The sequence below is a fragment of the Bordetella trematum genome, assembly GCF_900078335.1.
Lineage (GTDB): Bacteria > Pseudomonadota > Gammaproteobacteria > Burkholderiales > Burkholderiaceae_B > Bordetella > Bordetella trematum.
Genome location: NZ_FKBR01000050.1, coordinates 229,756 through 283,937 on the forward strand (window position 1 = coordinate 229,756; position 54,182 = coordinate 283,937).

General features: G+C 65.5%; 33 protein-coding genes (1 of these 33 running past the window's edge). 24 read left to right on the top strand and 9 right to left on the bottom strand.

All coding sequences use genetic code 11. The features are described from left to right. The 3 genes from odhB to A7V84_RS20410 all read right to left on the bottom strand — a co-directional run. Nucleotides 1-981, bottom strand: partial view of a 2-oxoglutarate dehydrogenase complex dihydrolipoyllysine-residue succinyltransferase gene (odhB, locus tag A7V84_RS20400; protein WP_025517737.1) — the 5' portion only. 231 nt of this gene lie to the left of the window's left edge; the window shows 981 of its 1,212 coding nt (coding positions 1-981); it begins with the start codon at nt 979-981; its stop codon lies off the left edge, out of view. 47 nt (nt 982-1,028) lie between these two features. Then, the gene (locus tag A7V84_RS20405) at nt 1,029-3,899 is read right to left on the bottom strand and encodes a 2-oxoglutarate dehydrogenase E1 component (RefSeq protein WP_025517738.1); all 2,871 of its coding nucleotides are present in this window, start codon (nt 3,897-3,899) and stop codon (nt 1,029-1,031) included. A 345-nt stretch (nt 3,900-4,244) separates the two neighbouring features. Beyond that, on the bottom strand, nt 4,245-6,296 hold the full coding sequence (locus A7V84_RS20410; RefSeq protein ID WP_033533955.1) for an OPT family oligopeptide transporter: 2,052 nt from the start codon (nt 6,294-6,296) through the stop codon (nt 4,245-4,247). 229 nt (nt 6,297-6,525) lie between these two features. On the opposite strand from A7V84_RS20410, the gene mdeB reads away from it, so the two are divergent. The 9 genes from mdeB to A7V84_RS20455 all read left to right on the top strand — a co-directional run bounded on the left by mdeB (nt 6,526) and on the right by A7V84_RS20455 (nt 25,587). After that, the gene (mdeB, locus tag A7V84_RS20415) at nt 6,526-9,189 is read left to right on the top strand and encodes an alpha-ketoglutarate dehydrogenase (protein WP_063492069.1); all 2,664 of its coding nucleotides are present in this window, start codon (nt 6,526-6,528) and stop codon (nt 9,187-9,189) included. Nucleotides 9,190-9,371: 182 nt separating this feature from the next. Beyond that, nucleotides 9,372-11,654: an NADP-dependent malic enzyme gene (locus A7V84_RS20420; RefSeq protein WP_025517742.1), complete on the top strand. Its 2,283-nt coding sequence runs from the start codon at nt 9,372-9,374 to the stop codon at nt 11,652-11,654. 230 nt (nt 11,655-11,884) lie between these two features. Continuing rightward, nucleotides 11,885-14,605 (top strand): two-partner secretion domain-containing protein, encoded by a 2,721-nt coding sequence (locus tag A7V84_RS20425; protein ID WP_063492068.1) that lies wholly within the window; start codon nt 11,885-11,887, stop codon nt 14,603-14,605. Beyond that, entirely contained in the window at nt 14,557-20,367 is a 5,811-nt protein-coding gene (locus A7V84_RS20430) for a C80 family cysteine peptidase (RefSeq protein ID WP_063492067.1), read from the top strand. Before A7V84_RS20425 ends, A7V84_RS20430 begins: the two co-directional genes overlap by 49 nt. Nucleotides 20,368-20,666: 299 nt before the next feature. Continuing rightward, nucleotides 20,667-22,856: a TonB-dependent receptor gene (locus A7V84_RS20435; RefSeq protein ID WP_063492591.1), complete on the top strand. Its 2,190-nt coding sequence runs from the start codon at nt 20,667-20,669 to the stop codon at nt 22,854-22,856. Between the two features lie 9 nt (nt 22,857-22,865). Continuing rightward, nucleotides 22,866-23,549, top strand: coding sequence for a Fe2+-dependent dioxygenase (locus tag A7V84_RS20440; RefSeq protein WP_033533951.1), 684 nt, complete (start codon nt 22,866-22,868; stop codon nt 23,547-23,549). A gap of 97 nt (nt 23,550-23,646) precedes the next feature. Further along, on the top strand, nt 23,647-24,099 hold the full coding sequence (locus A7V84_RS20445; RefSeq protein ID WP_025517747.1) for a DUF2214 family protein: 453 nt from the start codon (nt 23,647-23,649) through the stop codon (nt 24,097-24,099). Then, nucleotides 24,100-24,873, top strand: coding sequence for a helix-turn-helix transcriptional regulator (locus tag A7V84_RS20450; protein ID WP_025517748.1), 774 nt, complete (start codon nt 24,100-24,102; stop codon nt 24,871-24,873). 93 nt (nt 24,874-24,966) lie between these two features. Further along, complete coding sequence (locus A7V84_RS20455; protein WP_063492066.1) at nt 24,967-25,587, top strand: LysE family translocator; 621 nt, start codon at nt 24,967-24,969, stop codon at nt 25,585-25,587. 27 nt (nt 25,588-25,614) lie between these two features. Here the strand turns inward: A7V84_RS20455 and A7V84_RS20460 are convergent, their stop codons facing one another. From A7V84_RS20460 to A7V84_RS20480, 5 genes are all read right to left on the bottom strand, one after another. Continuing rightward, nucleotides 25,615-26,742: a TIGR03364 family FAD-dependent oxidoreductase gene (locus tag A7V84_RS20460; protein ID WP_063492065.1), complete on the bottom strand. Its 1,128-nt coding sequence runs from the start codon at nt 26,740-26,742 to the stop codon at nt 25,615-25,617. 80 nt (nt 26,743-26,822) lie between these two features. After that, complete coding sequence (locus A7V84_RS20465) at nt 26,823-27,815, bottom strand: putative 2-aminoethylphosphonate ABC transporter substrate-binding protein (protein ID WP_376765128.1); 993 nt, start codon at nt 27,813-27,815, stop codon at nt 26,823-26,825. A gap of 95 nt (nt 27,816-27,910) precedes the next feature. Next, nucleotides 27,911-28,726 carry a phosphonoacetaldehyde hydrolase gene (phnX, locus tag A7V84_RS20470; protein ID WP_063940029.1) on the bottom strand — a complete coding sequence of 272 codons (816 nt, stop codon included), beginning with the start codon at nt 28,724-28,726 and terminating at the stop codon, nt 27,911-27,913. Continuing rightward, nucleotides 28,723-30,447: a putative 2-aminoethylphosphonate ABC transporter permease subunit gene (locus A7V84_RS20475; protein WP_231886844.1), complete on the bottom strand. Its 1,725-nt coding sequence runs from the start codon at nt 30,445-30,447 to the stop codon at nt 28,723-28,725. The genes phnX and A7V84_RS20475 overlap by 4 nt, the downstream gene beginning before the upstream one ends. Before the next feature lie 13 nt (nt 30,448-30,460). Then, on the bottom strand, nt 30,461-31,537 hold the full coding sequence (locus A7V84_RS20480; protein WP_025517759.1) for a putative 2-aminoethylphosphonate ABC transporter ATP-binding protein: 1,077 nt from the start codon (nt 31,535-31,537) through the stop codon (nt 30,461-30,463). A gap of 163 nt (nt 31,538-31,700) precedes the next feature. Here A7V84_RS20480 and A7V84_RS20485 point away from each other — a divergent pair, with 163 nt between their 5' ends. The 6 genes from A7V84_RS20485 (at nt 31,701) to A7V84_RS20510 (ending at nt 38,318) form a co-directional block, all read left to right on the top strand. Beyond that, nucleotides 31,701-32,576 carry a LysR family transcriptional regulator gene (locus tag A7V84_RS20485; RefSeq protein ID WP_025517761.1) on the top strand — a complete coding sequence of 292 codons (876 nt, stop codon included), beginning with the start codon at nt 31,701-31,703 and terminating at the stop codon, nt 32,574-32,576. Nucleotides 32,577-32,806: 230 nt separating this feature from the next. Beyond that, complete coding sequence (locus A7V84_RS20490) at nt 32,807-34,378, top strand: ABC transporter substrate-binding protein (protein ID WP_033533948.1); 1,572 nt, start codon at nt 32,807-32,809, stop codon at nt 34,376-34,378. Between the two features lie 65 nt (nt 34,379-34,443). Next, on the top strand, nt 34,444-35,433 hold the full coding sequence (locus A7V84_RS20495) for an ABC transporter permease (RefSeq protein ID WP_025517765.1): 990 nt from the start codon (nt 34,444-34,446) through the stop codon (nt 35,431-35,433). After that, entirely contained in the window at nt 35,433-36,347 is a 915-nt protein-coding gene (locus A7V84_RS20500) for an ABC transporter permease (protein WP_025517766.1), read from the top strand. Before A7V84_RS20495 ends, A7V84_RS20500 begins: the two co-directional genes overlap by 1 nt. A gap of 7 nt (nt 36,348-36,354) precedes the next feature. After that, nucleotides 36,355-37,329 (top strand): ABC transporter ATP-binding protein, encoded by a 975-nt coding sequence (locus tag A7V84_RS20505; RefSeq protein WP_025517767.1) that lies wholly within the window; start codon nt 36,355-36,357, stop codon nt 37,327-37,329. Next, entirely contained in the window at nt 37,326-38,318 is a 993-nt protein-coding gene (locus A7V84_RS20510) for an ABC transporter ATP-binding protein (protein WP_063492064.1), read from the top strand. Before A7V84_RS20505 ends, A7V84_RS20510 begins: the two co-directional genes overlap by 4 nt. Before the next feature lie 6 nt (nt 38,319-38,324). Here the strand turns inward: A7V84_RS20510 and A7V84_RS20515 are convergent, their stop codons facing one another. Next, a complete protein-coding gene (locus A7V84_RS20515) occupies nt 38,325-38,945 on the bottom strand; it encodes a LysE family transporter (protein ID WP_063492063.1) in 621 nt (206 codons plus the stop codon). A gap of 61 nt (nt 38,946-39,006) precedes the next feature. Between A7V84_RS20515 and A7V84_RS20520 the strand changes: the two genes are divergently transcribed. The 9 genes from A7V84_RS20520 to A7V84_RS20550 all read left to right on the top strand — a co-directional run bounded on the left by A7V84_RS20520 (nt 39,007) and on the right by A7V84_RS20550 (nt 54,160). Further along, on the top strand, nt 39,007-39,924 hold the full coding sequence (locus A7V84_RS20520; protein WP_063492062.1) for a LysR family transcriptional regulator: 918 nt from the start codon (nt 39,007-39,009) through the stop codon (nt 39,922-39,924). 398 nt (nt 39,925-40,322) lie between these two features. Further along, nucleotides 40,323-42,026: a ShlB/FhaC/HecB family hemolysin secretion/activation protein gene (locus A7V84_RS20525; protein ID WP_063940030.1), complete on the top strand. Its 1,704-nt coding sequence runs from the start codon at nt 40,323-40,325 to the stop codon at nt 42,024-42,026. Nucleotides 42,027-42,059: 33 nt separating this feature from the next. Next, complete coding sequence (locus tag A7V84_RS20530; RefSeq protein WP_063492060.1) at nt 42,060-50,804, top strand: two-partner secretion domain-containing protein; 8,745 nt, start codon at nt 42,060-42,062, stop codon at nt 50,802-50,804. Further along, nucleotides 50,801-51,661, top strand: a complete 861-nt coding sequence (locus A7V84_RS20950; RefSeq protein WP_082832990.1) for a PoNe immunity protein domain-containing protein — start codon at nt 50,801-50,803, stop codon at nt 51,659-51,661. The genes A7V84_RS20530 and A7V84_RS20950 overlap by 4 nt, the downstream gene beginning before the upstream one ends. A gap of 208 nt (nt 51,662-51,869) precedes the next feature. Next, the gene (locus tag A7V84_RS20535) at nt 51,870-52,184 is read left to right on the top strand and encodes a DUF1153 domain-containing protein (RefSeq protein WP_063492059.1); all 315 of its coding nucleotides are present in this window, start codon (nt 51,870-51,872) and stop codon (nt 52,182-52,184) included. Continuing rightward, nucleotides 52,181-53,002, top strand: coding sequence for an IS3 family transposase (locus tag A7V84_RS20540; protein ID WP_063492058.1), 822 nt, complete (start codon nt 52,181-52,183; stop codon nt 53,000-53,002). Before A7V84_RS20535 ends, A7V84_RS20540 begins: the two co-directional genes overlap by 4 nt. A gap of 69 nt (nt 53,003-53,071) precedes the next feature. Further along, nucleotides 53,072-53,530: a hypothetical protein gene (locus A7V84_RS21295; RefSeq protein WP_127070801.1), complete on the top strand. Its 459-nt coding sequence runs from the start codon at nt 53,072-53,074 to the stop codon at nt 53,528-53,530. Between the two features lie 31 nt (nt 53,531-53,561). Continuing rightward, nucleotides 53,562-53,876 carry a DUF1153 domain-containing protein gene (locus tag A7V84_RS20545; RefSeq protein WP_063492057.1) on the top strand — a complete coding sequence of 105 codons (315 nt, stop codon included), beginning with the start codon at nt 53,562-53,564 and terminating at the stop codon, nt 53,874-53,876. Beyond that, on the top strand, nt 53,873-54,160 hold the full coding sequence (locus tag A7V84_RS20550; RefSeq protein ID WP_231940007.1) for a hypothetical protein: 288 nt from the start codon (nt 53,873-53,875) through the stop codon (nt 54,158-54,160). Before A7V84_RS20545 ends, A7V84_RS20550 begins: the two co-directional genes overlap by 4 nt. Nucleotides 54,161-54,182 lie beyond the last annotated feature (22 nt).

The window sequence follows — 54,182 nt, forward strand, 5'->3', positions numbered from 1 at the left end:
GAACACGCCGCCGTTGGAGATCGAGAAGGTGCCGCCGGTCATTTCTTCAATGCCCAGCTTGCCGGCTGCGGCGCGCTGACCGAAGTCGGCGATGCCCTTTTCGATTTCAGCGATCGACAGCTGGTCGGCGTTGCGCAGGATCGGCACCACCAGACCGCGCGGGCTGCCCACGGCGATGCCGATGTCGAAGTAGCCGTGGTAGATGATGTCCTTGCCATCGACCGAAGCGTTCAGGACCGGGTACTTCTTCAGGGCAGCGACTGCCGCCTTGACGAAGAAGGACATGAAGCCCAGCTTCACGCCGTGTTCCTTCTCGAACTTCTCTTTGTACTTGTTGCGCAGGTCGATCACGCCCTGCATGTTGACCTCGTTGAAGGTCGTCAGGATGGCGTTTTCCTGTTGCGACTGCAGCAGGCGCTCGGCCACGCGGGCACGCAGGCGGCTCATGGGCACACGCTGCTCCGGACGGCCGTCCAGCGACAGCGTGGGCGGGGCGACCGGGGCGGCGGCCTTGGGCGCGGCGCTGGCGGACATGGCGTCAGCCTTGGTGACACGGCCGTCACGGCCGGTGCCCGCCACGCTGGCGGCATCCACGCCCTTTTCGGCGAGGATCTTCGAGGCGGCCGGCGAAGCCACGCCGGCAGCGGCGTTGCTGGCCGCAGCCGGGGCGGCGGCAGCGGCAGCCGGGGCAGCGGCGGCCGGTTCGGCAGCGGCGGCGGCCGGCGCGGCAGCGGCCTTGGCAGCCGTATCGATACGGGCGATCAGCTCACCCGAGGTGACGGTGGCGCCATCTTCCTTGACGATTTCAGCCAGCACGCCCGACGAGGGGGCAGGCACTTCGAGCACGACCTTGTCAGTCTCGATCTCGATCAGGATCTCGTCGGCCTCGACCGCAGCGCCAGGCTGTTTCTTCCAGTTCAGCAGGGTGGCTTCCGAAACCGATTCGGAAAGCTGGGGAACGACGACGTCAGTAATAGCCATGATGATGAATTCCGTTAAATGCGTGTTCTGTTGTCAGCGACCGGTGCTTACTTGGTCAGCATGAAGCCCTTGTACTTGGAAGCAAAAGCCTGCTCGATGAGCGCCTTCTGCTGCTCCTGGTGCTTGGCCAGATAGCCCACGGCCGGCGAAGCCGATGCGGGACGGCCGGCGTAGGCCAGTTTCTGGCCTTCGGCCATATTCTCGTACAAGTGGTGTTGGACATAGAACCAGGCGCCTTGGTTCTGCGGCTCGTCCTGCACCCAGATCACTTCGGTCGCCTTCGGGTACTTGCGCAGCTCGGTCTCGAACGCCTTGTGGGCGAAGGGATAGAGCTGTTCGACACGCACGATGGCGATGTGATCCGCCTCACGCTCCTTGCGGGCGTTGACCAGATCGTAATAGACCTTGCCCGAGCATGCCAGGACGCGCTTGACCGAAGAAGCCTTGATCGAGTCGTCCAGTTCACCGATGACCGGACGGAAGCTGCCGCCTGCGAGTTCGGTCAGGGGCGAGCCGGCGTCCTTGTTGCGCAGCAGCGACTTCGGCGTGAAGATCACCAGCGGCTTGCGGAACGGACGGATCATCTGGCGGCGCAGCAGATGGAAGATCTGCGAAGCCGTGGTCGGCTGAACGACCTGGATGTTGTGGTCTGCGCACAGTTGCAGGAAGCGCTCGATGCGGCCCGACGAGTGCTCCGGGCCCTGGCCTTCGTAGCCGTGCGGCAGCATCAGGGTCAGGCCCGACTGACGACCCCATTTGGCTTCGCCCGAGGAGATGAACTGGTCGATGACGACCTGCGCACCGTTGACGAAGTCACCGAACTGCGCTTCCCAGATGGTCAGGGTGTTGGGTTCGGCCGACGAGTAGCCGTATTCGAAACCGAGCACGGCCTCTTCGGACAGCACCGAGTCGATCACCGTGAACGGCGCCTGGCCTTCCGAGACGTTCTGCAGCGGAATATAGGTGCCGTCGTTCCAGCGCTCGCGGTTCTGGTCGTGCAGCACGGCGTGACGGTGCGTGAACGTGCCGCGGCCGGAGTCCTGGCCGGTGATGCGCACGGCATAGCCCGAGGCCACCAGCGTGGCGAAGGCCAGATGCTCGCCCATGCCCCAGTCGAGGTTCTGCTCGCCCTTGGCCATGTTGCGGCGGTCGTTCAGCAGCTTGGCGACCAGCGGGTGCACCGTGAAGCCTTCCGGCACCGTGGTCAGACGCTCGCCGATACGCTTGAGCTCGGCCAGCGGCACGGCGGTGTCGGCCTGGTCGGTCCACTTGGCGCCCAGGAAGGGCGACCAGTCGATCGCGTACTTGCTCTTGTAGTCGGTCAGCACCGGCTCGATGGTGCGCTGGCCGTCTTCCATCAGCTGACGGTAATCCTTGACCATCTGGTCGGCGTCGCCCTCGGCCAGCACACCCTGCGTGACCAGCTTGTCGGCGTACAGCTTGCGCGTGCCGCCGTGCTTGCCGATGCGCTTGTACATCAGCGGCTGGGTCAGCGCCGGGGTGTCCTGCTCGTTGTGGCCGAGCTTGCGGAAACAAACAATGTCGATCACGACGTCGCGGCCGAACTCCATGCGGAAGTCGAGCGCCAGACGGGTCGCGAAGACCACGGCTTCGGGGTCGTCGCCGTTGACGTGGAACACCGGGGCTTCGATCATCTTGACCACGTCGGTGCAATACAGCGTCGAACGCGAGTCACGCGGGTCGGAGGTGGTGAAGCCGATCTGGTTGTTGATGACGATGTGCAGCGTGCCGCCCGTACCATAGCCACGCGTGAGGGCCAGGTTCAGGGTTTCCATCACCACGCCCTGGCCGGCGAAAGCGGCGTCGCCGTGCACCAGCACCGGCAGCACCTGCTTGCCTTCCGGATCGCCACGACGCTCCTGGCGCGCGCGGGCGCTGCCTTCGACGACGGGGTTGACGATTTCCAGGTGGGAGGGGTTGAACGCCAGCGACAGGTGCACGGGACCGCCACGGGTCGAGACATCGCTCGAGAAGCCGTTGTGGTACTTCACGTCACCGTCGGTCAGGCCTTCGGCGTGCTTGCCTTCAAATTCGGCAAACAGATCGCCGGGCATCTTGCCCATGATGTTGACCAGCAGGTTCAGGCGGCCGCGGTGGGCCATGCCGACCACGATTTCCTGGACGCCCTTGTCGCCGGCGTGGTTCACGACCTCGTCCATCGAGGCGATGAAGCTCTCGCCGCCTTCGAGCGAGAAACGCTTCTGGCCAACGTATTTGGTATGCAGGAAACGCTCGAGCCCTTCGGACTCGGTCAGTTGCTGCAGAATGCGACGCTTTTCTTCGACCGAGAACGTCGGCGCCGACAGCGTCGACTCCAGGCGCTGCTGGATCCAGCGCTTGGCAGCCGGATCGGAGACATACATGAATTCCGCGCCGATGGAGCGGCAGTACGTATCGCGCAGGGCCTTCAGGATGTCGCGCAGCGTCATCGTGCTGGCGGTCGTGAAGTAGGTATTGGTGGCCGAGTAGGTTTGATCCAGGTCGGCTTCGGTCAGGCCGTAGAAGGCCGGATCCAGTTCGGGGATCGGCGGACGCTCCTGACGCTTGAGCGGATCGAGGTCGGCCCAGCGAACACCCAGCGAGCGATAGGCCGCGATCAGCGACTGTACCGACACCTGCTTGGAGGCCACCGACAGATCGGGCTCGACCGAGCGTTGCACGAAGGCATTGGCACGAGCGCGCTGCGCGAACGATTCGACAATGGGGGCGTGCGCCTGATCGCGCGTGGATTCCTGCCCGTCGGCTGCCGGCGTGTGCTGCAACTGGTCGAAGTACTCGCGCCAGTTATCCGGTACTGAACCGGGGTTGTCGAGATAAGCTTCATAGAGCTCCTCGACATAAGGCGCATTACCGCCGAACAGATAGGAGGTAGAAAGGGATTCTGATTCCGTAGACATAACGTCGCTTCACCTTGACGAGCGCTTCACTCGTAATCGATGCAGGAAAACCTTCCGCGACACGGGCTTCCCGGTTAGCGGATAGCAGGGGCAGAAGGCGCGTACAAGCCTTGAAAGCCGGTCCTACGAGTATACCCCTTCGGCCCTGCCCCGTCTTGCTGCAATCATGCGGCACTGCGGCAAAACCAGGCTGCCGGGAAGGCCGTGGCGCGAAGCCCCCGCAGCAAACCTCGCGCTACGGGCGCCTACGCAACTCGTACACACCGCATCATGAACACATCTCGCGGCGCCAGGTTTTCCGGCGCCGCGCAGGCGGCAGGGTGGCCAGAATACGACGGTCCAGCCCTAACCCGCCGCCTTGCGTGCGCCCAGCACCCGCCGGCCGAAACCGACCACGACCAGAGAAAACACCGCCAGGCCCAGCCATTGGGCCGTCGTGGCGAAGCCCGGCCCGGTCAGCGCCAGGGGCGCCTCCTGGCGCGAGGCGCCGATAATGGCGGCCATGAGCACGCCAACCAGGCTTTCTCCCACGATCAGGCCCGATGCCAACAGTACGCCGCGCCGGTTGGCCGAGACCGCATACTCTGCGTAAGGCACGCCCTGCGCCTGCGCCCGGCGCTGCAACATCCGTGTCAGCACCCAGGCCAGGATGGCGCCCACCACGATGGGCGCGTTGACCGAGGGAGGCAGGTAGATGCCGATGCCCACCGCCAGCACCGGGAGGCGGGCCACCCGGCAATGGTGCTTCAGGAACTGGTCGACCAGGATGAGCGCGACCCCTATCCCCATGCCGATCAGGATCATGAGCCAGTTCAGGTCGTGCAGGAAGATACCGCGGGCAATGGCCAGCATGAGGGAGGCCTGGGGGGCGGACAGGGCGCGGCCCGGGTCCATGTCGGGGCGGGGCAAAGCGCCGGTAAACCCATAGGCGTTGTAAAGCAGGTCCAGGACCGGCGAGATGACGGCCGCACCGACCAGACAGCCGATCAGCAACGCCACCTGCTGGCGCCACGGCGTGGCCCCCACCAGCCAACCGGTTTTCAGGTCCTGAAGATTGTCATTGGCAATGGAGGCCACGGCGATCACGGCCGCCGTCGTGAAGATCGCCAGCGCCGTCGCCAGTTGCAACCCTTGCGGGGTGGAGAGCAGACCGTCCTCCTGATGCGTGGCCACCATGAGGATGGACACCAGCACGATGGCCACGATGCCCACGCCCGAAATCGGGCTGGTCGAGGACCCCACCAGCCCGGCCATGTAGCCACAGGCCGCCGCCACCAGAAAACCGAACACAAAGGCAAAGAGCACCGCATAGGTCACGAGTTGCCAGAGCTGGCCCTGCGCAGGCGGCGCATCGGCCAGAAATGCCGCGAACACCCATACCAGGACAGCCACCAGCACGAGCGTAAGCAAGGCGATCCAGATGCCGGGCATATCGCGCTCGGTGCGCGGTGTCTCGCCGCGCGGCCGACCGCTTTCGGTCATGGATCCGAACATGGTCGCCATGCCGCGCACCATGGGCATGAACAGCAATGCCAGCGTCCAGATCGCTCCCACGCCGATCACGCCCGCGCCGATGAAGCGCACCTGCGTGCTCCAGATATGGGTGCCGAACTCAGCCAGGCTTTGGCCGACCGCCGGCGCAGACTGCAGCGTCAGCACCGGCACGGCCACGCCCCAGGCAATCAGCAGCCCGGTCAGCATGGCCAGGCCGGCTACGATCCCGATCAGATAGCCGGCCCCCAGCAAGGCGAGCGAAAACCCCATCGGCAGGCGCAACACGGCGCCCCCCAGCGACCACCAGCCACTGGCCGATTCGCCCAGCAGGCGCAAGCCGCTGGCCGCGAAGCTCACCAGCGCGGCCACGCCACCGCCAGCGAGAATGTCGCCCATGCCCGTGGCGCCTTCCTTGGCCAGGCCGTCCGGCGTGCTACTCCGGGCGCTGCTGCCCACCCGAAGGATCTCGGCGGCCGCCACGCCCTCCGGGTAAGGCAGCGTACTCTTGACCACCATCAGATGGCGCAAGGGAATGGAGAACATCACCCCCAGCATCCCGCCTGCGGCACAGATGGCCAGGGTCTGCCAGAACGGAAAGTTCTGCCAATGGCCCAGCATCACCAGCGACGGCAGGATGAAAATGATGGCAGACAGCGTGCCGGCTGCCGAAGCCTGGGTCTGGACCATATTGTTTTCGAGGATGTTGGCCCCCGGAAACATGCGCAACACCGACATCGATATCACGGCGGCCGGAATGGCCGAGGAGAAGGTCAGCCCGACCTTCAGGCCCAGAAACACATTGGACGCCGTGAAAATCACCGTGATCACCGCGCCCAGCAACACGCCGCGCACGGTCAACTCGGGCAAAGACACTGCATCCGGAACCCGCAAACCCTCGGTCATTGCACCCCTCCTGTTCGCCCCTGCGGAACAACGCCGCAAATTAATTATGGTAGCGTCCGCAGCCTGCAATCGGCGCCGCTCGCGCCCCCGACCCCCCACTATCAGCAGATTCCTCCGTCAAACTCCGAACCGGCGGCAGACCATGCCGCCCGCCCCCGGTTTGCTGCGCCGCTTTCGGTCACCCATGCCGCCGGCTCAGGCATAGCATTGTCAAAAACAGGAGACAGCCATGCCCGCAGCACTTCCCATCCCCGACAGCGACAGTCACGAAACCGCCGAATGGCGCGACGCCCTCAGCTCCCTGCTGCAGGCCGACGGCGCCGAGCGCGCCACCTACGTGCTGGAGCGACTGCTCGAACATGCCGGCGCCCTGGGCCTGCCGGCTGCGCGCGGACGCAACACGCCCTATCTGAACACCGTGGCGCGTGCCGACGAGCCGCCCTTCCCCGGCGACCTGGCGCTCGAAGAGCGGATTGCCTCGATCAACCGCTGGAATGCCCTGGCCATGGTGGTACGCGCCAACCAGGCGCACGGTGAACTGGGCGGGCACATCGCCAGCTACGCCTCCGCAGCGGACCTGTTCGAGGTCGGCTTCAACCATTTCTTCCGGGCTGGAAGCGCCGATCAGCCTGGCGATCTGGTGTACATGCAGCCGCACTCGGCGCCGGGGGTGTACGCGCGCGCCTTCCTGGAGGGCTTCCTGAGCGAGGAGGATCTGGCCCTCTTTCGCCAGGAAATCACCGCCCAGGCGCTGGGACGCCGGGGGCTGTCTTCCTACCCGCACCCGTGGCTGATGTCGGATTTCTGGCAATTCCCGACAGGATCCATGGGCATCGGCCCGATCAATGCCATTTATCAGGCGCGTTTCATGCGTTACCTGGAGAACCGGGGCTTGAGCGAACCGGCGCCGCGTCGCGTGTGGGGCATCTTCGGCGACGGCGAAATGGATGAGCCGGAGTCCATTGCCGCCCTGACCCTGGCTGCGCGCGAGAAGCTGGACAACCTGGTGTTCGTCATCAACTGCAACCTGCAGCGCCTGGACGGTCCGGTACGCGGCAATGGCCGCATCGTCGACGAATTGGAAACCCTGTACGCCGGGGCGGGCTGGAACGTCGTCAAGCTGCTGTGGGGCAGCGACTGGGATGCGCTGCTTGAAGCCGACCAGCAGGGGGCCCTGGCGCAGGCCTTCGCGACCACCGTGGACGGCCAGTTCCAGACCTTCGCCGCCAAGGATGGCGCCTATAACCGCGAACATTTCTTCGGCCAGAACGCCGCCCTGGCCGCACTGGTGCAAAACCTCAGCGACGAAGCCATCGATCGCCTGCGCCGCGGCGGCCACGACATGGTCAAGATTTTTGCCGCCTTCGAGCGCGCCGTGTCCCATCGCGGACAGCCGACCGTGATCCTGGCCCAGACCAAAAAGGGATTCGGCATGGGAACGGCCGGCCAGGGCCGCATGACCACCCACCAGCAGAAAAAACTCGACGACGAAGCCCTGCTCGCGTTTCGCGACCGCTTCGCCTTGCCGCTTTCCGATGAAGACTGCACCAACCTGCGCTTTTTCCGTCCGGCTGAAGACAGCCCGGAAATGCGCTACCTGCACGCCCAGCGCACCCGCCTGGGCGGGTATATCCCGCGCCGCCTGCCCGGCGCCGCGCCGATGGCCACGCCCACCGCCGCGGAATTCGGCGCTTTCGCGCTGCAGGCCGGCGGCAGGGAGATGTCCTCCACCATGGCGGTGGTCCGCATGCTGACCCAGTTGCTCAAGCATCCGCAGCTGGGCCCGCGCGTGGTGCCCATCGTGGCCGACGAGGCGCGCACTTTCGGCATGGCCAATCTGTTCCGCCAGATCGGCATCTACTCTGCGCAGGGTCAACTGTACGAGCCGGAAGATATCGGCTCGATGCTTTCCTATCGCGAGGCGCGCGACGGCCAGATTCTCGAGGAGGGCATCACCGAAGCCGGCGCCATCTCGTCCTGGACGGCGGCAGGCAGCAGCTACTCGACGCATAACCTGGCCACGCTGCCCTTCTATATCTATTACTCGATGTTCGGCTTCCAGCGCGTGGGCGACCTCATCTGGGCCGCCGCCGACCAGCGCTGCCGGGGCTTTCTGGTCGGCGCGACCTCGGGCCGCACCACACTGGGCGGCGAGGGCCTGCAACACCAGGACGGCGCCAGCCACCTGATCGCCAGCACCGTGCCCAACTGCCGCGCCTATGACCCTGCCTACGCCTACGAGGTGGCCGTGATCGTCGAGGCCGGCATGCGCCGCATGCTCCAGGAACAGCACGACGAGTTCTATTACCTGACCGTCACCAACGAAAACCTGGCGCAACCCGACATGCCGGCCGATGCCCCCGAGGGCATCCTGCGTGGCATGTACCGCAGGCACGGTGCCGCCGATGCAGCCGTGCGTCTGCTGGGCGCCGGCCCCATGCTGCCGGAGGCCGAGACGGCCGCACAGCGGCTGCGCGAGCGCTATGGCATCGAAGCCGAGGTCTGGAGCGTGACCAGCTTCAGCGAACTGGCACGCGACGCGCGGCGCGCCGAGCGTGAGGCCGCGCTCGGCCTGGACGGCGAAGCGGCCTGGATTTCGCAATGCCTGGACACCCCCCTGCCGACAGTGGCGGCCTCGGACTACGTTCGGGCCGTGGCGGATCAGATCCGCGGCTGGATCCCCGGGCCGCTGCGCATTCTGGGCACCGACGGCTTCGGCCGCAGCGACACCCGCCAGAAACTGCGCGACTTCTTCGAAGTCGGTGCAGAGTGGATTGTGCTGCATGCGCTCGATCTGCTGGCCGCCCGGGACGGCCGCTGGGTCGAGGCCCGCGATGCGCAACGCGCCCTGCTGAACGGCGCTGACCGCAGCCTGCCTCCCTGGCAAGCCTGAGCACGCCTTGCTGACGTCGTGCGCAAACGCCGCCCGCCCCGGGCGGCGTTTGCGTTGGAAATCCATGCAGAATCGTCCGCTTTCTGGTGAAATAGAGCGCTTCTCGATATGGCGGCTCCATATGCCGTCGGACAGGTTTTCCTCAAGTTGGCGCTCTCGCGCAAGGCAAAAGACAGTACCCCATGGACGATACCCTCACCAAGCTGGCGTTGGATTACCACGCGCATCCGATTCCCGGCAAAATCTCCGTCTCCCCGACCAAACCCCTCGCCAACCAGGACGACCTGTCCCTGGCCTATTCGCCCGGCGTCGCGGCGGCCTGCATGGCCATCTTCGACCAGGGCAATCAGGCGGCCGCCCTGTACACCTCGCGCTCCAACCTGGTCGGCGTCATCACCAACGGCACCGCCGTGCTCGGCCTGGGCAACATCGGCCCGCTGGCCGCCAAGCCCGTGATGGAAGGCAAGGGCTGCCTGTTCAAGAAATTTGCCGGCATCGATGTGTTCGACATCGAGCTGGCCGAGACGGATCCGGACAAGCTGGTCGACATCATCGCCGCGCTCGAGCCCACGCTGGGCGGGGTCAACCTCGAAGACATCAAGGCGCCCGAATGCTTCTACATCGAGAAGAAGCTGCGCGAGCGCATGAAGATCCCGGTCTTTCACGATGACCAGCACGGCACCGCCATCATTTCGTCGGCCGCCATCCTCAACGGCCTGAAGGTCGTGGGCAAGGCGCTGGACTCGGTCAAGCTGGCCTGCTCGGGCGCCGGCGCCGCCGCCATCGCCTGCCTGGATCTGCTGGTCAACCTGGGCATCAAGCGCGAGAACATCTACGTGGTGGACTCGCGCGGCGTGATCTGGGATGGCCGCGACGAAAACATGGAGGCCAACAAGCGCCGCTATGCGCAGAAGACCGATGCCCGCACCCTGGCCGATGTGGTCAAGGACGCCGACGTCTTCCTGGGCTGCTCGACTGCCGGCGTGCTGACTGCCGAAATGGTCAAGACCATGGCCAGCAAGCCCCTCATCCTGGCGCTGGCCAACCCCGATCCCGAGATCCTGCCCGAGGTCGCCAAGGCGGCGCGTCCGGACTGCATCATCGCGACCGGCCGCTCGGACTATCCCAACCAGGTCAACAACGTCCTGTGCTTCCCCTTCATCTTCCGCGGCGCGCTGGACGCCGGCGCCAGCCGCATCACGGAAGAAATGAAGATGGCTTGCGTGCACGCCATTGCCGAGCTTGCGCAGGCTGAGCAGAACGACGAAGTGGCCCGCGTCTATGCAGGCGAAGAACTGAGCTTCGGCCCGGACTACATCATCCCCAAGCCCTTTGATCCGCGCCTGATCGTGCAGATCGCGCCGGCCGTGGCGCAGGCCGCCGCCGACTCGGGCGTGGCCGCCCGCCCGATCGAGGATATCGAAGCCTATCGCCAGAAGCTGATGGGCTTCGTGTACCACTCCGGCCAGTTGATGCGCCCGCTGTTCCAGCAGGCCAAGTCCGCGCCCAAGCGCGTGGTCTACGCCGACGGCGAAGACGAGCGCGTGCTGCGCGCCGTCCAGGTCGTGGTTGACGAAAAGCTCGCCCACCCCATCCTGATCGGCCGCCCGTCGGTGATCGAGATGCGCATCAAGAAGTTCGGCCTGCGCATGACGCCGGGCCAGAGCATCGAGATCGTGGATCCGGAGGACGACAGCCGCTATAACGAAACCTGGCAGGCCTATTACCAGATGCAGGGCCGCAATGGCGTGACGCCCTCGGTGGCGCGCTCCATGATCCGCAAGCACAACACGCTGATCGGCGCGATGCTGCTGCGCCGTGGCGATGCCGATGCACTGCTGTGCGGGGTGGCCAGCAAGTACGACAATCAGCTCAAGTACGTCGAGGAAGTCATCGGCACCAAGCCGGGCCAGACCTTCGCCGCCCTGAACGTGCTGATGCTGCCCGACCAGACGCTGTTCGTGACCGACACCCACGTCAACGAAAACCCGACGGCCGAAGAGATCGCCAACATCACCATCCAGGCTGGCGAGGAAATGATGCGCTTTGGCGTGGTGCCCAAGATCGCCCTGCTGTCGCATTCCAACTTCGGCAGCCGCCCGAGCGACTCCTCGCGCAAGATGGCGCACGCCCGCCGCCTGGTGGCCGAGCGCGCACCGCACCTGGAAGTCGACGGCGAGATGCATGCCGATGCGGCCCTGTCGGAGAAGATCCGTGTGCAGGCCTACCCCGACAGCAGTCTGAAGGGCCCGGCCAACCTGCTGGTGATGCCGAACCTCGACACCGGCAACATCACCTACAACACGCTCAAGATGACCGGCAGCAATGGCGTGTCCATGGGCCCCATCTTGTTGGGTGCGGCGCGTCCGGTGCACATCCTGACCACCAGCGCCACGGTGCGCCGTATCGTCAACATGACGGCGCTGGCCGTGGTGGACGCGCAACAGGAAAGCGAGCAGTCGTAATCCGCCGGCTGCGGGCCTTGGCCCGCTGACGGCAGACGGTGGTCGGGCGCAAGCCCGACCACTTTTTTTTGTGGCAGCCAGGCCTTGCGCGCAAGCGGTGTGCCACCGATGCCCACCGGCTTTACAGACCCGGCTGATAGGCCATGGCATAATCGCGGCGCTAAGGTTGCGCTCGCTGAATCCCCGTCCTGCTGACACGTCCAGGCAGCAAGGCGAACAGAGCGCCTGCCATGCACACCGAACGCCTCTCTCCGACCCTGCCTGCCCTTCCCTGCACACTGGCCGCCTGCCTGCTGACGCTGGCCACGGGCACTGCGCTGGCCGATGCCGCGACCGGCCGCAAGGCGCCCAATGGCGTGCCTGTCTACGACATCGCACCCGCCAACCCGCAGGGCCTGTCACACAATGTCTATTCTCAGCTGCAGGTCAAGGAGCCCGGCGCCGTCTTCAACAATAGCCTGCAAGACGGGCGTTCGCAGCTGGCGGGCTTTATCCTCAAGAATCCACGCCTGAGTCCAGGCCATCAGGCCAGCGCCATCCTGCTCGAAGTCGCGGCCGGAGGCGCCGCTTCGCGCCTGTCCGGCGCCCTGGAGGTCTTCGGCTCCAGGGCGGCGCTCATCATCGCCAATCCCAATGGCATCCTGGCCGACGGCCTGATGACACTCAATGCCTCGGCATTGAGCCTGATGGCCGGCGCCAGCCGCCAGACGCCCCACGGATTGCGCCTGAGAACCACGGACGCAACCGTCGAGATCGGGCCGGGTGGCGTGAACACCGACGGCCTGAGTCGCTTTGATCTGATCGCCAGGGTCCTGCAACTACAAGGACCGATCGGGCCGGGTCAGTCAGGCCGGCCTGCGCGGCTGCGCCTGCAAGCCGGCGCGGCAGAACTGGATCCGGCCACCGGCCAGCTGCAAGCGACAGCACAGACCGCCACCGGCGCCCGCATCAGCGGCTCGGCGCTGGGCGCCATGTACGGCAGCCACATCACCCTGGTCGCCACCGGCCGCGGCGCAGGCGTCAATCTGCCCGGCGCCCTGCTGTCGCCTGATGACATCCGCATCCAGGCCGACGGCGATATCGCCGTCGCAGCCCTGCAGGCCGGCGGGCAGATCCGTCTCGCGGCCGGACAGAACCTGCAACTGGGACGGCCTGAGCAGACCGCAGCCGCCTTGCAAGGCGGCACGACCCTGACGCTGTCGGCGGGCAAGACGCTGCAGGTCAACGGCATGGCACGTGCGCTCGATGACATCGACGTGCAGGCCGCGCGCCTGGACAACCATGCCACGCTCGCCAGTGCGCGCGGCGCACTGACCCTGAAGCTGGACGGGCCGCTGCACAACACAGGGCGACTGCTTGCCGCCAACGAGCTGGCCCTGAACGCACAGGATGTGCGCAATGACGGGCAGATGCAGGCAGGCGGCCTGCTGCGCGGCAACAGTTCGAGCCTGCACAACACGGGCCGGATTCAGGCGGCCGACATCGCCTGGCAGACCGGGGTGCTGGACAATTCCGGCCGCCTCGAGGCGACTGACCGCGCGCGATGGCTGTCGACCTCCTTGCGCAACCAGGGCTCGATCACGGCGCAGGATCTCACGCTGCAGACCGAGCAGATGCTGCTGCTCGACGGCCACGCCCCCCAGGGGCGGCAGCGTCTGCAACTGATCGCGCCGGCCTTCACGATCCGCCAGCGCCTGAGCGCCAGCGAGGATCTGAGCCTGCAGGCAACCCGCGGCGACATCGACAACCACAACGCCATCGAAAGCGCGGGCACGCTGCGTCTGAACGCCGCCGGCAATCTTCGCAATCACGACACCGCCCTCATCTGGGGCGCGCGGGATGTCGGCTTGCACGCCGGGGGCGGGCTGGAGAACGGGCGCGACGCTTTCATCGGTGCCGGCCGCGACCTGTCCGCCCAGGCCGATGGCCGGATCATCAATCGGGCCGGGCGTATCGAAAGCGGCGCCGACATGCGGCTGGACAGCCCCGTCCTGGAGAATCTCGCAACGCTCGCCGGTTCGCTGTCCATTGCCCGGGGCAAGGGGCCGCAGATATCGTCGGGCCACTTCGCCCACTATCGGGATCTGCGCTGGGTGCATCTGACAACGACCGCTTTCAAGGCCGGGCAAGTGCGCAACCAGCTGCGCGCGCAACAAGGCGTGATCCATGCCGGCGGCAATCTCGACATCAACCAGCATGAACGTGCCGGACACGACAACGCGCTTCTGAACCAGGCGCGCCTGACTTCCGCAAAACACCTGCGCATCCACGCCGACGTCGACAACCTCAGCCTGTCGCGCACGCTGTCCAGCGCCGATCACCTGCGCGCCACCAGTCCCATGCAAAGCCGCATCTGGGACATCCTGGCGCTGGCCAATGGCGAAGACCGCCGCTACGGCTCGCTCTACGAGCTGCTGGACTATGCCCTGGCCAGCACTGATCGCTGGACCACGCTTTTCGTGGCCTACAACTACAACCACAACTGGCTCGGCGAGACCTTGGCCACCGTCGATTTTTCGGCAGCACCCGACCTGGAGCGCACGATGGCCCAGGTGCTGGGCGGCGATTGGCGCGGCTTGAGCGCGGCCGGCCTCTCGCAGCGATGGCAGGCCTTCAAGCGCGGCGAACGCGGCCAGCATCTGCAGCACTACTATCCGGAGCAACGCACCGTGCTGGGCGGGCGGCAAGGCGTGCGCATCGATGGCGCACTGCGCAATGGCGAACACGCCGATACGCCGGGACGCGACGCCACCGACCCAGCCCTGCTGGCAGCCCTGGACTCGGTCACGGCCGCCGTCCCATCCTCGCCTCCGACGCCCCGCCCCCCTGCAGCGACGCCCTCGGCACCCCCGCTGCCGGCGAGGCACGCCCCAACGGCGCTTTCGAAGCCCTGGTCAACGGCGTGCCGCATGTCTTTGCCACGGCGGCACAGCGAGACGCCTTTCTGCTGACCCACAAGGCCAGTCAGGCCGAGCAGGCGCGCCAGCGCCAGCGCGACGCCGAACGTCAGGCGCAGGCATCGCAGGCCGAGCGAGAGGCGGCGCTCCAGCGCAGCCTGCGCACCGACGAACTGTTGCTTGCGCTGAAAGACATGCTCGCCAATCCGCATCGTTTCCATCGCCAGACCGGTGCGCAAGGCCCTCTCTATGAAACCCGCCTCGCCTACACCGATCCCGAGCGCTTCTACGGCTCGGCCTACTTCTTCCAGCAGATCGGCTACCGGCCCTCGACCCTGCCCCGCCCAGGCGGCGACGCCATCTTCGACACCACGCTCATCGAGCGCCAGGCCGAGCGCCTGCTAGGCGCGCAAACGCTGCGCCAGGCAGCCGGCAACGAGGCGCGCGCCCGGGAGCTGATGGATAACGCCGCGCTGGTCCAAGCCAAACTGGGCCTGCGGCCCGGGCGAGCACTTACCGAAACGCAGCTGCGCCAGCTTGACCGCGACATCGTTTGGTATGTCAGCGTGATGCACCAGGGACGCCAGCTGCTGCTGCCACGACTCTATCTGAGCACCGCGTCACGCCAGCAGGCGCAACGCCTGCGCGACGCGGGCGGCGCGGCCATTGCCACTGCCGGGCGCCTGGACATCGACACCGGCCCGCAAGCCGGGCGGGACCTGCGACAACGCCATGCACTGCTGCTGGGCGGCGAGTTGCGGCTCATGACCCGCGGCCTCCTGCAGCTGGACGACGATGAGCGCGGCGGCGGCGCACAGGCCGACCACGGCCTGCTGGCCGCGGGCGCGGACATCAAACTGTTCGGCGCGCGCCTGCAAGCGCAAGACATCCGCGTGCATGCCGACCGCAATCTCGACATCACAAGCGGCAGGGATCTCCTGACCGCCAGCGGCGCTCGCCCGCAGCAAGGCAGCGGCCTGTTCGCCAGGGGCGCTCTGACCCTGCTGGCCGGCGCAGATCTGCGCACCCGGGGCGCGGCCCTGAGCGGCGACGCCGTCACCCTGCAAGCGCACCGCCTGCTGCTGGGAGAAGTCCGCGCGCAATCGGGCCGTCTACAACAACAGTCCCGTTTCGGCCCGCTCTCTTACGCGGTGCAGACCACGCGCAGCACCCGGGATGAGGGTCTGGGTACGGAAGTCCTGGCTCGCACCCTGCAAATGCGCAGCACAGGCGACGTTGCCCTGAACGGCGCCCGCCTGCGGGCGCAGCACACCGAAGCCATCATCGGCGGGAACCTGATTACCATGGCGTCGCAGACCTTCCAGACGAGCGACTCCGAAACCCACAGCCTGGATTTCGTCGCCAGCGCCAAGGCTGGTGCAGGCGGTCACGAGGCCAGTATTTCATTCAGCACGTCCTCGGCACCACAAAGCTCGGCCGGCGTCGGCAGCATGGCCGGGGCCGAACTGAAGACAGGCATGGAGATCGAATCCTCCCGGCAGCACGACACCAGCCTGACTCATCGCAATAGTCAGCTCGACCTGGGCCAGGGGCGGCTCTACGTCCAGGGAGATCTCGACCTGGGCGGCGCAGACATCAATGCCGCGCGGGCCCAGGCCACGGCGCGCCACACACAGTTGCTGGACATCGAGGCGGCGCGCATTGTCACGACAAACCATGTCGACCGCCATGAAAGCGAAACCTCGGGATGGGGCCTGTTTGCCGGGAACAAATCCACGGCGCGCTCCTCCCTCCTGGACGTGGCGAGCAACCTCGCGCCCCTGGCCCAGCAGGCCGAGGCCGGCCGTGAAATCGACCCCTTGCTGACCTCGCTGCAAGTGGCGGGCGACGTCAGCAATCTGCTGCTCAACGACACCGGCGAACTGGCCACCGGCCAAGGCTTTGAGTTCAACCACCACCAATCATCGCAGCGGCGCCTGGTCGCCAACACTCACACGATAGGCGGCAGCGTCAGTCTGCGCAGCCGCCGTGGGGACATAGATCTGATCGGCACGCGCTTTGCCGGCGGGCAGCACGTGTCGCTGGAAGCCGCCGGCGCGCTCACGCTGCGCGACGCCCTGAACGACACTGACGACGACACACAGCAGTACGGCGCCAGCCTCTATGGCAATGCCACGGCCAGCTGCAACGCGCTGCAGGCCTCCTGCGGCACGGGTTTGAACGTCAGTCTGGCTGGCAACGCCAGCAACAGCCAAAGCCGCCTGCGGCAATTGACGCACAGCAGTGTGCAGGCCGGCGCGGTCATCCTGGCGTCCGGCCGCGATCTGAATCTGATCGGCGCCCGTGTACAGGCCGATGGCAGCATCGACGTGCAAGCCGGCGGCGATCTGCGCGTGATCACCACACAAGACCGGCAACACAGCCGCACGCTCGGCGGCGATGTCAACGCCTCCCTGGGAGTGGCGGCCAACACCCGCACACTGGGCACGGTCACGGGTTCGCTGGGAGCCACCGTTCGTACCGAACACGACAACTTTGCGACTTCCAGCCAGGTCGCGGGGCTGCAAGCCGGCACGCGCCTGAGGGTGGACGTGCAGGGCGATGCCCACTTGCAAGGCGCTGCGCTGACCGCGAAGGGGCACGGATCCCGGGTCGACATCCAGGGCAGCACGAACGTGAGCGAGGTACGCGACTGGCGCGACCATGACGGTGGCTATTTCGGTGGCTCTGTCGGCATATCGGCCAGCACCAGCATGCCCACAGGCTCGTTATCCGGCGGGCGCATTGCCGGCGAACGGCAGCGCACTGCGCTGCTGGCCACGATAGACGTCGGGCAATCCACCGGCAAAGGCGAACTTCACACCCGCAAAGGCGTACGAGGCCAGCTCAACCAGGACGCCGGCCACGCCCGGCGCATCGACGAAGACCGCCGCTGGGCGCAGAACGACATTTCCTTCACCGTCCAGAAACTGCAGCGCCCGGGCACCAAAAAGTCTGCCGCCTCGCGCGCCGATGCCGATCCGGCGCCGGCCCGCTATAGCCAGCGCCTGGTAGTGCTGGCCGACAGCGACCCGCAGGCCGGCCAGAGTGCCCGACGCCTGGCCGCCAAGCATCCCGAGACCACGACCCTTCTGCAGCGCAACTCGGATGGCACACTACAGTTGCTGCAGGCGGCCACGGTGCGCCAGCCGGGGCCGGCCAAACTGCAGGTAGTCGGCCATGGGGGTACCGGCCCTGACGGGCAACCGACACTCGGCGGCCAGGACGCGGCCACCCTGGCACGCCTGCTGCGCCCCCTGATCACCCCCGAGACCGCGAAGCTCGCCGTCGTGTCTTGCGGCTCCGGCGCCTGCCCGGGACGTGACTTGAGCAGCCGCCTGAGCCAGGAGCTCGGCCCGCAAGCGCCACTCCTCAAGGGGTATGCCGGGCGCATCGATGTCGATGCCGATGGACGCAAACATCCGGTCGAGACGGCAGGCCTGGGCCCCAAGCGCAAGCGCTCGGCCAGCCCCGATGACGCGCCGCAGGCGAAGTCTGCCCCGCCTGCGGCCGAACCGCTGGGCACGCTTCCCCCTGCTCTGGCGCGCTATCTGGCCGAGCCGGCCAATCGCCAGCGTCACGACGCCATTGCCGCGCCCGAGGACGGTCTGGAACACCGCCGGATCGACACTCATTTGGCCAGCGGCAGCCACGAAATCGTCGACCGTCGCTATGGCGACGACCCACCCAACCGCTTCGTCAATGCCTTCAGGCCCGATGAATGGATACTGCAAGCCAATTTCCGCCCCAACCGCCAGGCCCCTTATTACACCAGCGACGTCATCCTGGCCCAGTATCGCCAGGTCAGCCAGCGTGACGGATTCGCCGGCGTCATCCCCAAGCGCCTCGTCGCCACCGAGGTCATCAATTTGCCCACCCATGAACGGCTGCGCAGAACACCCGAAGGCGGTGAACTGACCCGCACGCTGGCCGATACCCCGTTGGACAAGGCTGCCCGCCACATCGTCGAGCAGGGCCTGGGAGCCACGCTGGGGCCAACCCGGTGGGATGCCTCCACCCTGAGCCTGACGCTGAATCTGCAGCCTCAGCAACCCGGCGCAGCGGCCACGGCGCCGGATCGGTACGGCCATCGGATGATCGTGCCGCTCGATAACGACGCGCTGACTCATCAGGCGGCCGAGCGCCTGTTCGCCAAGCACCCCGACAACAGCCTGCTGCTGCAGGCCGACGATCAGGGCCGTTGGCAGATCACCCGGGGCGAAGCGCCTGCCGCGGGCGCCAATGCCAAGATCCAGTTTGTCGGTCACGGCACACGCCAGGGCGATACGCCACTGCTGGGCGGCATGGATGCCCCCTACCTCGCGGCCATGACCCAGGGCCTGCGCCCCCTGCTTGGCGATGACGGCCAGATCGACAAGGTTGCGCTGGTGGGTTGCGGTACCGCAAGCTGCCCCGGACAGGACCTGCTCAGCCGATTGCAGCCTGCGCTGCAGGCCAGCGGCTTGCACCCTGCCCTGAGCGGCCACCCCGGCCGGGTCGACGTAGATGCGCAGGGCCGCAAGCATCCGGTGGACAGCGGCGGCCTGACCGGAGAGAACGCCGGCGGGCCCTCCACTGCCGCCCAGCAGTGGCCGCGCCTGATGTATGAAAGCTCGGCTGCCCAGATCAGCGTCAGCCCCCTTGGCCGCCAACTCGTCATTTACGCCCATGGCAGTGCCGACCCGACCCTGGACACCAGGCCCGGCATGAGCACCCACGTACAGGTGCCGGCAGGCTCACGCATGGACTTTTACGCCCTCGAAGGCCAGGCCTCCGTGGCCGTGGCGCGCTTTCTGGTGGCCGACTACCCGGACGTGGCAGAAGCCGGACTACCCTTCTTCACGCCCTACCACCGCCAGGCCTACCGGAAACTGGCGCGCCAGGAAGGCCAAACGGTCAGTGAACTGCTGCAGGAACTCGGTGAGGGAGGACGTCGAAAGGAAACCCTGCCTGCCGGCTCATTGGTCAAGAACTACCTGTTGAGCCCGACCTTCTCGCGCGGCGGAGATGTCCTGCGCTTCAACCGCGAAGCGCCCCACAATGGCGTGGATCTGATCGCGCCCGTGGCGCGCGCCCAGCCGGTGCACCTAAACGAACTGCTGGATCTGGTGGCCGCCACCGGCCACCACTACCCCATCATCCACTACGTCGCCTGCCGCAGCAGCAGCCCGGCGCTCGAGCCGCCCACCGACCCGGCGGAGTTGCTGCGCCTTCAGGAGCTGCGCCAGAGGCCACTGCCCAACCCTGGCTGGATGCGCGGGCCCGCAGCCGATCCAACGCAGGACCACTACAGCGCACGGCTCATCCTGCAGCAAGGCACGGACATCCAGTCCCGGCTTGCCGCAGACAGCCTCTTCGGCAAGCATCCGCGCAACAGCGTGCTGGCCTTGCACGACGCCAAGGACGAACTCCAGCTGCTGCGTGTGGGCGACGCCACCGAGCCGACCCGCATCAAATTGCAGGTCGTGGGCTCGACAGCGTCCTTGCGAGGCGAACCCCTGCTCGGCGGCAACAACTCGGTCGAACTGAGCGAATGGATGCAGACGGTGATGCGCAGATTGAACTGGCCTTTGCAATCCCTGGCGAAGGTCACGATGATCGACTGCACCCCCGGCAACTGCGGCGGAACAGCCCTGCTGGATCAACTCAGGGCGCGCATGGCGGATTGGCACCCACCTGCCGACAAGCTGCTGCGCGGCTACGATCACTCCATCCTCGTTGGCCCAGATGGAGGCAAGGCCCCCTTCCCGCCGCTGACACGGCGCGGACCGGTGCCCGGACCGGCTCCAGGACCAGCTCCAGCACCAGCGCCCTGAGCGCAGCCCGCAAACGCGGGCTGTCGCCGAAACCGGGAATTGCCGCGCCGCCCGAAGCGCCCATGCATAGGGTCCCATCTCACATGGCATACCGAAACGACGGACAGTCAGCGCCCATCTCGCCTGCCTACCATTAGCGGGCTCTTCCTAGTTATCAGCGGGCGCTTCCCGATCATCAACGGGCATTTCCCGGCGCCCTTTTCCCTTTTGAGGTTTTCCCTGGACGGGCCTGGTTGCCGGCCCTGCAGCCCAAACCTTGTTTTCGTTTCGTATCGCGTCTCACACTCATTTATATTCATATGAAATCCTCCCACCTTGCGATTGCCTCCCGCAACAGCCCGCCGCCGCGCCGCCTGCGCAGCGCTTTCCTGGCCGCCGCGGCCCTGTCGGCCAGCGCTGCAGCCCAGAACGTCCCCCAACTCGACCCCATCAGCGTGAATGCCAGCCCCGAATCCGGCCCCAAGGTAGACCGCTCGGCCTCGCCCAAGTACGTCAAGCCCCTGCTGGATACGCCCCAGACCATCACCATCATTCCCGACACGCTTACCGAAGAACAGAATGCCCATAGCCTGCGGCGCGCGCTGTCCAACGTCTCAGGCATCACCTTCAATGCCGGCGAGGGCGGCGGCGGCTCGGGCGACAACATCTATATCCGCGGCTTCAGCGCCAGCAGCAACATCCAGGTCGACGGCCTGCGCGATACCGCCCAGAACCGTCGCAGCGACCTCTTCAACATGGAGTCGGTCGAGGTCATCAAAGGCCCCAACTCGGTTTTCGGCGGCGCGGGCACCACCGGCGGCGGCGTCAACCTGATCAGCAAACGCCCCAGGCAGGAAGACTTCATCCATGGTCAGGCGGGCCTGGGGGTGCCGCGCTACGGGCGCGTGGCGCTGGACATCAACCAGCAACTCCAGGGCGATGCCGGCGCCTGGCGCCTGAACTTCATGGCGCACCGCAACGCCGTCGCGGAACGCTCCCCAGTGAAGTTGCGCCGGGCCGGCATCGCGCCTTCGGTGCGCCTGAATCTGAGCCCGACGACCGAGCTGACCCTGAGCTACTTTTTCCAGGCCGACCGCAACGTGCCCGACTACGGCGTGCCGGCGCGTTCTGGCCGTCCATTGCCGGGCGTGCCGCGCGACGCGTACTTCGGCTGGCGCAACGTCGATCGCGAAAACAGCCGTACGCAGATCATCAGCGCCGAACTCCAGCACCGTCTGGAGGGCGGCGGCGTGATCAACAACCAGACACGCTACTCACAGGTCGATCGCGACACCGTCATCTCGGCCTCGCAGGTGAATACCGCCGGAGTGGCCTCGGGCCGCTATGTGCCGGCCGGACCGCAAGGCTACGGACGCGACATCACCACGACCATGCTCGCCAACCAGACCTCCCTGAGCACGTCATTCGAGCTGGCCGGCATGACGCATCAACTCGTCACCGGCCTGGAGTTGTCCCAGGAAACCTATCGCCGTCGCGTCTACAGCGAAGGCTTGAGGCCACATTTCCCCAAAGAGGGCTATTTCCTGGCGTCGCCGCCGGGCATCTGGCGCGGCCCGACCCTCGAAGAAACCACCTCGCGTCATCATGCCCGCATGCAGACGCGCGCGCTGTATGCCATGGACACGATTGCCCTCACCCCGGACTGGGATCTTGGCATCGGTCTGCGCCACGACTGGATCGACTCCTCCTTGCGCGCCAACCCGGTCGGCCAGGCCGCCAGCCGCTTCAAGCGACGTGACCGTTTTCTCAGCACGCGTGCGGCACTGACCTACAAACTTGCTGCCAACGGCCGCGTCTACCTGGCCTATGGCAATGCCTTCAACCCTTCCGTGGAGCCGCTGCTGGTCACAGGTCGCGGCCTGACCGCCGCAACCGAGCATCTGGCTCCGGAACGCAACAGCAGCTGGGAGCTCGGCACCAAATGGGAGGTGCTCAACGGTGCGCTGGCGCTCAATGGCGCCTTGTTCCAGATCACCAAGCACAATGCGCGCGAAACGTTCTCGGACGGCAGCGTGCGCCTGAGCGGCCAGCAGCGCGTACGCGGCCTTGAACTGGGCGCGGCCGGCAAACTCGACGCCCAATGGAGCCTGTTCGCCAGCTACACCTTCCTGGACGGGCGCACGACACGCATGCGCTCGCGCCCCGAACAGGTGGGCAAGCCCTTGGGCAATACCCCGCGCCACAGTCTGGCGCTCTGGACCACCTACGAATGGGGCTCCGGCTGGCAGGCCGGCTACGGCCTGCGCTGGGTCAGTGCGCGTCCGGTCAGCTCCAACGGCGGCGGAGAACTGGCGGCCTACGTGGTGCATAGCGCCATGCTGGGCTACACCATCGACCGCAACCTGAGTCTGCAACTCAACATCGAGAACCTCACCAACGCCGCCTACATCGAACGCGTACGCCAGAACCCGGGCAATGCGCAACGCTCGTCGGCCGTCGAGTATGGCGATGGCCGCTCGGTCGTACTGACCGCCCTGTGGCGCTACTGAGGCCCCGGTATGTTGTTGCATGTCTCCGAAGTGCTGCCGCCCGCCACGGCAGCCCGCTACCTGCAGGCGCTACAGGATGCCGACTGGGCCGACGGCGCCGTTACCGCCGGCTTTCAATCGGCGATGGCCAAGCGCAACCGCCAACTGCCGTCCCAGGCGCCGCTGGCACAGGACCTGGGCTGCGCCATCGAACAGGCCCTGATGGCCCATCCCCTGTTTCTGTCCGCAGCCCTTCCCGCGCGGCTGTTCCCCCCGCTGTTCAACCGCTACGCCGCCGGCGAGGCGTTCGGCACCCATGTCGACAACGCCATCCGCTATCCTCCGGGCGAGGCGAAAGGGCTGCGCACCGATCTGTCCGCCACGCTCTTTCTGAGCGATCCCGGCAGTTATGACGGCGGCGAACTCATCATCCAGGACACCTACGGCGAGCACCAGGTCAAACTGCCCGCCGGAGACATGGTGCTCTACCCGGCAAGCAGTCTGCATCGCGTCACCCCGGTCACGCGGGGCGAGCGGGTGGCGGCCTTCTTCTGGATCCAGAGCCTGGTGCGCGACGACGGCCAGCGCACGCTGCTGTTCGAGCTCGACGGCGCCATCCAGGAAGTGGGCGGCCAATTGGGACACGGTTGCTCCAGCGCCATCACCCTGACCGGCGTCTATCACAACCTGCTGCGGCGTTGGGCCACGCCCTGAACCGCCAGCCCTGCCGCCCCGTATCGCCCGGGGCGGCGTTTTCGGGTAAAAAGCAGCCGATGGCCTGCCTCCGCCGGCCACCTGCAAGGATCTCCCGATGCTGCAAGACGCACTGCTGGCCTGGCTGCACTTTCTCGCCATTTTTCTCGTCATCATGTTGATCACCGCCGAATCGGTCATGCTGCGCCCCAGCCTGACTCGCGAAGGCGTGGCACGGCTGGTGACTTACGACCGCTTCTATCTGCTGGCCCTGCTGGCGGCGCTTGTCACCGGCGGGTTGCGCTTTGCCTTCGGCGCCAAGGGCGGCTTCTTCTACATGATCAACCTGTGGTTCCATGCCAAGGTGGCGCTCTTCATCCTGATCGGCCTCTGTTCGATCAAACCGACATTGACCTATCTGCGCTGGCGCGATGCCATCCGGCGCGATCCCGCCTTTCTGCCCACGCCACAGGCCATCGCCCAGACCCGTCGCTGGGTCATGTGGGCTGCCCATCTGCTGATCGCCATCGCGCTGTGCGCCACGCTGGTGGCACGCGGCATCGGCGCCTGAATGCCCGGCCTGGCTCGCTTCTGGCGCGATGCCGCCTTGCCTTTCGCCGAAAGCCGCCGCGCCATCGACAGCCGGGCCTGCTACCGGCCGCACAGCCACGCCACGCTCTCCATCGGCGCCGTCGATGCCGGACGCAGCCGTTTCAGTGGCGCAGGGTCGCAGGACCAGTGGCTGGCCCCTGGCTGCCTGGTGATCGTGGCAGCCGGCCAGGTGCACGCCTGCAACCCGCCGCCAGGCCAGCCCTGGAGCTACCAGATGCTACACCTGGAAGCTGCCTGGGCGCAGCGCCATGGATGGCGGGCTCAGGGCGCACGCATTCTCAATGACCCGGCCAGTTACCGGTACTTCTGTCGCGTCAATCGCCTGCTGTTTTCCGATGCCGCCCCGACGCGCAAGACCGACGCGCTGATCGTATTGCTCGCCCGGCTGGCGGATGCACCAGCCCATGAGTTACCCGGCCCGCCCGACAGTGCGACGCTCGACCCGCTGTTGAGCGCACTGCGCGCGCAGGCAGGCGACTCTCCCACGCTGCCGGATCTGGCGGCGCTGGGCGGCATGAGCCAGTTTCAGCTCATCCGCGCCTTCCGCCGCCTCACCGGCCTGCCACCGCACGCCTGGATGCTGGACCAACGCGTCATCGTGGCGCGCGAATGGCTGCGCGCCGGGCAGCCGCTGGCCGAGATCGCGCAGAACCTGGGCTTTGCTGATCAAAGCCATTTTCAACGCGTATTCAAGGCGCATACCGCCGTCACCCCGGGCCAGTATCGCGCCTGACCCGCAAGACGGCGCGCCCTGCAATTTCCTTCAATACAGGCGGCTCGCGCCTGGGCAGACTGACGGTTCGTGCATGATGTCCAACGTCTTCCCATGGCTTCCTTTCTGCTTGTCGCCTCGGCACATTTCCTGGCGCTGCTGTCGCCCGGCCCCGACTTTTTCCTGATCGCCCGCAGCGTCCTGGCCCACGGCTGGCGGACGGCCTGCGCCGTGTGCAGCGGCATCGCCCTGGCCAACGGGCTGTTCATCCTGCTGGCCTTCAGCGGCGCCGGGTTGCTGCAGGATGGCAGCCCCGGATTTCTTGTCCTGCAGGCGGTTGGCGGCGCCTACCTGCTCTATCTGGGAGCGCTGTTTCTGCACCATGCGGGACGCAGCGCCCTGCTTCCCGTGCCGGCCAGCGGCGTGCCCTCCCGGGCCATTCGCGCCTTCGCCATGGGACTGGCCTGTGGCCTGCTCAACCCCAAGAATGCCCTGTTCTATGCCAGCCTGGCCGCCTTGCTCGGCCCCCAGCTTCCCTGGCCGCAACGCCTGGGCTACGGTTTGTGGATGGTCAGCGTGGTCCTGGGCTGGGACCTGGCCATTGCGGCGCTGATAGGCCAGCCGCAGCGGCTGCGTCAATGGAATCGTTGGCTGCCCCTGCTGGAGCGCAGCTGCGGGGCGGTGCTGGCCCTGGCCGGCCTGCTGTTGCTGGGCAGGTTGGTCTGGCCACGCTGAGCGCCGCCCCGCAGAAAACCGGACGGGTCAGTGGCCCAACGCGCCCGCCACCGCGCGCTCGGCGATCGCGAGGCCGACCGTCATGCCTACGCCCGAATGCATCACGGCGACCGTAGTCTGCGCGTCAGCCTGCATCACCGAGTAAGGCGCCGGCCCATGCGCGCCATAGACGCCCTGCCAGCGCTCACGCACCAGCAGGCGCGCGCCCAGCGCCTGCTGGGCCAGCGCCAGCAATGCCTCGTCGATCGACTCGTCGTTGAAAGGCGGCGCATCGGCGCCGTAGCGATGCGAGTCTCCGATGATGAGTTCGCCGCCGGGCGTGGGACTGATCAGCAGGTGAATGCCTTCGCGCATCAGGAAAGGACTGCGCGCCTCGAATTCCTGCCGCAGCCGGCGGGCGCTGGGAAGATCGGAGAAGGCCCCGTAATGCACACAGGACAGCCCCGTGAGCAAGGGCCGGTCAAGGTCAAAACCATCCTGTGCAAAGGCCACGCGCAGCATCTGCAGGCGGCTGAGCTCCAGGCCGAGCGGAGCGAACAGCTCAGGCCACAGCGTCAGGTAATCATGCCCGGGGCAGACAAAGACATGATCGGCCCGCAACACCCCCGCCGTGGTGTGCACCTCGCCCTGCGCCGCTCGCTGCACCAACGTGCCGGACATGAGCGTCACGCCCAGCGTCTGCAGATGGGCCGTGATCGCCGGCAGCGCCTCGCGCGAGTAGATCTGCAGATCGTCGAAGCCACGCAGCGCGGCGCAATGGTGATCCAGCCGGCCGCCGAAACAGGCCGAGAGCTCACGCTGGCTGAGCAGTTGCGCAGCATAGCCTTCGGCCACCATGCGTTCGCTGGCGAATTCCTCCAGAACCTCGCGCTCCAGCGCCGTGCGCGCCAGCACCAGACTGCCGTTGGCGCGCACATGAAAACCCGCGCCCGCAGCCAGTTCCAGCCAAAGCTGGCGGGTCTGACGGGCCAGCCCAGCCATTTCGCCAGGGGCCTGGCCAGTCACCAGCACCTGGCCGAAATTACGGATGGTGGCGCCATGCGCCTGATGGGCGCGCTCGATCAGCGCCACCGACAGTCCGCGGCGGGCGCAGGCCCAGGCATGGGCCACGCCCAGCATGCCACCGCCCACCACCACGACATCAAAGCTTTTCATCTTGGATTTCTCGTATTCGCATTGCAGTGCGCCCCCGAGCGGCAGCCCATCGCCGCCGCTCGGGAGTCAAGCCTTCGGCCTCAGGGCTTCTTGGCTTCCGACTTGCCGTCGTAGCGCTTGGCCCATTCGGCCAGGATGCGTTCGCGCTGGGTCGCGGCCCACACGAAGTCATTCTTGATCATGCGCTCGGCCAGGTTGGCAGGCAGATTGGGATTGGAGGTGGCCACCGCCGGAATGGCCAGCACCGCGAAGTTGGCCTTGTACAGTTCGTTGGCTGCGCGGCTGGCCGAGAAATCGGCCACCTTGCGCGCGGCCTCGGGATGCTTGGTGCCACGCATGATGGCCGTCGCCTCGACTTCCCAGCCCAGCCCTTCGGACGGGAAAATCAATTCGATCGGCGCACCGTCAGCCTTGAGTTTTGCGCCGCGATAGTCGAACGAGATGCCGATGGGGAACTCGCCGGCCGCAGCCAGGTTGCAGGGCTTGGAGCCGGAATGCGTATAGCTGCCGATGTTCTTGTGCAGGCCATCCATGAAGGCCCAGCCCTTCTCTTCGCCGAACATCTGCAGCCAGGCGCTCACGTCGAGAAAGCCCGTGCCCGAGGAGGCCGGGTTGGGCATCACGATCTTGCCGGCATACTCGGGACGCGTCAGGTCCTGCCAGGAGGTGGGTTTGGGCAGCTTCTGCTTTTCGGCTTCGATGGTGTTGAAGCAGATGGTGGCGGTGAAGGCATCCATGCCGACCCAGGCCGGCACTTCGCGGCTGTCGCGCATGTTGGCCGAGATCTGGTCCAGCCCCTTGGGCGCATAGGCTTCAAGCATGCCTTCCTTGTCCATCAGGCCCAGCGACGTACCGGCCAGCCCCCAGACGACGTCGGCCTTGGGGTTGTTCTTCTCGGCCAGCAGCTTGGCGGTGATGATGCCGGTGGAGTCGCGCACCCAATGGATCTTGATGTCGGGATACTCCCGTTCGAAGGCAGCCTGGTAGGCCTTGATCTGATCGGCTTCCAGGGCGGTGTAGACCGTGATGTCGGTCTGCGCGGCCAAGGCCGGGGCGCTGGCCAGGGCCAGCATGGCGCATACCTGCTTCAGGATGGGTCGGAACATGAGGAGAGACTCCGTCGAGGGGAAAAGGAATAAGGAAAAAAGCGTCCGGGAGCGGCAACGCGTCAAGGCCGTTGCCCGCGCGCCAGGCGTGCGGCGATGTCATCGAGCACCCCGGGCAAGGCCTGGACGCTGTCGATCAGGTAATGCGGCGCCGCCGGGGCCAGGACCGCGCTGGCACGCTCGCGCGCAGCCAGCCGGCCGGCCTCGTCGAGCGCGTGATATTCGTCCAGGGTGAGGCCGGCGGCATTGCCGGAGAGCAGCAGGCCCACGGACCACATCCCCGCCCGCCGGCCTTCTTCGATGCCAACCGCCGTGTCGTCGACCTTCACGCAACCGGCCACATCGGCCAGCCCGAGCTGGATGACGTTCTGCAGCGCCATGGCCGGAGCCGGGCGCGCACGCGGCACCTCGTCGCTGGCCACGACCAGCGGCAGGTCCAGGGCTTCGGCGCGGGCACGCTCGCGCACGCGCTGCATCACTGTCAGGGGATAGCCCGAGCAAGAGCCGATTTTCAGCCCACGCGCCTGCAGGGCTTGCACCGTCTGCAGTGCGCCCGGAATGAGATCGGAATACTGCGCCACTTTTTCGAGCTGCATGGGCAGGAAACGCTCGTAGATGGCCGTGACGGCAGCGTCGTCGGGATCGACGCCAAAGCGTGCGCGATACTGTTCGGCGATGGCCGGCAGATTGCAGAGGCTGCGGATGTGATCCCACTTGCCCATGCCCATTGGGCCGCGCGCCTGCGCCAGAGTCAGATTCACGCCGAACTGGGCGAAGGCCTCGACAAACACCCGCGTCGGAGCGAAAGAGCCGAAGTCGACCAGCGTGCCGGCCCAATCAAAGATCACGGCTTCAAGCCGGGTAGGTAGTGCGTTCATGGTTTTCCAGATGGGGAAGAAACGCCCGACGCCTGACGCCATGCCTGGGCACGACGCAGCAGTCCATGGCTGGCCGCGTGCAGCAACAACGACACGCAGGCGGACGTGGCCATGATGACCGCGCACATGGCGGCGGCCGGGCCGATGGCCCCGGCGTCGTCCATGTTGAGCACCGCAACGGCGGCCAGCATGGTCGAGGGGCTGTAGAGGAACACGACGGCCGACACCGTGGTCATGGCCGAGACAAACAGAAAGCGCGCCGTCTCCAGCACGGCCGGCAGGCAGATCGGCAAGGTGACGCGCCAGAAGGTGGTCAAGGCATTGACCTTGAGCGCGGCGGCGGCGGCTTCGAACTCGGGGTCCAGACCGCCCAGCGCGGTCACGGCGGTCAGGTGCGCGCTGGTGTAGAAGTGCACCACGGTGCAGATCACCAGCAGGGTCATGGTGCCGTAGAGCCCGTTGAGGGGATTGTCCGGGCTGTTGAAGAAGAAGATGTAGCCCAGGCCCAGCACCAGTCCGGGCACCGCCATCGGCGTAAGCACCAGCAAGCCGGTCAGGGTACGCAAGGGGCGCGCCGCGCCGCGCGCCGGCAGTTTCTCCATCATCCAGGCGCCGGTGAACACCAGCGCCGTTCCGACCAGCGCCGTCAACGCCGCCAGGGTCACGCTGTTGCGCCAGGCTTGCCAGCCTCCGCCATCCATGTTGTCGAAGTCATAGGAGCGCAGCGACAGCGACAGGTTGTAGGGCCACATCTTGATGAAGGATGCCCACACCGCCACGCCGACCAGCGCAGCCAGCGCCAGCACGACCACGGCGCACACGCCCAGGAAGGCGGCATCGCGACGACGGTTGCTGCCCGGCTCATAGCGTTGCGAGCGCCCGCTCAGGCCGGCGCCCTGACGCGCCCGCACCCGCCGGTCCAGCGCAAACGTCAGCACGGCGGGCACCAGCAGCATCAGGCCGATGGCCGCGCCCTTGGAGAAGTCCTGCTGCCCGATGACGGCCTTGTAGGCTTCGACCGCCAGCACGTTGTAGTCCCCGCCCACGACCTTGGGCACGCCGAAATCGGTGACAGCCAGCGTGAACACCAGGCAGCATGCGGAAAACACCGCGTAACGCGTGCCCGGCAGCGTCACCGTCAGGAAGGTGCGCAGCGGCCCGGCGCCCATGGCGCGCGCGGCATCGTACAGCCGCCCATCGGCCACGCTCAGTCCCGTCACGAGGATCATGAGCGCATGCGGAAAGGTGTAGAACGCCTCGCCGGCCACGATGCCCCAGAAACCATAGATGGTGGCGCCACCGCTCAAGGGTTTGAGCAATCCCTGGTTGCCCAGCAGATAGACCAGCGCGATCCCCGGCAGCAGTGAAGGCGCCAGCAAAGGCAGCAACGCCAGCGTGCGCAAGCCGCGCTTGAACGGCAAGCGGGTGCGCGTCAGGCCATAGGCGAAGGCGTAGGCGCAGGGCAGCACCAGCGCCATCGTCGTCAGGCCCACAGCCAGGCTGCGCCCGACCATGGCAAGGAAGTCGCCTTGCACGATGATCTGATGAATGAGCGTCAGGCCCCCATTGGGGCCGGTCGCCGCGCGGGCCAGGATGGCGAACAGTGGAAAGGCCAGAAAGATCAGCAGGCCCAGCGCATAAGCGCCCTGGCCGCCCGCGATGGCGCTGCGCCCGAGCCAGCCCGGCAGGGCGCGGCGCAGCGGCACGGAAACGGCAGTCATGTCGCGGCGGGCCTCAAGCATAGGAACACAGCGCTTCACGCGGCAGCTCCACCCAGCAGCGGCCGGCCGCGTGCGGCTTGAGCAAGGCATCGCCCTGCTCGGCGGCGACCATGGCCTGCAGCACCTGCCCGTGCATGCCGTCGATGCTCAGGGTCAGGCGGTAGTGGCTGCCCAGAAAGACGCCATCCTGCACATCGGCCAGCAACACATTGGCGCCGCCGGCCTGCTCGGCGCGCGCCAGCCGCAAGGCCTCCGGACGCACGAAAAGACGCCCCTGTTCGCCGCGCGGCGCCGCGGCCACCTGCAATACCTGCCGTCCGACCCGGACATGATCGTCATCAACGCGCTGATATTCCAGCCAGTTGGCCTGCCCGACGAAATCGGCGATGAAGGCGGTGGCCGGTTCGCGATAAAGTTGTCTGGGCGTGCCGTATTGTTCGATGCGCCCGCCATGCATGACGGCGATGCGATCGGCCATTTCCATGGCCTCTTCTTGGTCATGGGTCACCATCAGCGTGGTGATCGCCAGGCGGCGCTGCAGGGCGCGCAACTCGGCGCGCAAATGCGCCCGCACCCGCGCATCGAGCGCCGACATCGGCTCGTCCAGCAGCAGCAGCGAAGGCGCCGGCGCCAGTGCACGGGCCAGGGCCACGCGTTGCTGCTGACCGCCCGAGAGCTGCCCGGGATACTTGCCCGCCGCACCCGCAAGCCCCACCAGATCCAGCATCTCCTGAACGCGCGCGGCCACATGCGGGCGATGCGCGCGCCGGGAGCTCAACCCGTAGGCCACGTTCTGCTCGACCGTCAGGTTGGGAAACAAGGCATACGACTGAAACAGGATGCCGTAGTCGCGCTGGGCGGGCGCAGCATGCGAGATATCCCGCCCGCACAACATGATCGTTCCGGCATCCTGGACATCCAGGCCGGCGATGGCGCGCAGCAGCGTGGTCTTGCCGCAGCCCGACGGCCCGAGCAGGCAAACCAGTTCGCCGGCGCGCACATCCAGCGATACGCCATCGAGCGCCACATGGCCGCCGAAGCGCTTCTCCAGATTGCGTATCGACAAAAACGTGTCTTGTGCCTGGCTCATTACCTTCCCTTGTCCTGTCTCGGGCACCATGCCCGACGGCTAGTATCAAGGGCTAGCATTGACTGTCTATGACAGTCCGCACAAATGCAGTAATAAAAGCATCACGTTTTTTTGTTCAACTGACGGCCTGGAACTTTTCAGCGCTTGCGCGCGCCCGGATCTCTTGCTCGTCGCCGAACTCAAATCCTTCTATGCCGTCGCCCGCTGCGGCTCCGTCACCAAGGCCGCCGGCCAGCTGGGGGTCAGCCAACCCACGGTCACCAGCCAGTTGCGCCAGCTGGAATCGCGTTACGGCATCGAGCTGTTCCATCGGCAAGGCCGCAGCCTGCGGCTCTCGGATGCCGGTCACCGCCTGATGCCACAGGTCGAGCGCCTCATGCTGCAGGAGACCGAAATCGAGTTCCGCCTGCGTGATGCCAGCGAGCTTCGCGAAGGTACGTTGCGCATCGGCGCCACCGGCCCCTACTACATCATGGACACGGTGCAGCGCTATCACCAGCGCTATCCCGCCATCGAGCTGTCGCTGTCCATCGGCAACTCCCAGGGCATGCTGCAAGCGCTGCGCGAATATCACATCGAGGTCGCCACCTCCGCCTATGCGGTCGACGACCCGCAACTGTACCGCCGCACCATCGCGGCCGACCCGATGCGCCTGGTGGTGCACCGCGAACACCCCTTGGCCCGCCTTCAACGCGCGCCTTTGCAAGCCCTGGAATCGCATACCCTGCTGTTGCGCGAACCCGGCTCCATGACGCGCCAGCTGACCGAAGACACGCTGACGCAGGCGGGCGTGGCGCCATCGCGCACGCTCGAGATCGGCAGCCGAGAAGCCATCCGCCAGGCAGTCCTGTGCAAGCTGGGCGTGAGCCTGATCCCGGCCAGCGAGGTGCCTCCCCACCCCCAGCTGGCCGCGCTCGAACTGAGCGACTGCACGGTGATGATGCATGAGTACCTGTACTGCCTGCGAGAACGCCAGGCCGTGCAGCCCATCGAACGCTTCCTGGCGCTGGCGCCGGACTGCCAGGCCACGGCCGACTGACCCGCCGGGGCCCCGCTCCCACCCGAAAGTGCCCTCGGCCGAACTATTCGACCAAGTACGACGGCCGCGACGGCGCACGGCATAGTGCGCGCCTTCGCTTATATCCATATGGTTGCGCCGCAATCCAAAACTGCGGATGCTGGGCGGCTATGAGCACAAACCCTGGATTGACGCTGCATTTGGCAGTGCGGCAATATTTTCCACAATTCAGCCTAACGTCAGGAACCCTTATGCGCCGTACTCTGCTTGCGCTGGCCATCGCCGCCGCGGTTGCCATGCCCGGCCTCTCCCAGGCCAAGACCTTCCGATGGGCCGCCCAGGGCGACATCCTGACGATGGACCCCCACTCCCAGAACGAAGGCATGACCATCGCCGCCAACAGCTACGTCTATGAGCCGTTGGTTGCCTATGACGCCGATTTCAAGGTGGTTCCCGCCCTGGCCACCGAATGGACCCAGGTTTCGCCCACGCTGTATCGCTTCAAGCTGCGCGAGGGCGTGAAATTCCACGACGGATCGGATTTCACCGCCGATGACGCGGTCTTCTCCATCCATCGCGCCATGGCGCCCACCTCCAACTACAAGGCCTACACCACCGGCATCAAGGAAGCGCGCAAGCTCGATGACCACACCATCGAAATCGAGACCAGCGCTCCCAACCCGGTGCTGCTGCGCCAGTTGCCCAACGTGTTCATCATGAACAAGGCCTGGGCCGAAAAGCACAAGGTCGAACAACCCCAGGACTTCGTCAACAAGGAAGAAACCTTCGCCACGCGCAACACGAACGGCACCGGCCCCTATAAGCTCAAAACCCGCGAGGTCGACGTTCGCACCGTGTTCGAAGAGAACCCCGATTGGTGGAACAAGAAAGACAAGATCGGCAACGTCACCGAAATCGTCTTCACCCCCATCAAGCAGAACGCCACCCGCACCGCTGCGCTGCTGTCCGGCGAGATCGACTTCGTGCTTGATCCCGCCGCCCAGGATCTGGAGCGCCTGCGCCAGCAGGCCAAGGTGGTCGAAGGCAACGAGTACCGCACCATCTACCTCGGCTTCGACCAGAAGAACCCCGAGCTGCGCTACTCCAACATCAAGGGCAAGAACCCCTTCCAGGACGTGCGCGTGCGCGAGGCGCTCTATCGGGCCATCGACGTCGATGCCATCAAGCGCGCCGTGATGCGCGGTCTGTCGGCGCCCACCGGCACCATGATCGCACCCCAGGTGCACGGCTGGACCGAAGACCTGCACAAGCGCGTTCCCTACGACCCGGCCAAGGCACGGGAACTGCTCAAGGATGCCGGCTATGACGGCACGCTGAACTTCACGCTCGACTGTCCCAACAACCGCTATATCAACGACGAAGCCATCTGTCAGGCGGTCGTCGGCATGTGGGCGAAGGTCGGCGTGAAGGCATCGCTCAACACCATGCCGCGCGCCACCTACTTCCCCAAGGTGCAATCGCATGACACCAGCGCATTCCTGTTTGGCTGGGGCGTGCCCACCTTCGACGCGATGTACACCCTGCAGAACCTGATCCACAGCAAGGGGGAAGGCGCCGACGGCATGTACAACCTGGGCAACTACAGCAACAAGGACCTGGACGCCATCATCGACGGCATCAAGACCGAAACCGACGCCGCCAAACGCGACGCCGATATCCACAAAGTGCTGGAGGTGCACGCCAAGGAGTTCGGCCACATCCCGCTGCACGATCAGGTCATACCCTGGGCGATGCGCAAGAACGTAGACGTGGTGCACCGGGCCGACAACCGCCTGGTCGCCGATTGGGTCAAGGTCAACTGATCCGTCTCGTGTTTCACGCGCGGCGGCCCGCGGGTCCGGGTTGCCGCGCCTAGCGGTGATATTCCATGTTTGCATTTGTTCTGCGCCGCCTTCTGCAGGCCGCCGCGGTGATGGTGACCGTCGCGTTGCTGGCGTTCGTGCTGTTTCAATACGTCGGCGATCCGGTGACCATCATGCTGGGCCAGGACGCCACCGATGCCGAGCGCACCGAGCTGCGCGCCCGGCTCGGCCTCGATGATTCGCCTCCGGTACAGTTCGCCCGCTTCGTCGGCAATGCCCTGCATGGCGATTTCGGCATGTCGCTGCGCCAGAGCGAACCCGTCTCCGACCTCATCAAGAGCCGGCTGCCCGCCACGCTGGAGCTCTCCCTGGCGGCAGCCATCCTGGCGCTGGTGGTGGGTCTGCCGCTCGGGGTCTACACCGCCCTGCGGCGCAACGGCCTGCTCTCGCAACTGGTGCTGACGATCTCCTTGCTGGGGGTGTCGCTGCCGACCTTTCTCATCGGCATCCTGTTGATCCTGGTGTTTTCCGTCCAGCTCGGCTGGCTGCCCAGCTACGGACGCGGCGAGACCGTCGCGCTGGGATGGTGGAGCACGGGACTGCTGACGGCCTCAGGCTGGAAGCACCTGATCCTGCCCGCCATCACGCTGTCGCTCTTTCAGATGACCCTCATCCTGCGCCTGGTGCGCTCGGAAATGCTGGAGGTGCTGCGCACCGACTACATCAAGTTTGCCCGGGCCCGGGGGCTGCGGCGCCGCGCCATCCACTTCGGTCACGCCCTGAAGAACACCATGGTGCCGGTCATCACCATCACCGGCCTGCAACTGGGCGGCATCATCGCCTTCGCCATCGTCACCGAAACCGTATTCCAGTGGCCCGGCATGGGGCTGCTGTTCATCCAGGCCGTGCAGTTCGCCGACATTCCGGTCATGGCCGCCTATCTGTGCCTGATCGCGCTGGTGTTCGTGGCCATCAACCTGGTGGTGGACCTGCTGTATTTCGTGGTGGACCCGCGCCTGCGCAGCGGTCTGTCGCGCCAAGGAGGGGGGCACTGATGCAAGCCTTGCTCAAACGCTGGTGGGACAGCGATCTGTTCTGGTCCTGGCGCCACGCGCCGGTGGCCATCATCGCTACCGTGGTGCTGGCGCTCATGCTGGTGGGCGCTTTCGGCGCCGGCTGGGTGGCCCCGCACAACCCCTTTGACCTGACCTCGGTGGAGCTGCTGGACGCGCTGTTGCCGCCGGCCTGGGAGCCCTCGGGAACCAGCAACTACCTGCTGGGCACCGACAGCCAGGGGCGCGACCTGTTCTCGGCCATCCTGTACGGCACACGGGTATCGCTCCTGATCGGCCTGGCCTCGGTGCTGCTGTCGATGCTGATCGGTATCGTGCTCGGGCTGATCTCCGGCTATGTCGGCGGACGGGTCGATGCGCTCATCATGCGCATCGCCGATGTGCAGCTGTCTTTTCCCGCCATCCTGATCGCCCTGCTGATCGATGGCGTGGCACGGGCCGCCGTGCCGCGCGACATGCATGAAATCATTGCCTTCCCGGTGCTGATCGGCGCCATCGCGCTGGCCGGCTGGCCCCAGTATGCGCGCACCGTTCGCGGCTCGACGCTGGTCGAGAAAAACCGCGAATATGTCCAGGCCGCACGCGTGATCGGCGTGTCCTCGCCTGTGATTATGTTCCGCCACGTCCTGCCCAATGTGCTGGGTCCGGTGCTGGTGCTGGCCACGGTACACCTGGCCACGGCCATCATTACCGAGGCCACGCTGTCCTTTCTGGGCGTCGGCGTTCCTCCCACCGCCCCGTCGCTGGGCACCCTGATCCGCATCGGCAATGACTTCCTTTTCTCGGGAGAGTGGTGGATCACGATCTTCCCCGGCGCGGCGCTGGTGCTGCTGGTGCTGTCGGTCAACTTGCTGGGCGATTGGCTGCGCGATGCGCTCAATCCGCGCTTGAACTGAGGTGGCCATGACAGCACTGCTCGAAGTCAAGAACCTGTCGGTTTCCTTCCCGACCCGACGCGGCGTCCTCAAGGCCCTGGATGATGTCTCGTTCTCCATCGCGCCCGGTGAAATCCTGGGCGTGGTGGGCGAGTCCGGCGCCGGCAAGTCGCTCACGGGCGCCGCCATCATCGGCCTGCTGGAGCCGCCGGGGCGCATCAGCGGTGGCCAGATCCTGCTTGAAGGCCGCCGTATCGACGATCTGCCCGAAGAACGCATGCGTCAGGTGCGGGGCCGCCAGATCGGCGCCGTGTTCCAGGATCCGCTGACCTCGCTCAACCCCTTGTACACGGTGGGCCGCCAACTGGTCGAAACCATCATGACCCACCTGCCCCTGAGCCGCCGCGAGGCGACCGAACGCGCGGTGGATCTGCTGGCCGCCACCGGCATCCCGGCCGCACGCGAACGCATCGACCACTATCCGCACCAGTTCTCGGGCGGCATGCGGCAGCGGGTGGTGATCGCCCTGGCGCTGGCCGCCGAACCCAAGCTGGTGGTGGCCGATGAGCCCACCACCGCGCTGGATGTCTCCATCCAGGCGCAGATCATCGAACTGCTCAAGAAGCTCTGCCGCGAACAGGGCGCTTCCGTGATGCTCATTACCCACGACATGGGCGTGATCGCCGAGACGGCAGATCGCGTGGCCGTCATGTATGCCGGCCGGCTGGCCGAGATCGGCCCCGTGGCCGAGGTGATCCATCGCCCGCGCCACCCCTATACGGCCGGGCTGATGGGCTCGATCCCCACGCTGGACGGCCAGGTCGAGCGTCTGGTGCAGATCGACGGCAGCATGCCGCGCCTGAACGCCATCCCGCCCGGCTGCGCTTTCAATCCGCGTTGCAACCGGCGCATCGGGCGCTGCACGCGCGAGCGCCCCGAACTGATGGGCGACGGCGTTTCAAGCGCCTCCTGCTGGCTGCTGCAAGAGGAGGTCGCGGCATGACCAAGCCCCTGGTGAAAGTGCAAGACGCTGCGCGCTGGTTCGACGTCTCGCCGCCCTGGCTGGAGCGCGTGCTGGCGCGCCGCCCGCGCGTCATGCTGCGCGCCGTGGACGGGGTATCGTTTGAGATCGCGCGCGGCGAGACCCTGGCGCTGGTCGGCGAGTCGGGCTGCGGCAAGTCGACGGTGGCGCGCATGCTGGTCGGTCTGTACAGCCTGACCCGCGGCGACATCCAGTTCGACGGCCAGCCGCTGTCCGACATGCAAGGCCGCAGCGGGCGCGCCTTGCGCAGCCGTCTGCAGATGATTTTCCAGGACCCCTTCGCCAGCCTGAATCCGCGCTGGCGGGTCGGTCGCATCATCGCCGAGCCCATGCTGACCCACACACACATGAGCGCAGCCGAACGCAGCCAGCGCGCAGGCGAACTGCTGGCTCAGGTGGGGCTGGATCCGGCAGACCGCAACCGTTACCCGCACCAATTTTCCGGCGGCCAGCGCCAGCGCATCTCGATTGCCCGGGCGCTGGCGGTCAAGCCGGAGTTCCTGGTGTGCGATGAGCCCACCTCGGCGCTGGACGTCTCGGTGCAGGCCCAGGTGCTCAACCTGATGAAAGACCTGCAGCGCCAGCTCGGCCTGACCTATCTTTTCATCTCGCACAATCTGGCGGTGGTGCACCACGTGGCCGACCGCGTGGGGGTGATGTATCTCGGCCGGCTGGTGGAGGTCGCCAGCCGCGATGCGCTGTTCGCCCATCCGCGCCATCCGTATACCCGCATGCTGCTGGAGGCCATTCCCGACATCCATGGCGCCGGCAAGCCACGCACGGCCGTGGCCGGCGAAGTCCCCAACCCGCTCAACCCGCCCACGGGCTGCACCTTCCACCCGCGCTGCCCCTATGCCAACGCGCGCTGCAAGCAGGAGGCGCCACTCAGCCTGCCGGCGGGCGACGGCGTAGTGGCCTGCCATGCCATCGAGGAAGGACGCCTGAGCTAAGGCCTTTCAGCGCTGCTGGCGCATCAGCATCAGCAGCACGCCCAAGCCAGCCAGCAGGCCGCCGAAGATGCGATCTATCACATGGCGCACAGCCAGCAGGCGGGCACGTACCACGGTGCTGGAAAAACACAGGGCCACCAGCGTGAACCACAGCCCGTGCGCCAACGAAATGAAGGCCCCATAGCCCAGCTGGATCGCCAGCGGCGTGCCGGGCTGGATCACCTGCATGAACAGGCTGACGATAAACAGGGTCGTCTTGGGGTTGAGCGCATTGGTCAGGAACCCGGTGCGCAAGGCCGCCCAATCGGACATCGGGGCCTCGCCGCCCGCTGCCGGCGTATCTGCCGCCGGCCCGGCGCGCAGCAACTTCACTCCCAGCCAGATCAGATAGGCCGCCCCGGCCAGCTTGATGGCATGAAACAGCCAGGCCGATTGCTGGATCAGCAAGCCCACCCCCAACAGGGTGTAGCACACATGCAGCCACACGCCGGCCGCGATGCCCAGCGCCGTCAACACACCCGCACGGCGAGAACGCATCAGGCTGTTGCGGGTGACCATGGCGAAATCAGCCCCGGGGCTGATCACCGCCAGAAGGGTAATGGTGATGACAGCGAACAGTTCAGTCATGCTGGCAGGACTCGTTCTATGAAACCTTTATCCTAGTGAAAACGACGGACGGCGACTAACGATGAAAAGCTACGATAACGGTAACTTGAACGCACAATCTGGCGATGCCCGCCTGCCCTCCCTGCAGGCCCTGCGCAGCTTCGAGGCCGCCGCCAGACGGGAAAATTTCACCCAGGCTGCGGCCGAATTGCACTTGACCCATGCCGCCATCAGCCGGGCGGTCCGTACACTGGAAGACGACCTGGGCGTGGCGCTCTTCGAGCGCCGCAACCGGCGCGTCTACCTGACCGAGGCCGGACGCAAGCTGGCGCGGGCGGTTGCGCAGGGCTTGAGCGTGATGCAGGCAGCCACGCGCGACCTGCGTGCTCAGGCGCGTCGCCCGCGTCGCTGGGTGCTGTCTTGCGAACCTACGCTGTTGATGCGCTGGCTGATCCCGCGCTGGCCGCAGTTCCAGGCGCTCGCGCCGGATATCGACGTGCATCTGGTGGCCGGCGGCGGCCCGTTTCGCTTTGATGACGGCATCGATCTGGCTATCCGGCGCAACGATTTCACCCTGCCACCGGCCTGCCATGCAGAAATACTGTTTGCCGAACGGGTGGGCCCTGTCTGCCGGCCGGCGTGCGTCGGCGCTTGGTTCGAGGGCCCTCCCACCCGTCTGCGTCCGCATGCCCCGCGCCTGCACAGCCAGACCCGTCCTGATGCCTGGGATACCTGGGCCTGCGCCAGCGGCCAGCCAGGCGCTGACACCCACGGCCAGACCTTCGAGCACTTCTATTTCAGCCTGCAGGCTGCCGTCGCCGGTCTGGGCGTGGCCCTTGGCCCCTGGCCGCTGGTGCGCGACGATATCGAGAGCGGCGTGCTGACCGCGCCACTGGGTTTCATCGAAGACGGCTCGCATTACTGCCTGCTGTCGCCACACCCCATAGAGGCCGACCAGCCACAGGGCCGACTGCTGGCCTGGCTGCGCACCGTGGCCTGAAGCTCGCCTGCGTTACAGCGCCCAAAGGCCGGACCTGGCGACGATCTGCCGGTGTGCAATAAGGGCGCCAGACGTTGCGGGATGCTTGCGCTGCTGCCTGGATACCGACAGGACATGTTGCGATCTCTCAACGTCATCAAGTCATCGGATCCGAAACGACAATCGGCACGGCAAGCCCGCACAGACCGAAGATGGCTTGCGTACGCCCGTCTCCACCGTGCCCCCATCGCTTTCACCGCAGCCCTGACATCTTGTCAGCGCCATTCATAGGAAATCTCTGACTCCCGTCGATTCGGTATCGTTTTTATCCTGCCCATCCAGGACAAAACAGTCACAGCGAGGCACCGCGTCCACGTACCACCGTGGCGCGGCAGCACGCCCGTGCAATGGGAGAAAAAATGGGGCCGTGGCTTCGACGGGCACGCCGGACCTGTGCCGGTTTGCTGCTACCCCTGGCGCCGGCGCTGGCACAGACGCCGCACAGCGCCCCACAGGAATGGCTGCGCCAGCAGACGCGCGAGCGGGTGCTGCGCGAACAGCGGGAAACCGCGCCGTACGTTCGATCACGGCGAGCACCGCCCCCTTTACCGGAGAGGCTGCCCCGCAGCGAAGCGCCGTGCGTCCCGATAGACCGCATCCGCCTCACGGGCGAAGAGGCCGACCATTTCCTCTGGTCCCTGCAAGCCGCCAACCCCAGGCATGACCCCGCCACGGGACGTTGCCTGGGCACCGCTGGCATCAACGTGGTCATGGCACGTGTGCAGAACGCCATCATCGCCCGCGGCTTTGTCACGACCCGCATCCTCGCCGCGCCGCAGGATCTCACAACCGGCACGCTGACCCTCACCCTCGTGCCCGGCCGCTTGCGCAGCATCCGCTTCGCCCCCGGCACCTCCCTCAAGGCCACCTCCTGGAACGCCGTGCCGGCCAGGCGCGGCGACCTGCTCGATCTGCGCGATATCGAACAGGCGCTGGAGAATTTCAAACGCCTGCCCACGGTCGAGGCCGATATCCAGATCACCCCGGCCGAAGGCCTCGATGCGCGTCCCGGCGAAAGCGATCTGGTCGTGCGCTGGCGACAACGCTCGCCGCCGGCTCGCATCAGCGTGTCGCTGGACGACGCCGGCAGCAAGGCCACCGGCAGGCTCCAGGGCAGCGCCACGCTCTCGCTTGATGACCTCCTGATGTGGAATGACCTGTTCTACGCCAATGTCAACCAGGGCGTATTCAACGCCAACCGCAGGGGCAGCCAGGGCTACGCATTGCACTACAGCGTGCCTTACGGCTACTGGGCCCTCGGCGTCACCATTGGCGGCTACTCGTACCGCCAGACTGTCGCCGGATACCGCCAGCACTACGTGTACCGCGGCACCAGCAAGAATGCCGAAGTGCGTCTGTCGCGCCTGATCTATCGCGACGCCCGAAGCAAGACATCGCTCTACGGCCGAGGCTGGATGCGCCAGTCCAACAACTTCATCGACGACACTGAAATCGAGGTCCAGCGCCGCCGCACCGGCGGCTGGGAGCTGGGCCTGTCCCACCGGGCGTACCTGGGCGAAAGCACGCTCGACGCAAGCCTCGCCTATCGCCGGGGCACGGGCGCCTTCCATGCGATGGCGGCGCCCGAAGAAGCCTTCGGCGAAGGCACTTCGCGGATGAAGCTCGTCACCGCCGACATCCAGTGGATCGTCCCGCTGCGGCTGGGTGCGCAGCGCGCCCGCTATATCGGCAGCTGGCGCGCGCAATGGGACCGCACACCGCTGGTGCCCCAGGACCGCTTTGCCATCGGCGGGGACTATACCGTGCGCGGCTTCGACGGCGAACTCACGCTGATGGGCGAGCGCGGCTGGGTCTGGCGCAACGAACTCGCCCTGTTGCTCGGCGCCGGGCAGGAGCTTTATGTCGGCGTCGACCAGGGCCACGTCGGCGGTGCCTCCACGCGCTGGCTCCTGGGGCGCAACCTGGCCGGCGCAGTCATCGGGCTGCGCGGCGGCGCCAAGGGTTTCTATTGGGACGTCTTCGCCGGCGTCCCGCTGTCCAGACCCAAGGGCTTCAAGACCCGCTCGCTGAGCACGGGCTTCACGCTCAGTTGGTCCTACTAAGAACGCACTGATTTCGTCCACGCAAGGGATGGGATGAACAAACACCTCTACCGCATCGTATTCAACCGGGCGTTGGGCCTGTGCCAGGTGGTAGCGGACATTGCACGCCGCAACCGGCCCGGCGCAAACCCGGGCGCCGCCGGTCGCCGGTTCATGGCCGCCCGCAATCCGCTGCGCCTCGCCCTGATGCTCGCGCTCGGCCAGGCGCTCATCGTCCCCTTGGCCGACGCCCAGCTTGTTGCCGACCCCGGAGCCCCCGGCAATCAGCGACCGACCGTGCTCGAAGCCGCCAACGGCGTGCCCCTGGTAAACATCCAGACACCCAGCGCCGCCGGCGTCTCGCGCAACGCCTACGAACAATTCAACGTCGAACAGCAAGGCGCCATCCTCAACAACTCCCGCACCAACACGCAAACGCAATTGGGCGGGTGGGTCCAGGGCAACCCGTGGCTGGCGCGCGGCGCGGCTCGCGTCATCCTGAACGAAGTCAACGCCAGCGACCCAAGCCGATTGCACGGCTATCTCGAAGTGGCTGGCGAGCGCGCGCAACTGGTCATCGCCAGCCCGGCCGGGATCTCCTGCGACGGCTGCGGCTTCATCAACGCCGACCGTGCCACCCTCACCACCGGCAAACCCATCGTCACCGGCGCTTCACTGGAGGGATATCGCGTTCAAGGCGGCGCCATTCGAATCCAGGGCAAAGGCATGGATGCCAGCGCCACCGACTACACCGACCTGATTGCCCGGTCCGTGAAAGCCAATGCCGGCATCTGGGCGCGGCAGTTGCAGGTCACTACCGGCGCCAACGAGGTCAGCGCCGACCACGCCAAGGTACAGAGGCAGGCCGCCCGCGGCGAGGCGCCCGCCTTCGCCCTGGATGTCGGCGCGCTCGGCGGCATGTACAGCCAGAAGATCGTGCTGGTCGGCACCGAGCACGGTGTCGGCATGCGCAACGCCGGCGCGCTGGGCGCGCTGGGCGCGCAGGCCGGGCAACTGGTGGTCACCGCCGATGGCCGCCTGGAAAACAGCGGTACGATGCAGGCCGCGACCGATACCCGCATCGACGCCCGCGGCGGGGTCGCCAACGCCGGCACGCTCAGCGCCGGCCGCGAGCTGGGGGTCACGACCCCCAGGGACATCGACAACAGCCGGGGCACGCTGAACGCGCGGCGCATCCAGGCCAACGCCCAATCGCTGAAGAACCGCGGCGGCGCCATCGAGCAGACCGGCACCCGGGATCTCGCGCTGCGCGCAGCACACCTGAGCAACCGCGGTGGGGGCCGCCTCGGTCTGGCCGCGCCGGATGCCGGTAGGCCTACCGGCAACGGCGGCACATCGGGAATCGGGGTCGACGATGAAACCACCGGCACTGGCGATGGCCGCCACCTGCCCGGGACGACGACCGGCACAGGCGCAGCGCCCCTGGCGCAAGGCAGGCTGACCATCGCCGCCACGCTGGACAACGACGGCGGGCGCATCATGGCCGGCGGCGCGATCGACGTCACGGCCCGCGCCGGCCTCGACAATGACGGCGGCCATCTCGGCGCGCGCCGGCTCGACGTCAGCGGCGGCGACCTCGGCAACCGCAAGGGCGAAATCAAGGTCGCTGCCGATGCGCGCATCGCGGCGGGCCAGCTCGGGAACGATGCCGGCCTGATGTACCTGGCCGGGCCCGTTACGCTGGATGTGCTGGGTTTTTCCAACCGCGCCGGCACCCTCCTGCACAGCGACAAGACCGATACCCGCATCCGGGTCAAAGCACGGCTGGACAACGACGGCGGCATCCTCGCCGGCAACGGCGCACTGCAACTCCAGGCAGGCTCGATCAACAACCGCAACGGCATCATCCATGCGGCAGGCTCGGCACCCACCCGCATCGAGGTGGCCCGTACGCTGGACAATACGGGCGGCGCCCTGGCTGCGGCCGGCGCCACCCGCGTGACAGCAGCCGCGCTCCTCAACCACGGCGGCAGGCTGCAGACCTCCGGCCCCGCCGGCCTGTCGGTCGCGGTGGAAGGAACGCTGGACAACCGAGGCGGCAAGCTGGGCAGCGCTGCAGGGCTCAGCCTGAGCGCGGCAACCCTGGACAACCGTAGCGGTGTCGCGCACGCCCAGGGCGATCTGCGCACCCGCAGCGAGCGTCTCGACAATCGCGGTGGCCGACTGGGCAGCAGCGCCCGCGCCGATATCGAAGCCTCCACGCTCGACAATGGAGGCGGCCGCATCCAGGCGGGCAATGACCTCATCATCAAGCTGTCCGGGGTAGCGGACAACCATCGCGGCCTGGTGCTCGCCGGTGATGGCCTGATGGTCAACGCCGCGCAAATCCGCAACCGCGACACGCAAGGCGCGGATGCCGACAAGCCCCTTGGCCTGCAGGGCAATACCGTGGAGCTGTCGGCCAAGCACATCGACAACACGGCCGGCGCCATCGCCGCCGGCCGTCACATCGGCATTCGCGACCCGGGCGCGCACAGCGTGCTCGACAACACACGCGGCAACGTTTCCTCGGGCGGCGGCATCGACATCGCCATCAACCGCGTCCTCAACCCGGCGGGCACGCTGCTCGCCGGCACGTCACTCAACGTGACCGCCGACAGGCTTGGCGGCGACGGCAGCCTGCTGTCCAAGGGCGACCTGAGCCTCATTCTCCAGCAGGACTTCACCCTCCTCAAGGAAGTCGCCGCCAACGGTCGCGCCTTCATCAGCACCGCCGGGCTGCTGACGAACCACAGCCTTCTCCAGGCCGGCGAGCTGGAAGTCCGTGGCGTCAACGTCAACAACACCGCCACCGGCCAGATGAACGGAGGTCGCACCACCGTCGTTGCCCGCGACACCCTGACCAATCGCGGCCTGATCGACGGCGGCCAGACCCGCATCGAAGCCGGCACCCTGGACAACGTGGGCGCCGGCCGCATTTACGGCGACCAACTGGCCCTCCAGGCCGGCACCCTGAACAACCGCGAGGAGGCGGACCGCGCGGCCGTCATCGCTGCCCGCCTGAGGCTGGATATCGGCGCCCGCCTCATCGACAACCGTGAACAGGCCTTGATATTCAGCGCCGGCGGCGGCAGCGACGCCCTCAACATCGGCGGCACGCTGGACGCGAACCACCAGGCCAGCGGACGCGCAGACCTCGTTCGCAACGACAGCGCCACCCTCGAATCGCTGGGCGGCCTGACGATTGATACTGCCCGTCTGCTCAATCGCAACCTGCACTTCGCCACCGAACTCGCACAGGTCGGCGGCGCCACCCGCCACCTCTATATCCAACCCGAGGACGACCCCGACAAACACAATGCGAACGGGTACCGCTGGGAGAGCTGGAGCCGCGCCGGACGGTATCGCAACAAGCAAACCGGCGAAGCGGTCCACGCATGGACCCAGTACGACGTGACGCAGACCGTATATGAAACCAGGGTCATCGAAAGCGTACCCGCGCTTATCCGCTCTGGCGGCAACATGACCTTGCGCGGCAGCGAACTGGTCAACGACAAGAGTCGGATCATCGCCGGCGGCACCCTGCACGGCGACCTCGACCGGCTGAACAACGTGGCCGCTTCCGGTGAGCACGTGACACGCCAGAGCGGCACCAGCCAGTACACCTACAGCAAATGGCGCGGTGGGTTCAAGCGCTACCACCAGCGCAAATGGGACGGCAAGATTGCCTACACCCCGGCCGACCTGGTGGAAACCATCGCGCTCAACGTCTCCAAGGTCGTGCAGAACGCCGCGGGCGGCGACCTCAACGTGGACGGCCGTCAGATGGCCCGCCAGCCGATCACCGAAGTCCCGGCCGACCCGCAGCCGTTTCACCGCCCGGCAACCGGCGATAACGCCAGCGCAGACCGGGCCGACGCCCCGACACGCATCCGGACCATCGAAGTAGAAACCGATGTACCCGCCAACAGCCTGTTCCGTGCCGCTCCCCAAGCCGGCGACTATCTGGTCGAAACCGACCCGCGCTTCGCCGACTACCGCAACTGGCTCAGCGCCGACTATATGCTCTCCCAGCTCGGCTACGAGCCGGCCAGCGTGCACAAGCGCCTGGGTGACGGCTTTTACGAACAGACGCTGGTGCGCGACCAGATAGGCCAGCTGACCGGTCGCCGCTTCCTCGACGGCTACGCCAGCGACGAAGCGCAATACCGCGCCCTGCTGGATGCCGGCAGCACCTACGCCAAGGCCTGGAACCTGCGCCCCGGCGTGGCGCTCAGCGCCGCACAGATGGCCCAACTCACCAGCGACATCGTCTGGCTGGTGGAGCGCGACGTCACGCTGGCCGACGGCACCCCCACCCGCGCCCTGGTGCCCCAGGTCTATGTCCGGGTAAAACCGGGCGACCTCGATGCCCGTGGCACCCTGCTGGCCGCCCACGCCATCGACCTCGACCTCAAGGGCGATTGGGTCAACTCGGGCACCCTCGCCGGGCGCACGGCGCTGAAGCTCACCGCAGAGAACCTGCGCAACCTGGGTGGCCGCCTCAGCGGCGATGCCGTGGCCCTGAGCGCCCGGACCGATATCGACAACCTCGGCGGGGTCTTCGCTGCCGACAGCACCCTGCTGGTCAAGGCGGGCCGCGACCTCAACGTCGTCAGCACCACCCGCAGCGACGCCAAGCAGGCGGGTTTGAGCGATTTCAGCCGGACGAACATCGACCGGGTGGCAGGCCTCTACGTCACCCGCCCGGGCGGCGTTCTGCTCGCCTCGGCAGGTCGGGACGCGAACCTGACTGCGGCCCTGGTTGGCAACGACGGCAAGGACGGCCAGACCGCCATCGTCGCCGGCCGCGACCTCACGCTGGGCACCGTCAAGGTGGCCGGGCAGGAGAACAACGTCCGCAACGCCAGCAACTACCTGAAGCAAGGCGACGTGCAGGACCTCGGCACGCGCATCGACACCACAGGCGATGCGCGCTTGCAAGCCGGCCGCGACCTGACCGCCATCGCCGCCAACGCCACCAGCAAGAAAGGAGCCTTGGTCGCCGTGGCCCAGCGCGACGTCAACATCCTCGCCGGGGAAACCTCCAGCAACTGGAGCGAAGGCCGCCAACACAAGTCCAGGAGCCTGCTGGGCTCCAGCCAGAAGACCACCCGCAACAGCCTCCAGGCAAGCAAGGCGGTGTCCAGCACCTTCAGCGGCAACACCGTGGCGGTGCAAGGCCAGAACGTCAGCACCACCGGCAGCCACGTCGTCTCCGATGCCCGCACGGCCATCGCGGCGAAGAACGACCTGACCATCCAGGCCGCCAAGGAGACCTCCAGCGAAAGCCACTCCAAGGAAACCAGGAAAAGCGGCTTCCTCTACAACGGCGGTGTCGCCTTCACCGTCGGCAGCCAGATGCTGAGCAACGACCGCAAGGACGTCAGTACCCGTGCGGCGACCTCGACCGTCGGCTCCACAAAAGGCAACGTCACCCTGGTGACGGGCAATCACTACCAGCAGATTGGCAGCCATGTGCTGGCGCCCGAGGGCGACATCGACCTCCACGCCAGGAAGGTCGATATCGTCGAGGCGCGGATAACCGGCACCAGCACCCGGGAGAGCCAGTTCCGCCAATCGGGCCTCACCGTGGCCCTGACATCACCCGTGATTTCGGCGGTGCAGACCGGCCAGCAGATGAAAAGCGCCGCCAGCAACACGTCAGACACGCGGATGAAGGCGCTGGCCGCCGCCACCACGGGACTTGCCGCCGTCAACGCCTACGACGCCGTCAGCGCGGACCCGAAGGCCGCCGGCGGCCTCAACCTCTCCATCACCGCTGGTTCCAGCAAAAGCGACAGCAAGTCCACCACCACCCACGACACGGCGGCCGGTTCCATCGTGGCCGCGGGCGGCAACGTGCACATCAGCGCCACCGGCCAGGACTCCGACCTGACCGTGCGCGGCAGCACCCTCAGCGCGGGCGGCAACGCCCACCTCAAGGCCGATGGCGATATCAATCTGCTCGCGGGCAGGAACACCGTCGAGACCCAGCGCAACAGCTCCGGCTCCAGCGCAGGCATGGGCGTCGCGATGGCTATCGGCCAGGGCGGCGCCTCCCTGGGCATCACCGCCAACGTCAGCCGCGGCAAGGGCAAAGGCGAAGGCCAGGACGTCAACTGGACCAACACGCACGTCAACGCCGGCAACCGCCTGACCCTGGAATCCGGCGGCGACACCCACCTGCGCGGCGCGCTCGCCCGCGGCAAGCAGGTCGTGGCCGATATGGGCGGCAATCTCAACATCGAGAGCCTGCAGGACACCAGCACTTTCAAGAGCAAGGACAGCAATGTCGGCGGCAGCGTCACCGTGGGCACCGGCTTCTCCGCCAGCGCCAACGTCAGCAAGCAGAAAATCGACAGCGGCTATGCCAGCGTCACCGGGCAGTCGCGCATCGCGGCCGGCGACGGTGGCTTCCAGATAAAGATCAAGGGCAATACCGACCTCAAGGGCGCGGCCATCGCCTCCTCCGAGCAGGCGGTCAAGGACGGCCTCAATACCTTGACCACCGGCACACTCACCACCGGCGACATCAAGAACCACGCCGAGTACAAGGCCAGCAGCGTCAGCCTGGGCGGCGGCTACCGCGTCGGCAATGGCGGCATGAAGGAAATCGCCCGCCATGGCGACGGCCCGGGCGCGGGCGGCGGGGTCGGCACCAACCAGCAGGGCCAGGCCGCCACAGGCGGCCAGGTGCCCGGCACCACCTTGCCGACCCATCGCAACTTCAGCGCCACCGCGCCTGTCGCGCTCGGCGCCAGCGGCAAGGACAGCAGCACCACCCGCAGCGGTATCAGCGGTGCGAACATCACCATCACCGATGAAGCCGGCCAACAGGCAATCTCGGATAAATCGGTCGATGAAAGGATGGCCGAACTGAACCGCGACGTGTTCACCGGCCAGGATGGCGCCAACACACTCAAGCCCATCTTCAACGAACAGGAAATCAAGGCCGGCTTCGAGATGGTGGGCGCGCTACAGCGCGAAACCGGCACGTTCCTCAACAACCGCGCCAAGGAAGCCACTGCGGCCACGCTGGCGCTGGAACAGGAACTCGCCAAACCGGAAGGCGAGCGCGACCCTGCACGCCTGGCGGCTCTCCAGCAGAAGTTGAACGATAGTGCGATGTGGGCGCCGGGCGGCACAGGTCGTCGGGTGTTGACCGCGCTGGCCGCAGCGGCCGGCGGCAACGTGACTGGCGCTTCAGCGCAGTTTGCACAGAACCTGTTGGTCAACTACTTGCAACAGCAAGGCGCCGGATACATCGGAAAGCTGGTCAAGGATGGGAACCTCAGCGAAGGCAGCCCAGCGCATGCGGCACTGCATGCCATTGTGGCCTGCGCGGATTCGGCTGCCGGCAATCAAAATTGCGGCAGTGGGTCATTGGGCGCAGCAGCAAGCAGCCTGCTGACCGACCTGTTCAACGACAACCCTGATGAAACGCCCGAACAGAAGGAGGCCAGGCGCAATCTTGTGACAAGTCTGGTCGCGGGTATCGTCTTGGCGGGTGGACAGGACGTGGCCACGGCCGTCAACAGCGCGGTATCCGCAGTAGACAACAACTGGCTCACACAGTCCGAAGTCAAGGAAGCAAACAAAGCCATCAAAGCCTGCGAGGAGCAAGGCGGTGATGTCCAGGCGTGCAAGAACCAAATCGTTACGGCGATGAATGAACTGGACACGGTACGTGATATGGACCTGTTCGAGGGCAAGCGTCAAATCGAACTGGAGATGAAACGTATGCTCAGCCAGGCAGTCAACGCTTGTGGGAAGGATGTCTGGTGTCTGGATCAAGCCAATCAGGACATCCTGCGCTGGGGTAAACAGCAGTTCCAGCAACTGACTGCAACGGTAAGACAGGTGGATGCCGCCGGCCAACTTGTGACCGGCGGGTTCTACCCGGATGGTGTAGCGAGCGCGATGTGGCAAGGCGCGCTTGGAGCAGCCAAGGATTTGCCCAACAAGCTCGATGCCGTTGGCAACTACCTTTCCGAAAAAGGGGTTACCGGTGTTGCCGCTGACATAGCAGGCGGCATCAAGCAATCCAGTATTGATTTCATTGACTGGCTGGTCAGCGATCTGCCCTATCACTCTATCGAGCGCAAGGTTGATGAAGTACTGACACTGCACGCGGGAGATGTTGGTGGCATTGCATTCAACACTAGCGCTGGGACATTAGTTGGATTCGCTGGCGGCAAGGCAGTGCAGCTCGTCGGCGGGAAATGGGTGCCTTTGGCGGGCAAAGCACTGGATGACCTCATGGAGCGTCAGGCCTTCCAAGCTCTGATGCGCAGTGGCGGCGTCCATGGCAAGGATGGTCTGCCACTTCTGGATCTCAAGCATCTGACTAACGACCAGAAGCGTGTCATGGGAGAGCTGTTCGGAGAGCACTCCGTCAAGAATCTCTTTCCTAATGGAGAAAAACTGGCACGGTTGCAAGGAACAGGCAGCAAGGGAATTGATGACCTCTATCGCACCAATCGACCCGACGTAGACTTTGTCGTTGTCGAATACAAGTTCGGGACATCCAAGTTAGGACACACAGCTGACGGCATTCAGATGAGCGACGATTGGCTAACCGGAGCCAAAAGCAATTTCGATCGAATCCTAGACTCGGTTGGCGGTGACGTTGCAAAAGCCCGTGACATTCGAAAGGCTCTCGATGCTGGCCGTGTTGAACGCTGGGTTGTGAATACTGATCCACACGGTAGCGTTTCGGTCGGCATAGTAGACCGAATGGGCAAGTTTATTCCCAAGCACGAGGCTACGCTGCAGATTTTGAAGGGGCTGAAATGAAGAGAGACCGCCTGGGAAATATGGATTACTGGGATAAATGGATTAGATTTGGGGAGCAAGCGATATTTGAGAGCAAGCAAATTGTTCTCACCCCTCCCGGCGATCCTAGATACCGGCCCCAGTTCATTTTCGGCATTGTCCAAGACTCATATGAACTTGCGCTACGACGTTATTCGCGTGGAGATCCCATCTCGGAGCTATCCGTGTTTGACGATGTCATGGAGTTTTGGGAAGAGTCGAGACGGCTTGAGGAAGAGGTCTGGAGTCCAGAGCAGTTTCATACGCACAAGTCATGGACAGTCAACTTTGACTTATACATAGTTTGCTTCTGGCTAGTCGGTCTTGCGCTTACCCTTGACGTTCCAGAAAAACAGTGGGAGCGTTTGTTAGTGCTGGTAGGGAACGAGGGAGAGGATTTGCTTCTGGATAGCGTGATATTCAGCCGAAAAACTGGAAGAAAGATTGGAGACAATCTGTGTTTTCCAAAGGCATATAGAAAACTACTCGATGTTACTTTGGCACCCACGGAGCAGCAACCCAAAGTTCTGAGAGCTTATCTTGATGGTTGGTACACTGGTTTAAAGGAAGCTGGCCCGACAACTTCCCCGTCAAGCCATCGCACTCCATATTGGTACAAATTCGGCGATGAGAATTTTGAAGGAGGTGCCTATTTCGGACGCTGGTGCATCGAGGCGGTAGCCGTGGCAAAGGCCTTCAATATCGATGACACACTTTGTCTAGACCATCCACACTACCCTGGCGATTTGCTCAAAGATGGTCGCTCTCCGCGCTACCCAGATACCTCGGCCTTAGTTCAAAAGAACTGGCTAGGCCGTTTTTTTAGTGGAAAGCCCTAGCGTGTGAGACGCCATTTTTCCAAAACACGGTTAACCATGCCGTTTGAGCGCATTCATGTTTGGCGCGATTCCTTCACTCCTCATGGCTGCTTGGGTGTTGCCCCAAAGAAAAAGAGAGGACTTAAGCCCTTACGATGATCCTATACGCTGACCTCCCTTGTAATGACCCATTGAAAACCTGCTCAGGTCATAATCGCGGAAAAACGACATGAGCAAGACGATGGAAGAAGACATCAAACACTGGACGGCCAAGCGTAAAAGCACGTTGGTATTGGACATCATCCAAGGAAAAACGACGGTTTCAGAAGCGAGCCGACAGTACGATCTGTCGCCGTCGGAAGTCGAGCAACGGGTCGATGATGCCAAACGGGGCATGGAGAATGCCTTGCGTGCCAATCCCTTGGATACCAAGGAACAGTATGAATGCCAGCTAAAGGATCTGCAGGAAGCGTACGGCGAAGCGATGTTGGGGCTGCGTGCCCGAAAAAAGCTGCAAGCCCTGCTGGACGAGGAAGGGAAATGATCCTTCGCGTGCAGCAGGGCCTGGCGGCCGAAGGCTTCGAGGTGTCGCTCTCGAAGCTATGCCGCTGGTTTGGTGTGCCGCGTCCAACGGTGTATTACCGACCGGGGAAGTCGGCACCGAAGGTCGATCCAAAGTATGTCGAACCGATTAAAGCGATGATCGAGGAGTCGCCGTCGTTTGAGTACCGGACGGTGGCCTGGCTGCTGGGGTTCAACAAGAACACGGTCCAGCGCTTCTTCCAGATCAAGGGCTGGCAGGTGCGCAAGCGCCCGATTGGCTTCAGGCCACGGATCCAGGCATTGCCTTCAGCGGCCACAACGCCGAACGAACGTTGGTCCACCGATCTATGCCGTATCTGGGCGGGCCGAGACGGCTGGGCCACGTTGGCGCTGGTCATCGACTGCCATACCCGCAAGTTGCCGGGCTGGCATCTGTCGCGCAGCGGCAAGGCCTGCACGCCGGGCAGCGCCCTGGGACACGCCTTGATCGCTCGGTTCGGGACGGTGGGGAGAGTGCCGGCGCCGTTCCTGCTTCGGTCTGATAATGGACTCGTTTTTACGTCACGTGACCACACCGCGTTGGTGCGCAGCTACGGGCTGCGCCAGGAGTTCATCACGCCACACTGCCCTCAGCAGAATGGCATGGTCGAACGCGTGATCCGTACTCTGAAGGAGCAATGTGCACATCATCACCGCTTCGAAACCCTACAGCATCCCAGCCGCGTGATTGGCGACTGGATACGCTTTTATAACCAGCAACGGCCTCACCAGGCGCTGAAGATGGAAACCCCGGCTCAAGCCTACGCTTTAGCCGCATAAGTTGAGCAGGTTCCGCTGGGTCATTACATGCAAGCTTCTAGGTTATTCAAAAAATCAAGGTTGCATACCATGAAGAACTATCCTCGTTTAAAGGTTTTTCTATGGTTCTCAATGTGCCCCGCCGTTGGTGGAGTATGCCTTGCCTTAACCGGGGCGTATCATGCAGCCCTAGAACCAGAGATCAACGAAATCTCAATTGTTGCATTTACCGCAGCGACCTCATTATTAATGGCGACCATTGCCACCATAGTTAACATCCCACCAGCTTTCGCTCTAGCGAGCCTCTATTCTTTTCTCCGTCTTTATCGTTCGTGGCAGAGCTATTTATTGGTAGGCGTCTTGGGTGGAGGCGGGGCGTTCTTTTGGGGTGTACTTATATCTCCGATAAATGATGGAAAGGATTATTGGACAGCAATTTCAGATAGTTGGCTGGCCACTCCATTTACAAGTGCATTTTTCCTTGGAGCGATTTCATCACTTTCTGCGGCGTTCTGGGCGTTACCAAAGAAGTGTAATGACCCAGTGTAATCCTGCTCACGTCATAATCGAGGAAATGACGATGAGCGCGAAGATGGAAGAAGACATCAAACGCTGGACGGCCAAGCGCAAGAGCGCGCTAGTGCTGGACATCATTCAAGGCAAGACCACCGTCGCCGAGGCCAGCCGCCAATACGACCTGTCGCCCTCAGAGGTCGAACAGTGGGTCGACGATGGCAAGCGGGGCATGGAGAATGCGTTGCGGGCCAATCCACAGGACGTGCGCGAGCAGTACGAGCGCCAGCTCAAGGACCTTCAAGAGGCCTACGGCGAGGCGATGCTGGAGCTTCGCGCGAGAAAAAAATTGCAGTCCCTGCTGGGCGAGGACGAGAAGTGATCGAGACGATCCACCAGGGACTGCAAGCCGACGGCATCACCGTCTCGATCGCCAAGCTGTGCCGCTGGTTCAACGTGCCTCGCCGCACCGTCTACTACAAGGCGGTGAAGGCATCGCCAAAGCTCGATCCGCAGTTTGTCGCGCCCATCAAGGCGCTGATCGAAGAATCGCCGTCGTTTGGCTATCGAACGGTGGCGCATCTGTTGGGGTTCAACAAGAATACCGTGCAGCGCGTGTTCCAGTTGATGGTAATGCCCCCTAAAAAACGGGGGAATCAGAAGTAGAATTTTCTCATTAAGGAGTTCT

Coding starts and splice junctions, on each gene's coding strand:
- A7V84_RS20405 (WP_025517738.1), bottom strand. CDS start 3,899: ATGTCTACGGAATCAGAATCCCTTTCTACCTCCTATCTGTTCGGCGGT.
- A7V84_RS20410 (WP_033533955.1), bottom strand. CDS start 6,296: ATGACCGAGGGTTTGCGGGTTCCGGATGCAGTGTCTTTGCCCGAGTTG.
- mdeB (WP_063492069.1), top strand. CDS start 6,526: ATGCCCGCAGCACTTCCCATCCCCGACAGCGACAGTCACGAAACCGCC.
- A7V84_RS20420 (WP_025517742.1), top strand. CDS start 9,372: ATGGACGATACCCTCACCAAGCTGGCGTTGGATTACCACGCGCATCCG.
- A7V84_RS20425 (WP_063492068.1), top strand. CDS start 11,885: ATGCACACCGAACGCCTCTCTCCGACCCTGCCTGCCCTTCCCTGCACA.
- A7V84_RS20435 (WP_063492591.1), top strand. CDS start 20,667: ATGAAATCCTCCCACCTTGCGATTGCCTCCCGCAACAGCCCGCCGCCG.
- A7V84_RS20440 (WP_033533951.1), top strand. CDS start 22,866: ATGTTGTTGCATGTCTCCGAAGTGCTGCCGCCCGCCACGGCAGCCCGC.
- A7V84_RS20445 (WP_025517747.1), top strand. CDS start 23,647: ATGCTGCAAGACGCACTGCTGGCCTGGCTGCACTTTCTCGCCATTTTT.
- A7V84_RS20450 (WP_025517748.1), top strand. CDS start 24,100: ATGCCCGGCCTGGCTCGCTTCTGGCGCGATGCCGCCTTGCCTTTCGCC.
- A7V84_RS20455 (WP_063492066.1), top strand. CDS start 24,967: ATGGCTTCCTTTCTGCTTGTCGCCTCGGCACATTTCCTGGCGCTGCTG.
- A7V84_RS20460 (WP_063492065.1), bottom strand. CDS start 26,742: ATGAAAAGCTTTGATGTCGTGGTGGTGGGCGGTGGCATGCTGGGCGTG.
- A7V84_RS20465 (WP_376765128.1), bottom strand. CDS start 27,815: ATGCTGGCCCTGGCCAGCGCCCCGGCCTTGGCCGCGCAGACCGACATC.
- phnX (WP_063940029.1), bottom strand. CDS start 28,726: ATGAACGCACTACCTACCCGGCTTGAAGCCGTGATCTTTGATTGGGCC.
- A7V84_RS20475 (WP_231886844.1), bottom strand. CDS start 30,447: ATGACTGCCGTTTCCGTGCCGCTGCGCCGCGCCCTGCCGGGCTGGCTC.
- A7V84_RS20480 (WP_025517759.1), bottom strand. CDS start 31,537: ATGAGCCAGGCACAAGACACGTTTTTGTCGATACGCAATCTGGAGAAG.
- A7V84_RS20490 (WP_033533948.1), top strand. CDS start 32,807: ATGCGCCGTACTCTGCTTGCGCTGGCCATCGCCGCCGCGGTTGCCATG.
- A7V84_RS20495 (WP_025517765.1), top strand. CDS start 34,444: ATGTTTGCATTTGTTCTGCGCCGCCTTCTGCAGGCCGCCGCGGTGATG.
- A7V84_RS20500 (WP_025517766.1), top strand. CDS start 35,433: ATGCAAGCCTTGCTCAAACGCTGGTGGGACAGCGATCTGTTCTGGTCC.
- A7V84_RS20505 (WP_025517767.1), top strand. CDS start 36,355: ATGACAGCACTGCTCGAAGTCAAGAACCTGTCGGTTTCCTTCCCGACC.
- A7V84_RS20510 (WP_063492064.1), top strand. CDS start 37,326: ATGACCAAGCCCCTGGTGAAAGTGCAAGACGCTGCGCGCTGGTTCGAC.
- A7V84_RS20515 (WP_063492063.1), bottom strand. CDS start 38,945: ATGACTGAACTGTTCGCTGTCATCACCATTACCCTTCTGGCGGTGATC.
- A7V84_RS20520 (WP_063492062.1), top strand. CDS start 39,007: ATGAAAAGCTACGATAACGGTAACTTGAACGCACAATCTGGCGATGCC.
- A7V84_RS20525 (WP_063940030.1), top strand. CDS start 40,323: ATGGGGCCGTGGCTTCGACGGGCACGCCGGACCTGTGCCGGTTTGCTG.
- A7V84_RS20530 (WP_063492060.1), top strand. CDS start 42,060: ATGAACAAACACCTCTACCGCATCGTATTCAACCGGGCGTTGGGCCTG.
- A7V84_RS20950 (WP_082832990.1), top strand. CDS start 50,801: ATGAAGAGAGACCGCCTGGGAAATATGGATTACTGGGATAAATGGATT.
- A7V84_RS20535 (WP_063492059.1), top strand. CDS start 51,870: ATGAGCAAGACGATGGAAGAAGACATCAAACACTGGACGGCCAAGCGT.
- A7V84_RS20540 (WP_063492058.1), top strand. CDS start 52,181: ATGATCCTTCGCGTGCAGCAGGGCCTGGCGGCCGAAGGCTTCGAGGTG.
- A7V84_RS21295 (WP_127070801.1), top strand. CDS start 53,072: ATGAAGAACTATCCTCGTTTAAAGGTTTTTCTATGGTTCTCAATGTGC.
- A7V84_RS20545 (WP_063492057.1), top strand. CDS start 53,562: ATGAGCGCGAAGATGGAAGAAGACATCAAACGCTGGACGGCCAAGCGC.